This is a genomic window from Thermostichus sp. OS-CIW-30 (assembly GCF_054060215.1).
This window is the reverse complement of sequence record NZ_JBSSCZ010000007.1, coordinates 55,713-112,113: the sequence shown is the minus strand read 5'-3', so window position 1 is coordinate 112,113 and position 56,401 is coordinate 55,713. Positions and strand designations below refer to the sequence as shown.

The window sequence follows — 56,401 nt, the reverse complement described above, 5'->3', positions numbered from 1 at the left end:
ACCCCAGGTATCTGTCCTATGTCCATTGCCACCTTAGCTCCTGCTTTTCCCGAACGTTGTCCGGTGCTGCCGGAAGCGCTCACGCCCCTGTGCGAGATCGCCCGCAACTATTGGTGGACCTGGAACCCCGATCACCTCACCATTTTCCGGGAAATGGATCCCGCCCTGTGGGAAAAAACCTCCCACAACCCGGTGCGCATGCTGGAGGAGGTTTCCTACTTGCGGTTGGCAGCCTTGGCCACCGATGTGAACTACCTCAACACGTTGAACCGGATGGTGCAGTCCTATCGGCAGTACATGACGGCTGAGGATACCTGGGCCAAGCGCACCATGAAAACCTACGACTGGCAGCGTCCTATTGCCTATTTCTGTGCCGAATACGGCTTGCACGAGTCTTTGCCCACCTACTCTGGCGGGCTGGGTATGTTGGCTGCCGATCACCTCAAGTCGGCTTCAGATTTGGGGGTGCCCCTGGTGGCCGTCGGATTGCTCTACCGTCAGGGCTATTTCCAGCAGCGCCTGGACAACAATGGCTGGCAGGGAGAGCTTTATGAAGACTCTGAGTTTGAGTCTCTGCCGTTGACTTTGGTGCGTCAGCCGGATGGCAGCCCTCTGTTGGTGGAAGTGGCGATGCGGCAGCGGTTGGTGAAGGCGCGTGCCTGGCGAGCAGACGTGGGCCGGGTACCTCTTTTTCTGCTGGACACCGACCTGCCGGAGAACGACCCCATCGATCGCTGGATTACCGCCCACCTCTACGGGGGCAGCACCGATACTCGCATTGCCCAAGAGTGCATTCTAGGCATCGGTGGGGTGCGCCTGCTGCGCCAGTTGGGTTTGGATCCCATGGTCTATCACATGAATGAAGGGCACGCTGCTTTCCTAACGCTGGAGTTGCTGCGGGAGGAAGTGGCGCGGGGCACCCCCTTCGAGACGGCGGAGGCCAAGGTGCGGGAAAAATGCGTGTTTACCACCCATACACCAGTGCCGGCTGGCCACGATGCCTTTAGCCCCAATGAAATGGATGCCTTTTTTGCCTCTTTCTGGCCACAACTGGGCCTGACGCGGGAACAATTTTTGGCCTTGGGAGCTCGGCGCACCGGGGATCCCTGGGAGCGCTTTAACATGACGGTGCTGGCTTTGCGGTACGCGCGGGCAGCCAATGGCGTAAGCAAGCTCCACGGACGGGTTTCTCGCGAAATGTGGCATGTGCTCTACCCTGAGCGATCGGTGGATGAGGTGCCCATCAGCTCCATTACCAATGGGGTTCACGCCCGTACCTGGGTTTCCCCCCTCTTCTGGAATCTCTACGACCAGTACTTGGGCCCCGATTGGCCGGAGCGGGTGTCAGACCCGGAACTGTGGGCCAAGGTGGAAGAGATCCCAGATGAAGAACTGTGGCGGCGCAAAGAAGCTCTGCGGGAGCGGCTGGTGTCTTTCACCCGTCACCGGGTGTTGCGGGCCCGGCGCAATCGCGGCGAAAGCAATGAGCGCATCCAAGCGGTCAACCAGTTGCTGGATCCCAAGGTCTTGACGATTGGGTTTGCCCGTCGCTTCAGCACCTACAAGCGAGGAGATTTGATCCTGCGAAATCTGGAGCGAATTACCCGCATCTTCACCAACAAAGAGTACCCTGTGCAAATTATCTTCGCCGGCAAGGCCCATCCGCGGGATGAAGGGGGCAAGCGCCTGATCCAGCGGGTGGTGGAATGGTCGAACCGGCCTGAGGTGGCCAACCGGGTCGCCTTCATCGAAAACTACGATGCCTATGTCGGTCGCAATTTGGTGCAGGGGGTCGATGTGTGGCTGAACAACCCGCGACGCCCTCTGGAAGCCTCTGGCACCTCAGGGCAAAAGGTGGGCTTCAGTGGGGGATTGAATTTGTCGGTGCTGGATGGCTGGTGGCCGGAGGGTTACAACGGTCGCAATGGCTGGGCTATTGGCCAAGAAATCGAAGGTCTGGATCCCGCTGCCCAAGACGACTTGGACGCCAACTCCCTCTACGACTTGTTGGAGTATGAAGTAATCCCCATGTTCTACGACCGGGATGAGAAAGGGATCCCACGTCGTTGGATTGCCCGCATGAAGGAGGCGATCCGCACGCTCAACCCCGTTTTCAACACCGACCGCATGGTAGCGGAGTACGTGCTGAAAATCTACGAGCCTCAGCCCCTGGAAGCAGAGGCGAGCCGGACTTTGTTGGGTTCGGCTGTTGCCGGCTAGGGTGGACTCCCCCTCTCCCAGCGCAAATCATACAAAACATTGGGATCCCTCTCTCCTCAAGAGGAAAAGCAGGGATCCCAAGTTTGAGCTTGGGGACAAGAGACTAGGCGCCAGCGTTGACGGCCATAGGCAGAGTCAGCGGCTCTGGCTCCTCTTCGGGGGGCAACATCACCACCTCAGAGTTGTCGATGATGGCCTGCAGCTCTTCCCCATCGATGGTTTCGGCCTCCACCAAACGACGGGCGATCCGATCCAAGAGGGCGCGGTTTTCTCGAATCAAGTAGGTAGCCCGTTGGTAGGCCTCGTTCACCAGCCGCCGCACCTCTTCGTCGATGAGGGCTGCTGTTTCCTCCGAGAAATCCCGTTCTGCGGCGATCTCCCGGCCCAGGAAAATGTTGGCGTATTGGCGGCCCAGGGCCACATTGCCCAGTCGGTCGCTCATGCCAAAGCGGGTCACCATGTTGCGGGCGATGCGGGCCACCTGCTGCAGGTCACTGGCTGCCCCTGTGGTGATCTCCGACTCTCCATAGACCACTTCTTCGGCCACGCGCCCACCCAAGGCAACAGTCATCATGTTCTTCAGATGGGCACGGGTGGTTAGTCCCATGTCGTCATCGCTGGGCATGAACCAGGTGAGGCCACCTGCTTGTCCCCGGGGGATGATCGTCACTTTTTGGATGGGATCGTAGTTGGGCAAGAGGGATCCCACCAGGGCATGGCCCGCCTCGTGGTAGGCCACCAATTCCTTGCGCCGCTCGCTCATCAGCCGATCCTTCTTCTCTGGGCCGGCCAACACCCGATCCACCGCGTCGTTGATCTCGTCCATGGAGATCTCGGTGAGGTTGCGGCGGGCTGCCAGAATGGCTGCTTCGTTCAGGAGGTTGGCCAAATCGGCACCGGTAAACCCAGGGGTACGGCGGGCCAATTTCTCCAGATCCACATCGGCAGACAGGGTTTTGCCGCGGGCATGCACCTTGAGGATTTCTAGCCGGCCCTGAAAATCGGGGCGATCCACCGTAACTTGGCGGTCGAAGCGACCGGGCCGCAGCAGCGCCGCATCCAGCACATCCGGTCGGTTGGTGGCCGCAATGACGATGATACCGGAGTTGCCCTCAAAACCGTCCATCTCGGTGAGCAACTGGTTCAGGGTCTGCTCCCGTTCGTCGTTGCCACCTCCCAAGCCAGCTCCCCGCTGGCGACCGACTGCATCAATTTCATCGATGAAGACGATGCAGGGAGCATTTTGCTTGGCCTGCTCGAACAGATCCCGCACGCGAGAAGCGCCGACCCCAACAAACATCTCCACAAACTCGGAGCCGGAAATGGAGAAAAAGGGCACACCTGCTTCTCCGGCTACGGCGCGGGCCAACAGGGTCTTACCGGTGCCGGGCGGGCCCACCAGCAGCACCCCGCGGGGAATCTTGGCTCCCAAAGCGGTGAAGCGCTCTGAGTTTTTCAGGAAATCCACCACTTCTGCCAGCTCCAGCTTGGCCTGATCGATGCCGGCCACATCGTTGAAGGTAATTTGGGTTTTCGGCTCCATTTGCACCCGTGCCCTGGATTTGCCGAAGTTGAGAGCTTGGCTGCCTGGGCCATTTTGAGCCCGCCGCAGCAGGAAAAAGAGCCCCAGCAAGAGCAAAACTGGCAGGAAGAAGGTGCTGAGAATGCGCCCGAGTAGCCCCTCCTCTTGGACAGGACGCACGGCCAGCTCCACCCCGTTGGCAACCAGGGTGTTCTCAAACTCGGGGGTAAGGGGGGGCAGATTCACCTGCACTTGGGTGGCGCGGTTGTTGATTTCTGCCTCGGCGATGGCAACCTGGCGACCATCCGGGGCCGTCTCCACCAAAACTTTGCTGACCTCGCCCCGTTCGACGCGGCTGATCAGGTCGGAGTAGCTGATCTCCAAACGCTCAGGCGGGCGGGTACCCAAGAAGGTGGTGGCTAAAGAGATCAAGACGATGGCCAGTAGCGCATATAACCCCGCGCTTCTCCATTTCTTGTTTTTACCTTTCTGACTCACGGAAGTGTTTCCTCCCAAAGGGTGTTTTTGAATCGAACTCGCAGATGGCGACTTGTGGGTAACAATCTGGGGTCGAGTGGGTTCTTGCAGCAACAGACTGTTAATTAATATTAACCTGAGTAAACTACCCGGCTCCGACCGCTAAGCGGTACGGAGCGGGCTTTCAGTAGCCCTGAGCCTGCTCTGCTCTACCAGAGAACAAAACAGGCCCGAACCTCTAGGCCGGTTTACGGCAGCCCCCAAGAGCGCAATTACGTTTGCACCATTCAAATCCGCATCCCCTTCCCATCCACAGTGCCCACACTTAAACTTCTTTCCACTGCGGTAGGATTGCGCAGGATCGGGATGGATGTGTAAACACTTGTGACAGGTCTGCGACGTGTAAGCAGGCGGCACAAGAACCAGAGAAACCCCTGCAACTCTCGCCTTGTATTCCAGAAACTGGCGTAGCTGGTAGAACGCCCAACTGTTGGTTCTGCGCCGTTCGGCCTTGTTGCGCGGCTGTTGATTGACTCTTTCACGGATCCCTGTCAGGTCTTCCAGGGCAATAGCGCTGTTTGTGGTCTTTGCCCTAGAGACAATAGCTTTGGAGATGCGATGATTGACCCACGCCTGAAAGCGCCTCTCCTTGCCAGACAGCCGTTGCAGCAGTTGACGGCATCTGCGCCGCGAACTGCGTGTGCCCTTACTGGCTTTGCGTTGGAGTACCGCCCTCAGCTTGGAGTAGTGGTCTCGGACTCTGTTCAACTGCTGTCCATTCCAGTTATCTCCTTCCGATGTATGGGCAATATCTGTCCTTCCCAAGTCCACCCCGATCACCTTGTCGGTATCTTGTTGCTTGGGTGGCTTTTTCTCTACGCAAATCTGGATGTAGTAGGAGCCATCTTTGCGCTTGACCAGGGTGGCAGATTTGGGGTTGGAACCAGCCAGCATCCCACGCTGGTAGTTGCCAATGGCCAGTTCAAAGCGTTCTCTCCCTTCCACCGTGGTGAGCGACACCGTCCAGTCTTTTTGACGGAACGAAAAGATACGGGCGTCGTAGGTAACAAAGCCGCTCTTAAACTCCTTGACGGGACGCTTTTTCTGCTTAGCCACTTTGCGGGAACCCGCTACCCGTCTGCACACCTGTTGGTCGCGTAAGCGGGACGTAGTCCTTGCCAAGTTACTGGACAAGCCAAACCGGGCTCGAATCTCGTAGTAGCAAAGGGATTGCAGCTTGACCGCGTTGACGATCTTCTCCGGCGTGTTCTGGTTGACCCAATTCAAGGCTTGGCCAAAAGCCTCCAAAGTCGCGTCCAATTTGGCGGCTTGCGACTGGGCTACCTTGAGCTTGCAGGAGACGGTCAGGACTTGGGTCATGGTTCTATCATAACTTCCGCATTCCTCCCGGCACTGACCCTACGGGTACAGTGCGGGGCTCCTGCGATTTCTAGCTGAGAGGGTTGCCGGGGATCCCTGCAATTCCCCTCTTCTGGCCAGGAGTTTGGGGATAGGATTGAGGGACCAAGGCTGTGCCGTCAGCCAGGATAGGTGGTGTTTTTTCCATTCTCATTCCAGCTTGCCCAGGGATCCCTATGCTGACTCAACTGCGCGAACTGAGCATCGCTGCCGACGGACGGTATCTCAGGGATGAAGAGCTGCAGTTCATGGAGACCTACCTAGCCTCCTTTGACCTACGCCTGAGCGCCTATCGCAAGATTCAGGCGGCGGAGGCCCAGATCATCCGGGATGTGGAGATGAAAATGCGCGCGCTGGATCCCTACTTGCTCATGCGAGGGGTGGAAGACTTTAGCAACAAGTGGAAAGCTGACACCGTTCGGGTTCTGCGCCTTTCGGCTTTGGCCATGCTCCTGGACGATGAGCAACGCTACAAAGATCGATTTCTCTACTGGTTCCAGACCTTAATGCGGGCCTTCCGCACCCAACGCAGTTGCGAGGCCACCTATCGCTTCCTACAAGAAGTGATAGCCAATTACCTCACCCCCGAGGAAGCCAAGTTGATCAGGCCAATTCTGGAAACCAACCGCACGCTGTTGGGCCTCAACTAGGCAGCCGTCTCAGCAGACTCTCCAGAACCAGCCGACTCCACCACCTCTAGCTCATCAGCTTGGAGATGCGCACGGAACTTGTTGTCAAACTGCACCTGAAAGGGAAAGTTGGCGCTGATCGGGCGGCCATTCCAATCTCGAAGCACGGCCTTCAGTTCCCCTTCCATACCTTTGAGGTCAAAAGGTTGATTGCGATGTTCCGGGTGGTGATAGACAATCACGCTGGTACGCACCCGCACCCGATCTCCAACTTTCATGTCTTGCCCTCCTGAAAAGGCAGCATACTGCAGGAACCGACTGGAAACACTCTAACTCAATCTCTAAGCAAGCTTTCCGGATGTGGAGAAGTGTGTGGAAACTGAAACAGTAGTTTGCATTTTTCTCAAGTTCCCTCTCACTTTGGATGACCCGAGAACATTCCCTCAAACTCAAGCCATGAGCCCGACCCAAGGGATCCCCCTGACTGGCCACTGGATCCCTGCATTGTATACATCCTTCCAGAGAACTTTAGGGTGTGGCAAGGAAAATCAAATGAGGGCTTTCAACCTCATGGGATCCCTATTGGGCAGGAGGCTGGTTTCGCCGGAAAAAGCTGCGTCTAGCCAATCTCAGCTTCCACCGGGATCTGGGAAAGAGAGAAGGCGACCTTTTGTTGCTCCACCAAGCGGTCGAATTCTCGCTCGAAGGTGACCAAGGCCCGGTTGGTTTTGCCCCCCAAGTAGAGCCCCGTCTCCGTTTGCAAAGCCCAGATTTGGCTGTAGCTGAAGTAGCTCATCACCACCCCCACCATCAACAGGCCAAATCCGAGATACACCGCAGGGATCCCTGGATCCGATTTAATTTGCAGTCCGGTAGCGCCGATCACCTCATCCAGATACAGAGTGAGGGGGTTGGGGAAGCGTTGGGGAGCGACCTCGTCGAGGGCCAAGCTCATGCCTTGGCGCAGGGATCCCATCCATTGCCCTTCAGTGTCGTAGAGCAGGGCTGTCCCCTGCAAATCCGGCAGCAGCAGCGTGAGTCCCTGGCTCATGTCCGGCTGGGTGGGCACAAAAGCGCCCCAGAGTTTGTTGCCTGCCTCGGTACGCACCGGCACCACCGGGATTTGAAAAGTGGGGCTGTTGTTGATGCGGATGCGGATGCTGTCGATGCTCCAATCGGCTTGGTAAAGGGTCACACCCCGGTAGGAGAGAGGATGGTTGACGGAAATGGTCTGACGTTTAACCTCCTGACCCTGATCCAAAATCGAGAGGTCGGAATAAAACTGCTTGACCCGGCCATCGGCAGCGTAGTCAATCCAGAAGCGATTGGCCCGAATTTGCCAGGTAGGCAAGTGAGCGCGAGCCAGATCTCCCGCTCCGGTCAAGTGTTGAATGGAAGCCACGCTGCCGCTGGGAATGAGTTCTTGGGCCTTGAAGCCGCCAATGCTGCCCCAAATGGCCCCCAGCAAGATCAGCAGCATACTGACATGCACCAAGATGGGGCCGATCCTGCCGATTAACCCCTTGCGGGCGTAGAGGTAATGGCCCTCCTGAAACACCAGATAGCCCTGTCGACGCAACTGCTGCGGCAGCCCTTGTAAGGATTGTTGGGGCAGATAAGTCCAAAAGGGCAGGCGCTGAAAAGACTGCGGGCGGGTGAGATAGCTCCAACGGCGAGCCACCTTGAGCATTGGCCACTGGCGCGTAAAGGAACAGGCGATAAGGCTGCTGCCGAACAGGATTAAAATAGCCAGAAACCAAGGGGTGCGGTAGACGTGATCCAATCCCAAGTTCAGGATCACCCGCCAGGTGAGAAAGCCAAACAGGGCCGGATGCTCCGGATAGTGGGCTTGATAAAAAGCCGCTGTTTCCTCTTGCTCAATTACCGTGCCGGTGGCGCTCAAAACCGCAATCGCCAACAAAAGGCCAATGGCCAGGCGCAGATCCGCCAGCAGCGGCAGCAGCTCATGACGAAAGTACCGCCGCAGCGAGGAAACCCAGCGGGCAAGCGGGAGAGAGTATATGACCATGAGAAGTTTGTCAGCTTAAGATTCAGACCGCTGCTCTTGCCAGGCAAGGTGCAGTCCCCAACAGGGTGCTGTAGGTGTAGCCCCATCTTAGCCTGCAGCAGCAGGGATCCCTTAGACCCAGGCCGACAGGATCGTTACGCTGCCGAACCCCACCAACACCACCCCACTGGCGTAGGTGAGCCAGCCCGACCAGCGCCGCAGGGCCAACAGTTGCTTCACCGCTCCGGTAAACACCCCCGCCAGGAGCAGAGGAAAGGCCAATCCCAGCCCGTAAGCCAGCAGCAGCCCGCCTCCTACCCAGGGTTGCCCTGTGGTGGAAACCCAGGCCAGCAAAGCCACCAAAACCGGCGTACTGCAGGGAGAGGCCACCAGGCCAAAGGTTAACCCCAGCAACACTGCCCGACCCAGCCTGGGCCATTCTCGGGGAATCTCGAGGCGGTTAAACCCATCGGGAAAACGCAGGGGGATCACCTCTAACAAGTTCAGCCCCATCAAGATGGCAATTCCCCCCGCCACAGTGGGCCCAAAGGATCCCGTTTGTCCGTAAACGCGACCCAGCAAAGCTGCCGACAAACCCAGCAGGGTCAGGGTAAAAGCCACGCCAGCCGCAAAACCCAGGGATTGAGCCCAAACTTGCCGCCGCCCTTCCCCAGCCGTTTCCTCAGAAGCGGGGGTGTAGCCGCCGATGTAGCCGATGGTCACCGGCAGCATAGACAACGTGCAGGGGGAAAGACTGGTGAGCAAGCCCGCCAGACCCACCACCAACAGACTGACGGGAGAAAGGTGCTGCAGTTGAAACTGAACCAGCTCAGTTGCCCATTGTTCTAGGTGGTAAAGCCAGAGCTGAGCCGCATTCAACATAAGCTCAATCTGTCAACATAAGCCCAAGGTAGCATGAAGGATCCCCGAGCCCGTTCAAGATATCTTTGCTATCCATTCCCACCGCCCAGGTTGTGGAGAATTTCGCGAGGATGGTTGACGGGGAACTGCTGCCATTCCTGTTGAGCTCGTTGCAGCACCAGGAGCAATTCGTCCCACCTTTCGCCAGCGATCAACTGCTCTATCTGTCGTAACTGGGCTTGGTAGCTGTGCAGGGCAGTCAGCAGCGCCTGTCGGTTGTGGCGGGCCATTTCCAAACCCAATTGCGGGATCCCTCCGCCAACACGGCTGGTATCGCGGAATCCGCTGCTGGCCAAAGTGCGGGCCAATTCCAGAATCGCGGGATCCCCTTCTTGGCTAACCGCTGCGATCAAACTGGCGCTGACCATAACTGGCAAATGGCTGATCCAGGCCACCGCTCGGTCATGGCGTGCGGGATCCGTGAGGACAGCTTCTGCGCCAACAGCAGCAATCAGTTCTTTCACCGCATCGAGAGCCTGAGGTTGGGTCTCGGCGGTGGGAGTGAGCACGTAGGGCCGCCCCCGAAACAAGTCAGCTTCTGCCGCTTGGATCCCTTGCAGGCTTTTGCCGGCCATGGGGTGCCCCCCCACAAACAAGGGCCACAATTCGGTTGCCGGAGCAACGATGGGCTGCTTAACCGAGCCGACATCGCTCACCACGGTCTCTGCCGACAAATAAGGCACCAGGGCGGCTAGGGTGGCCAACACCTGCTCCAGAGGGGTACAGATCAGCACCCTTTGAGGGTCAAAGCGGGCCAACTGGGCCAACTCTGTTCCACAGCCTTGAACAGCGCCCCTTTCCAGAGCCTGTTTGCAGGTGGCCGGGTTGCGACTTATCCCCCAGACGGAATATCCCTTTTCGGTCAGTTTGAGGGCCAGGGATCCGCCAATCAACCCCAACCCGACAATGGCAATGCGCATAGTATCTCAGTAAGCCAGTGAAACTCCTTTTTGGACACCACCAACAACCGCTTCCAGGTGTAGTAGGAGGCTGCTCCCGTAGCTCAGCGATACTCGCCACCGGCGGGCAAGCCTAGTTCCTTCCGAAGCTCCCGCCGCAGCAGCTAAATTCTCGGCCAGGGACTGTCCACTTGTCCATTTTTAAGTCAATATAGGGGTAACATCCGGGCTTGCTTGCCCTGCGGATTCGTGGTAGCCAAACTGGCCTCCGACAGGAAAAACAAGGGCAGGCCTTGGATGTATTGGCAGGAGCTCGGCCCGCTGTGGACTGCTGTTGCGCCGAAGGGATCCCAGCCTTTCGTGCCGGCTCAGCGCAGTTCTTCTTCGCTTACTCAAGAGCAGGTGTCCCTCTTCTCAGCGATTCTCCAGAACTGTACCCATCGAGCCACTTTCACAGCGGGCTCGGCTTTTGGCCTGCGAGTTCCCGCTTTAACCCCCGTTGGGGAGCACTCTGTCGTTTAGGAGATTCTATGCCTAGTGAACCCAAAACCCGCAAGAGCCGTGAAAGCACTAACCCGCGCCCGCGCGACCGTCGTCGTGAATCGGCCAAAGGGAGCAAAGGGTCAGTCTCAGCCACCCATCTCTCCTTGCCGAAGTTAATTCAAGAGAATGCGGTGCTCCAATCTCGCAGCCAGTTGTTGTTGATGTACAGTGACTTCCAAACCGAAATGCCCAACGATGGCAAAACCGGTGTGGGCACCTGGCTACAGTCTCGACTCAAGGAGCACGGCATGCCCAGCCTGCTGCGTTTTGGCCCCCGCTCCCGCCCCCAGGTTTTCCGCCGCGATGAATTTTCCGAGTGGATTACGCTGGCTCTGGCCTCTGTTAACCCCAACAGCGATACTGCCCCCCAAGAGCACCTGAGCTAGGCCGGAAGGGGAAGTTGAGCGGTAGAAGCAGAGGTTGCTGGCCCAGGGATCCCGCCACGCCCGTTGAGGGAAGAGGGTGAACTGGGCTTTTCTGTATCCGGCAATAGCAGGTCGCGGATGAGGCGAGCTGCCGAGCGTTGCAACCAGCGGGAGGCCAATTGACGGCCCAGTTGTTGAGCTTCCGGTTTGGCAGCCACCTTGGCAACAATCGGCAGAAGCTGCAGCGGCTGAAAGCTCGGGTTGCTGCTGAGGAGTTCCCACAGACGCTGCAAATGAGCCAAGCCATCTGAGCCACCCTGGGATCCGGAGCTGGAAAAGAGCACATCCACTAGGCGCTCCCGCAGGAAAGCGCCCCGCTCAGAAAAGATAAAATCAACGGCCTTTTCCAGGGATCCCTGCAGGTCAAAATCCTCGCTGTTGACGGCGTTGCGCAGCAGGTTCTCCAGGCGGTTCCAGCGAAATTGCCCCTGGTTAAACAGCAGCTCCCGCAGAGATACGCGCAGCTCCGGGGCCGGGTCGGTGAGCAGGCGCTGAGCCACGTAGGGATAGGCCACGCTCAACACCTTAAAGTTGGGATCCAGGCCGATGGCGATCCCTTCCAGGGTGAGCAAAGAGCGGATGATCAAGGCGTAGTAGGCGGGAACTCGAAAGGGAAAGTCGTACATCACCCCCGAGAGCCGATCGGTGATGCTCTTGAAATTCAGTTCGGAGACCGATTTGCCCATCGCTTCGGCGAAGACAGCTTCCAGAGCAGGGATGATGGGAGTCAGGTCGGTATCTGGATCCAGGAACTCCAAGTCCACGTAGTCTTGGGCCAGCCCGGCAAAGTCTCGGTTTACCAAATGCACAATCGCCTTGATCAGGCCGTAGCGCTGATGGGGCGCGATGGTGCTCATCATGCCGAAATCGATATAGGCCAGCCGCCCGTCGTACATGGCCAAGAGGTTGCCCGGGTGGGGATCGGCGTGGAAAAAGCCATTTTCCAAAAGCTGCTTGAGGGAGCAATTGACACCGATCTCGATCAAGTGCCGTCCATCCAGCCCCGCAGCAGCGATTTTGTCAACCTGAGTCAGCTTGATGCCATCAATCCACTCCATCGTCAGCACCTTGGTGCGGGTGTACTCCCAGTAAATTTTGGGAGCGTAGATGGAGGGGTGACGGTACAGCGCCAGGAACCGCTCGGCATTGCGGCCCTCCTGCGTGTAGTCCATTTCTTCGTAGAGGCGCCCGGCAAACTCATCGACGATGCCCACCAGGTCGCTGCGGATGCGGCGGAAAGTGCGTTTGGCCCAGGCGGCCAGGCTGCGGACAATATACATGTCGAGAGAGATGCGCCCAATCAAGTCGGGCCGCTGCACCTTGACGGCGACTTTCTCCCCGCTGTGCAAGTAGGCCTGGTACACTTGCCCCAAGCTGGCGGCGGCAATCGGTTCAGGGCTGATCTCTCGAAAGATTTTGTCTATGGGTTTGCCGATCTCCGACTCGATGAGGGCAAAAGCAATGGCATTCTCGAAGGGGGGCAGCTCATCCTGCAGTTTGGCCAGCTCCTCCAGAAACAGGGGCGAAACCAGATCGGGACGGGTGGAGAGGGCTTGGCCGATTTTGATGGCTGTCGGCCCCAATTCCGTGAGGATCTCCCGTAGCCGGGCCGCATGTTTCGGGCGATTCTTCAGTTCTACTCCCCGCCAGCGATCCCAAAACACCCAGGCCAACAAGCCCAAAAAGGGGGTGATCAACTGAAACAGGCGCCGCACCACCAGATCCCAGCGCCCTCGATATTGCTTGGCCAACTGCTCTGGGTCGTAACGCAAGCTTGGCTCAGGAACCACCCCCAGATCTGCCGGAGGGATGGAGACAGCCCCAGAACCCAAGCCATCCTGCCTCGCTGCTATTGTCACTACCGGTGTTGCGCCCATAGATGCCCCAACGGATTCCGTAACACATCTTAACTTGCTGGCTCAGCCTGGCGACCCTCGGAGACAGCCACCAGCCTGCTCGATTGGGCTTGAAAAGGCCGGCCAAACCTTCAGAAAAGGATCTTCATCCTCTCCCGGAGAAGGTGACAGCAGCCCACCTACGGGGATCCCCGCCAAACCTAAAATGGGAAAACCGCGATCTCTGCCTTTGTGTCTGGATCCCCCCCTCTACGGCCTGCCGAGCCGAGTGTGACCGGATTTGCAGCCCTTAAGGCGCGCCACGTGCTGTTGGCCTTCTTGGTGATCAACCTGGGGGTAGGCTTGGGAGCCATCGCCTTGGCCCAGCTGTTTCATCTCCCATCTGACGATCCTCTGCTGGCCGACTTTGTCTATTGCGCTACATTTGTCCTCACCTGTATCTGGAGCTGGCGACGGGGGCAGCAAGCCCATCTGCAGATGAGACGGCTGTGGGGCAACTGGCGGGCTGCTATTCCTTGGGGATCCCTGCTGCGGGTGGTGCCGGCTTTGGTAGTGCTCTCCATCGGCACAACTTTACTGATGATCTACGTAAACTACCCGACTCCGACCGCTAAGCGGTACGGAGCGGGCTTTCAGTAGCCCTGAGCCTGCTCTGCTCTACCAGAGAACAAAACAAGCCCGGACCTCCAGGCTGGTTTACGGCAGCCCCCAAGAGCGCAATCACATTCGCACCATTCAAATCCGCATCCCCTTCCCATCCACAGTGTCCACACTTAAACTTCTTTCCACTGCGGTAGGATTGCGCAGGGTCGGGATGGATGTGTAAACACTTGTGACAGGTCTGCGACGTGTAAGCAGGCGGCACAAGAACCAGAGAAACCCCTGCAACCCTCGCCTTGTATTCCAGAAATTGACGTAGTTGGTAGAACGCCCAACTGTTGGCCCTGCGCCGCTCGGCTTTGCTGCGCGGCTGTTGATTGACTCTTTTCCGGATCCCTGTCAGGTCTTCCAGGGCGATAGCGCTGTTGGTAGCCTTTGCCCTGGAGACAATAGCTTTGGAGATGCGATGATTGACCCACGTTTGAAAGCGTCTCTCCTTGCCAGACAGCCGTTGCAGCAGTTGACGGCATCTGCGCCGCGAACTGCGTGTGCCCTTACTGGCTTTGCGTTGGAGTGCCGCCCTCAGCTTGGAGTAGTGGTCTCGGATTCGGTTCAACTGCTGTCCATTCCAGTTATCACCCTCTGACGTATGGGCAATATCCGTCCTCCCCAAGTCCACCCCCAGCACTCTACCCGTGCGTTGCGGTGGGGATGGCTCCGTTTCCACACAGATCTGAATAGAGTAGGAGCCGTCTTTACGCTTGACCAGAGTGGCAGATTTGGGATTGGAGCCCGCCAGCCGTTCTCTCTGGTAGCGGCCAATCGCCAGCTCAAAGCGCTCCCGACCCTCCACCGTGGTCAGCGACACCGTCCAGTCTTTCTCGCGGAACGAAAAGATACGTGCATCGTAGGTAGCGAAGCCACCCTTGAACGTTTTGACGGGGCGGTTTTTCTGTCGGGCAACTTTACGGGCGCCGGCCAGCCGTCTGCAGACCTGCTGAGCCAAGTTACTGGACAAGCCGAACCGGGCGCGGATTTCGCGGTAGCACAGAGACTGGAGCTTAACGGCGTTGACGACTTTCTCTGGCGTGTTTTGGTTGACCCAATTCAAGGCTTGGCCGAAAGCATCCAATGTCTCGTCCAATTTGGCGGCTTGCGACGGGGACACCTTGAGCTTGCAGGATATGCTCAGGACTTGGCTCATAAGTTCATTGTACTTCATCAAAGCGCATTCCTCCCGACACTGACCCTACGGGTACAGTGCGGGGCTCCTGCGATTTCTAGCTGACAGAAGAGCGCTGCCGTGGGATCCCCATGGGAAGTAGCGGAGGTTTGATTGATAAGGAATGCAAAGAAAACGCCAAAAACTGTCACTCGATCTCGGGAAAAAGCTGTGTGGATGGGGATATCCTGAAATAGGCAGCAACAGATTCCAGTGCAAAGTTTAGCTGTGGCTCGCTGGCCGATGGGGTAGTCGTTGGGCCGGGGGTCAGCCCAGAGGGTCAACATGGAAAGGCGGTCTTTTCTGCAAAAACTCCTCCTGGTTGCTGCCGGTCTTGGCCTATCCCCTGGCTGGTTGAGGGGCCGGGCTGAGCGATATGGGCAAGCTTTGGCGGCTGGCTCCCGCAAGCTGGCTGTTCTCATCGGTATTAACCGCTACCTTGGCGAGGGATCCGCGCTACAAGGGTGTTTGACAGATGTGGAGTTGCAGCGGGAGCTACTCCTCTATCGCTTTGGTTTTGACCCGGCAGACATTCTCACCCTTACCGATGGGGCAGCCACGCCGGCTGGGATCCAATCGGCCTTTGCAGAGCACTTGGGGGGTCAAGGGCACACGGCTGAAACAGTGGTGGTGCAGTTTAGCGGCTATGGCCAGTGGCGGCTGGGATCCGCGCCCAACTGTTGGCAGCCGGTGCTGCTGTTGTCTGGCTCTGAGGGAGTGGCAGCAATGGAGCTAGACAGCTTTTTCCGGCTTTTGGAAGGCTTGGGCACTGCCCAGATCACCACCCTTCTGGACTGTGGCTTTACCTATGTCTCGCCGTCGGTGCGAGGCAACTTGCAACTGCGTTCCCGTCCCCCAGCCGCGATCTCGGACTCCAAGGACTCCGTCCCGCTGGCGCGATCGGAGCCGCAGCGGGTTTGGCCGTCTCCGCCCAAGGGCTTGCTGATTTCGGCCACCACCCCGCAAGACTTGGCAGCAGAAGCCGCTTGGCCAGGATTCTATGCCGGGGTACTCACCTATCTGCTGACGCAGTACCTGTGGGAAACCACGCCTGCCACCCGTCTGCTGGTGGCCTTTAACCAGGTGGTCAGCCGGCGGGAGCTGGGCCTCTTCGCCTGCCAACGCCCCACCTTGGAAGGCAAAGACACTGCTCGACACATCCACCCCTATTTTCTCATGCCCACACCGGCAGGGGTCAGCGGGGTAGTTCAAGAAGTGAAGGGAAATCGGGCTCAGGTGTGGTTAGGCGGGATCCCATCGGCGGCCCTGTGTGGTTTGCAGCCGGGTACTCTTTTGGTTCCCATTCCCGCCGATCCTTCCGCCTCTTCGCCGACGCCGCTGCTCATGCGTTCTCGCAGTGGGCTGTTGGCTCAGGTTCAGATGGCCAGTCCGGAAGGGCAGCTTCCCCCTGTGGGCACACCTTTGCGGGAGCAGCTGCGCGGCCTCTCCAGCACGCTCAAGCTTTTGGTTGGCCTAGAGGAGAACCTGGGCCGCATTGAAAAGGTGGATCTGACCAATGCCATTGCCGGCTATAGCTGGATGGAAACGGCCAACCCCCGCGAGCGACAGGTGGACTGTTTGTTGGGCCGCATCACCCCGGAAATGGCCGCTGCTTTTAGGACTCCGTCCCGCTGGCGCGAACGGTCGGATACCCTGCTCAAACCCCTGGAAGTGAACAGCTACAGCCTGTTCTGGCCGGGGCGAGAATTGCTCCTGAATTCCTGTGGCCCAGCAGGAGAGGCTGCAGCAATGGCCGTCCAGCGGTTAGCTCCCCGTCTTGCCCATCTGCTGGCTGCCAAACGTTTGCGCACCACCCTCAATGCGGTTTCCTCTTCCTTGGCGGTGGTGGCGGAGTTGGCCGTCAAAGGTAGAGCTGCCAATCGCGCCAGCGGGACGGAGTCCTTAGCTCCCTCGTTGGCGGCACGCCTTGTCCAGTCCGCAACTTCCGCTCCTGCTGAGGTGGGTATGCAGCGGTTTACGCGAGGGGATCCCTTGCATCTCACCCTTTGCAACAACAGCGAGCAGGATCTCTACGGCTACCTGTTGCTGATCGACCCGACCGGACAACTGCACCTGCTGGCCCCCCTGCCTCAGGACAACTTCACCACACCTCTTCGCTTGGAAGCCAAGAGCAGTTTAACTTTGCCACCCTTGCCGGAGGTCGATGGCGAGCTGCGCTCTGCTGTGAGCTCTGACTTGCTCACCTGTCATGCCCAAGGGCTGACGGAGCTGTTGTTTGTGGCCAGCACCCGCCCCCTGTCCGCCAGCTTGGAAGCCCTCAAGGCTATGGCCCGCAAACTGGGGGTAGCCCGTTCGCCGATGTTGCTCAATGGGCCGCTGGAATGGACGCAAACGCTCCTCGAGGAGTTGACTCAGCGTGCCTCCGATCGCGCCAGCGGGACGGAGTCCTTAGGGGATCCCGACTTGCGTTGGCTGGATCCCGCCCAATCCATCACCCTTTCCCTTACCTATTTGCTGGTTTAGCTCAGCAGCAGGGCAAACAAGCCACAGAGGGCAATACCATCGAAAACCCCGGCCCCGCCAATGCTGAGAATGCCAGAGCAGTTGCGCCGCAGGACTTCTGGCAGATGCAGGAGATCTGCCCCGATCACCGTGCCCAAAACTCCACCAGCAAAGGCCACTGCCGGTGCCTGGTCCCCTGCCCAAAACAGAGCGGCTAAGGCTGCCGTAGCCGGGGCAATCAAGGGGTTCATTTGAATGCCGATCCCCGGCACCACGTGGGAAGCATAGTAGCTGACCAAGGTTACCAGCGCCGTCACCGCCAGGATCAGCACGCTGTCGGCCCGCCCAAATTGATATAGGGCCAAGAGCACCGGGATCAGCCCCCCGCCCACGTTCAAGGCAATCACCGTCTCCTGGGAAAGCTTGGTCAAAGGGATCCCCCAGAACTGCCGCATCCACAAGCTAGCTAGGTCTTCTACCAGCGTCACCTCGCATTTCACCCGATAGAGGGGAATATTGACCGAGCTGCCCACCAGGATGGCCAGCAGCAGTAACAGCGCTCCCTCCCGCGAGAACCCCAGCTTTCCCACCGCCAGCGCCACCACATCCACTGCCAGCCCCAGCCAGAGGAAAGGCAGCAGCAACACCAGCATGAAAAACAACAGCAGCGAGACCGGCAGGTAGAACATGGCAGGGATCCCAACTTTTCTTCAGCCTATCAGGACTCGGTTCAACTTTTCTCAGCTGCGTGCCCCCTGAGAAAGTTAGGTTTGCAACTAAACTTTATTCGTTTCAGGATCTCAAAGGCCAAAAATGAGGTTGCGAATATCCCGATCGCGTTAGCGGGACGGAGTCCTTGAAATATTGCAGCCAGCCCTCCAGTCGCCAGGAGTTTTAGCCATAACGATTTGATAGCGCGGATCTCCATAAAACCGAATTTTGATGTGATTAGATTCTTCAACAGTCTCGAAGCAAAGGTCGCGCAGATACTGTTCAGTATGAATGTTCCACTTGCGGTAGTCTCTGAAGATGTAGCCCTACAGGACAGGCCGGCAGAGGTGCTGCAGATCCTGGGCTAGGCATGGCCCGCTACTACGGGAATGGGGGGATGCCTGCTGGCGAGACTCCGCCACACCAGGGATCCCAGCCCAACAGCCACTCTGGTCGCAGGGACGCCGTTCCCCAAGGCGCGGCAAACGAGCCCCAGCAGGACAGACCACAGCAAAACAACCAATACCCACAAGACTAGACCCAACAGCGGGCCCGCCAAGCCTGCTTCCAGATTGGTCAAAAACTGAAGGCCACCATCACCAACATCAAGGGCAACGAAGTTACTTTCCAGATTTGAAGATATCAGAGAAGATAGCAGAATCGGCAAAGTCCAGCTGCTCTGGGCGCAAAGCAAGACAGAGCTCTCGAAAAATTTGAGTTAACCGCCTATCATGCAGACCATCATCATGACTGTGGGCACCTCCTTGCTCACCAACCTTGACAAAGACCTGCAGCCGCAGCGCCCCTGGGTGGGACAAAAAACCATCGGGGATCCGGAGCAAGCGCTGGCCTGGATGAAAAGAACCGATCTGGAGCTGATCAGCGCCGATCGCGCCAGCGGGACGGAGTCCTTAACCAACACCTACTACCGCCTGGATCCCACCCCCGGCGATGCTTTGGTTCTGCTGCACTCCGCAATGGGCTGGAGTGTGCCCGGATTTTGAAGCTCTTCTTTGAAAGAGAACTGGGCCAACAACAGGTTTCTCTGGTGCCCCTTCCCGGCATCGACTACGAGCTAGAGGGATCCTCTCTGGAGCGGATGGCCGAGCTGTTGAAACAGTTGGCAGAGAGCGCCAAGGGGATCGTCACCTTTGCCGCCACCGGTGGGTTCAAAGCCCAAGCCATGATCATGGCTGTGGTGGGCAGCCAGTTGGGGATCCCAGTTTGCTACATCCATGAGCAATACAAGTCTTTGGTCTACCTGCCCTACCTACAGCCGGAAGTTCAGCCCCGGATCCCTCGGGCAGGTCTTCCCGATCGCGCCAGCGGGACGGAGTCCTATCGCGCCAGCGGGACGGAGTCCTTTTCAGGCCGACCTCGCTCCGAAGTCATCCAGCTGCAGGTCGACAGCAGCCACCACCGTCCTCGCAGCTGGGTCAAGGTGGAAAAACTCCTGCGAGACATTCCCTGGGTGGATCTGGTCCGCTACGACCCGCACGCTTACTCTGCCCCCAAAAACAGCGTCAAAGCTGCAAACCGCAAAACAGAGGACGGCCGCCACATCTTGTGGATCCATCTCCACCAGAGCCAGGACACCCACCTTGCTGTCAGGGTAGAGACCACCGGTTACACCCCTGAGCACCTGGAGCAGGCCGCTGCTGAGTTGCGGGAGCGCTTGGGTCGTCTGGTGTGAGTTCCCCCCAGGGAAGGAACAGGCCAAGATCCACCCCCGGCCTTTCGCGAGGTGAGCGCGGGGCATTTTGTGGCTTGTCACCTGGTGCCCTAGGTAGCCCTCAAGGGATCCCGGCCACGCCGGTTTGGCGGGCAGCCTGGATTACCGCAGCGGCCACCTGAGGAACCACCCGCCCGTCGAAGACCGAGGGGATGATCCACTGGGGATCCAACTCTTCGGCAGGGATCAAGGCAGCAATGGCCTGAGCGGCAGCCACACACATCTCGGTGTTGATCTGCTTGGCCCGGCAATCGAGCGCTCCCCGAAACACGCCGGGAAAGGCCAGCACGTTGTTGATCTGGTTGGGGTAGTCGCTCCGCCCAGTGGCCATCACCGCCACCTGATCGCTCACCAGCTCGGGCTGAATCTCCGGCACCGGATTGGCCAAAGCAAACAGGATGGGATCCGGGGCCATCTTTTCCACCATCTCCACTGTCAGGGCATTGGCCACGCTCACCCCAATAAACACATCCGCTCCCACCAAGGCTTCCGCCAGGGATCCCTTCTCCTCGACGGCAATGGCCGCCTTCTCGGGGGTGAGATCGGAACGGGAGCGGCTGAGGATCCCTTGGCGGTCGCAGACCAGGATGTGGGCTGCCCCGGCCCGCCGCAGCAGTTGCGTCACGGCAATGCCGGCTGCCCCGGCCCCGTTGAGGACAATGCGCACCTCGTCTAGGCTCTTTTTCACCACTTTCAGGGCATTCAGCAGCGCCGCCAGCACCACAATGGCGGTGCCGTGCTGATCGTCGTGAAACACCGGCAGGTTGAGGCGGGCCTTGAGCTGAGACTCAATGGCAAAGCAGCGAGGGGCGCTGATGTCTTCCAGGTTAAAGCCGCCAAATCCCGGCGCCAGGCGCACCACCGTCTCTACAATTTCCCCCACCTCCTGAGTGGCCAGGCACAGAGGAAAGGCATCGATATCGGCAAAGCGCTTGAACAGCGCCGCCTTCCCCTCCATCACCGGCAAAGCTGCCTCCGGGCCGACATTCCCCAAGCCCAGCACCGCACTGCCATCGGTTACAATGCCTACACTGTTGCCCTTGATGGTGTACTCATAGACCGCGGCGGGGTTGGCAGCAATTTCCAGAGAAACCCGCCCTACCCCCGGCGTGTAGGCCATGGCCAGATCGGCGGCGCTCTCCAGGGGGCTTTTGGCCACCACCTGCAGCTTTCCCCCGCGGTGCAGCTCAAAGGTGCGATCTACCACCCGCTCCACCTTCACATTGGCCAAGGAGGCAACGGCGGCGTAAATTTGCTGAGCATGCTCGCTGCTGACGGCATCTACACAGATTTCTCGCACCGTTTCTGCTGCCGATTGGTGGATGAGATCGATCTGGCTGAGGCTGCCTCCCACTTCCGCAATGGCCTGGGTGACGCGGGCTAGGGCTCCCGGCTGGTTGAGCAGGCGAATGCGCAGGGCAATGCTATAGCTAGAGCTGGGGGTAAGTTTTGTCATAGCTCCCTATGGTAGACGAAAAATCCGCTTCCGACCTGCACACCCTGGCCAACTGGCTGGAGGGCTACTACAGCAACCGCACCCAGGCGATGGCAGAGCCGGTGTGGTTTGTGCCGGTCAGCCTTTGGTACGTGCGCCTTCCCCACCTGTTCTCGGAGGGGATCGGCTTTTTTACCGAGCAATTTAACCAGCACACGCCGGGCCAGTTTTATCGCAGCCGGGTGCTCCAGGTATTGGGGGATCCCTTGCGGATCGAGAACTACAAATTGCGGGATCAAGCAGCTTGGGCAGGTGCCTCTCAGGATCCGCAGCGCTTGGCGCAGCTCTCCTTGGCCGACCTGGAGCATTTGCCCGGTTGTCGCATTTTGGTGGAAAAGCGCCCAGACTGCTACCACGGCGAAATGCTGCCAGGTGGAGAATGTCGTCTGAACCCCGGGGATAGCACCTATATCCACATCGAGTTCGACCTCACCCCCAGCGAATTCATCACCTGGGATCGGGGCTTTGACGCCGCCACTGGCCAACAAACCTGGGGATCCCGCGCCGGACCCTACCGCTACCAAAAAGGGATCCCACCGGCTCCTCTTCAGGTCTGAACCTTCAAAACAGGAAGGGAAACAGATCTCGAAACCCTTTGCGCAGCCTGAGCAAAAAGATCAGCCGTTCCACCTCGGGGGAGACGGATCCGGTTTCGGGCCGAGCTGCCAAGGCTTCCTGGAGTTCCAGAGCCTCGGCGGCGGCGAGGGGCTGATTATCGACCGGAGAGCGAGCCCGCAAATCTGGCTGCGCCCGCAGCACCTCCTCAGGGATCTCAGAAGCGGGGGGCAGAGCCAAAGCCTGATCTGGGGGATACAGCAGGAACACCAGCAGACTGGCCCATCCACCGCTCCTTCTGGCCCAATGCTGTCGGTTCACCTGGTCGGATCTCCCGGCTAACTCCACCCTAATCCTAGCCACCCCAAAGACCTCAGCCCGTCTCTCGGCACCGCAGAACCGGCACGGTGAGATCATGAAAGGATCCCAGGTGTATTCCTCGCGGGTTCAATTCTTCAACATCCGACTCAGGAGCTTGCCCAGGCTATTTTTTGGATCCAGCCATCCTAGCTGGCGATTGCTTCCGAGCGCTCTTGGATCACCCGATCCACGATGCCGTAAGCCTGAGCTTCCGTGGCCGAGAGGTAAAAGTCTCGCTCCACATCCCGCTCGATTTTCTCCAGCGGTTGGCCGGTGGTTTGCGCCAAGATCTCGTTCATGCGTCGTTTGACTCGCAGAGTTTCGCGGGCGCGAATTTCAATGTCGCTGGCTTGGCCTTGGATCGTGCCCAGAGAAGGCTGGTGCAGCATGATGCGGGAGTGGGGCAGGGCAAACCGCTTGCCCTTGGTGCCAGCAGCCAACAAAAAGGCTCCCATTGAAGCTGCTTGGCCCACGCAAACCGTAACGATATCTGGCTTGATGTGGTTCATGGTGTCGTAGATGGCCATGCCCGCCGTCACAGAGCCACCGGGAGAATTGATGTACATCACAATGTCCTTTTGCGGATCCTGCGAGTTGAGGTAGAGCATCACCCCCACGATGGTATTGGCCAAGCTATCGTCAATGGGCTCGCCGATAAACAAAATCCGCTCTTGGTACAGGCGATCGTCAAGGCTAATCCACTGGCTATAGGGCTCGCCGGGCAAACGGTAGGGAACCCGAGGCACTCCAATCGGCATAAGTTTCTCCTGGCAAAGTATGAAACACAGAACGACGCGCTTGTAAGATATCTTCCGCGCTCAAATCCAGCTGGGGCAAAACCGAGGAAACAATGCGTCCAGATCCAGTTTTGACCTCGCCTTCGTATTCTCCGCCAACCCAGCGCACCGCGGAAACGGACTGCTTGGCTGGATCCACTGGGATCCCACGGGCAGCGTAATCTTTGCGCTTGTCTTGATAATCGTGTTTTTCATTGTCTACTCCGGGGGAAACGACTTCCACCACCAACAGCGGCAGGGGCATGTGCAGGCAAGGATTCCGCAACCGTTTCCCAGCAAGCTCACATAGCGGGATGCAAAGCCATCACCTCTGGATTGCGCAACCGAGCCTTGGCTGCGGGCACTTCGACCTCAACTTGGCCCAAGCTCAGGCGTTGGATGGGCAAAAACTTGGGCAATTCCGCAACCAGAAACAGCTCAATGAGGGTGTTCATACGCTCCTCGGCTTCCCGAATGGACCCGTCTTCAGGTTCAACCCGTCCTTCATAAAGCCCGTCCGTGAGGTGGAGGTACTCCTCCGCCGTTAAAGGCTGTAGGGGAACTTGAACCATGGACGGATCCCTCTGCTTTAGTTTTTGGCTGCTGCCAACTTCGGCACGCCTTTGGAACTGGTCAGCACCTGATCGATGAGGCCGTAGGCTTTGGCTTCCTCTGGTGTCATGAAAAATAGCCGCTCCGTGTCCTTCTTGATGCGCTCCATAGGCTGGCCCGTGCTGCGGGACAGTTGCTCCAGCATCATGTTGCGCAAAGTCAGAATCTCGCGGGTGCGAATTTCGATGTCGCTGGCCTGTCCACGGGTGCCCCCATAGGGCTGGTGGAGCACGATCGTGGCATTGGGCAGACTGGCCCGAAATCCTTTGGCTCCTGCTGCCAATAACATGGCCGCCATCCCAATGGCATTGCCGATGCAGATAGTATGCACAGGCGGCTTGATGTAGTTCATGGTGTCCAGAATGGCAAAGGCCGCTGTGTCGTAGTTATAGGTGCCCGTCGAGTTGATGTACATCTTGATCGGCTTTTCCCGATCCTCGTACTGCAGATACAGCAGTTGCTCGATGATCAGCTTGGTGACGTTGGCATTCGACTCCTCTGCAAGGGGCAAGCCCAGGTAGACAATGCGCTCCTGCAGCAGCAGCGAAGCCAAATCTGGGGGTGGGGTACGAACCGGAGCGCCGCCATAGTAGTAGTAGGTCGATTGCACCATGCCAGAGATCTCCTACGCCTGGGTCTGTTCAACTGAAAAACACCAGAAAAACAACACTTGAGGACCACAAGGGATCCGCAGCATCCCAACGGATCCCTTGCAGTCTGAGGACCTCTCAAAGCCAGCTTTACTCCGCCCCTTGAGGCAAGAGAACCCGCTCCGGCTCCGTGACCAGCACCTTGGGCTTGCGCTCCTCATCCACATCGATGAGCACCTCCGATCCCTCCCGGACATGCCCAGTCAGGATCTCTTCCGCCAGGATGTCTTCCAGCAAGCGTTGGATGGCGCGGCGCAGCGGGCGTGCCCCGTAGCTGGGGTTATACCCCTCCTCCACCACCAAGTCTTTGAAGCGATCGCTAACCGAGAGGCGGATTTTCTTCTCCGTCATGCGGTCAAACACTTCCTTGAGCAGAATGTCGGCGATCTGCTTCACTTCGTCCTTGGTCAGTTGCCGGAAGACGATGATCTCGTCCACGCGGTTGAGGAACTCCGGACGGAAGTACTGCTTCAGCTCCTCGTTCACCAGGTTGCGGATGCGGTTGTAGTTGGCATCCTCGTCGTTGGTGTTGAACTCGAAGCCGAGGCTGCCGCCGCCCTTCTCGATGACCTTCGAGCCGATGTTAGAGGTCATCACGATCAGGGTGTTCTTGAAGTCCACCGTGCGGCCTTTGGCATCGGTCAGGCGGCCATCCTCCAGGATTTGCAGCAATAGGTTAAACACATCCGGGTGCGCCTTCTCGATCTCATCGAAAAGCACCACCGTGTAGGGGCGGCGCCGCACCGCTTCTGTGAGCTGACCCCCCTCGTTGTAGCCCACATAGCCCGGCGGGGATCCGATCAGCTTGCTGACCGTGTGCCGCTCCATGTATTCCGACATGTCGAGGCGGATCATGGCCGACTCGGAGCCGAAGAAGTAGGCTGCCAAAGCCTTGGTCAGCTCGGTTTTGCCCACCCCTGTTGGGCCGGAGAAGATGAAGCTGGCGATGGGGCGGTTGGGATTTTTCAGCCCCACCCGAGCGCGGCGGATGGCCCGGGAGATGGCCCGCACCGCTTCGTCTTGGCCGATGATGCGCTGGTGCAGGGTTTCTTCCATGTTCAGCAGCTTCACTGACTCGCTCTCGGTCAGCTTGGCCACCGGCACCCCCGTCCAGGCGCTGACCACTTGGGCCACGTCCTCTTCGGTTACCTCGGGCATTTCGCTGCGGCTGCTCTCCTCGGCTTTTTTGGCAGCGGCAATGGCGCGGATCTGCTGCTTGATCTCCATCTCCCGATCCCGCAGCTCACCAGCCTTGTCGAAGTTCTGGGCCCGCACCGCAGCGTCTTTCTCCTTGAGCACTCGCCGCAACTCTTGATCCAGCTCCCGGGCCGCCGGGGGCAGTTGAGAGTTGATCAGGCGCACCCGCGAAGCAGCCTCGTCGATCAAATCGATGGCCTTATCCGGCAGGAAGCGGTCGGAGATGTACTGGTCGGCCAGCTTGGCGGCTGCATCCAAGGCCGCATCGGAGATCTTCAGCTTGTGGTGCTGCTCGTAGCGCTCCCGCAGGCCAAACAGGATCTCGATGGTCTCGGAGACCGTCGGCTCGCCCACCATGATGGGCTGGAAGCGACGCTCCAGGGCGGCATCCCGTTCGATGTGCTTGCGGTACTCATCCAGGGTGGTGGCGCCGATGCACTGCAGCTCGCCGCGGGCCAAAGCAGGCTTGAGGATGTTGGCGGCATCAATCGCCCCTTCCGCAGCCCCGGCCCCGATCAGGGTATGCACCTCGTCGATGACCAGGATGATGTTGCCGGCATTGCGGATCTCATCCATGATTTTCTTGAGGCGCTCTTCAAACTCGCCGCGGTACTTGGTGCCGGCCACCAGCAAGCCAATATCCAGGCTGATCACCCGCTTGTCGGCCAAAATATCGGGCACATCCCCCTGCACAATGCGCTGGGCCAAACCCTCGGCGATGGCGGTTTTGCCTACCCCCGGCTCGCCAATGAGGACGGGGTTGTTCTTGGTGCGGCGGCCCAGGATCTGGATCACCCGCTCGATCTCCCGCGTCCGACCGACCACCGGATCCAGCTTGCCCTCCTGGGCCAGTTGGGTGAGGTTGGAGCCGAATTCGTCCAGGGTGGGCGTTTTGGTGCGACTGGAGGATCCCCCCCCTGCCGTCACTTCGGCAGTCTCGCCCAACATGCGGATCACCTGGGTGCGCACCTTGGAGAGATCCACCCCCAGGTTTTCCAAGACGCGGGCCGCTACTCCCTCCCCTTCTCGGATCAGGCCCAGGAGCAGGTGCTCAGTGCCAATGTAGTTGTGGCCGAGCTGGCGGGCCTCTTCTAGGGAGAGTTCCAGCACTCGCTTGGCGCGGGGAGTGAAAGGGATCTCGACGGCCACAAAACCGGATCCCCGACCGATAATTTTCTCGACTTCAATGCGGGCGTCCTTCAAGTTCACTCCCATGGACTTGAGAACTTTGGCGGCGACCCCAGTGCCCTCGCCGATTAACCCCAACAAAATTTGCTCGGTGCCAACGAAATTGTGACCTAACCGTCTGGCTTCTTCTTGGGCCAGCATGATCACCTTGATGGCTTTTTCTGTAAAGCGTTCAAACATGATCCTCGGGCTCCCTACGCCTGCATCAAGGCGGACTTGATAGGGGTAATCCTAGCACAAGTTCAGGCGAAACCAAGGGACGGTAAATACCCCAGACGGAAGCTGTCTGGGGCCAAAACGCGCCTGGAGAGATTTGAACTCCCGACACCGTGGTCCGTAGCCACGTGCTCTAGTCCACTGAGCTACAGGCGCAAGAGGGGCGGGCCAACCACGGTTGACTGTCTGTCCATACTATCTGTCCATAGTTACTCAGATACTATCCAGTACTATCCAGAGACAGAGATGGACATCTATCAATGTGGCTTAGGCATTCTAGCACAAGAGCGTTCTTTGGAAAGTCCAGCGGGGGTGTAGATATCCGCCAGCGTTAACATTGCCCTTGCCAAGGTCGCGGAACTTCTCCCCCCACTTCCAGGCCGGCTTGGGAGCTGGTGGCCGTGAGCACCGGCGTCCAGACTTGGCCGTTGCGCTGCCAAAGCTGTAGGTGCAGATGCCCTGATAGGGTATCCCGACAGTTGCGCTGCATCCCTTCTGGGCCAGGAGTGAATACAGTTTGGCCAGGCCGTCCCGTGTGCCCTTCCAGCCGAATACACCAGAGGGCACTTTCTCCCCAGATTCGCCAGGATCCCCAGGGATCCACCTGCCAGGTTAGCCGAGCTTGGCCGGGCCGCCACTCCAAAAGAGGCTGGGATCCCCCGCCGTGCAGGCTGATCAGGGCGACTTCTTCGGGGCGGGTGAGCACCTGCCGCTCGGCTCCGGCGCAGGTGAGGCTGAGGCCGGAATGGTTGGGAAAGGCGTTGCACTGGATCCAAAACCAGCGGCGAGGGAAGCTTTGTCCCCAGTTTTTTTCGGCGTAGGCGGGGGCCTGCTCGAATTCGAAGCGCCTGCCCCGCCACTCCACCCAGCCGCTGGCCAGGCCGTGGCTCATCAGGATCTGCCAGCCCGGCTCGAAGATGGGCAGATAAGACCAGGCTCCCATGGTGGCCCGCGGCGGGATCCCGTAGGCAGAGCAGAGTTGAATGCGATAGAGCCAGCGGATGGCCTCGCCTCTGACAGGATCCGGCAAAATCCCCTGGTTGAGGTGGGCGGTGTATTGGTAGCCGCTGGCGGTGCGCTGGAAGAAGGTGAAGGGATCCTGAAGGCCGCGACAGCCAGGGTCTGGGATCCCTGAGTGCCCCAAGGCCAGATGGGTTGAGCTGGCCCAAAAGCGGCGGGGATTGGGGAAGGTGCGCCAATGCAACTCCTCCTCCGGCCCCAACACCTGCGCCATGCCCCCGCGCTTGGGATCGATGGCGTACATGAAGGCAAAGCTGATGGGCGGATCCCCGGGCAACGTTACCCGGCTATACCAACCCTCAAAAAACCGCTCTGTGCAGCCATCCCAGTGGTAGCCGGCATGGGGCAGGGATCCCCAATCTGTTGAGTTGTTTTGCCCAGAGCAAGCCGCCGTTGGAGGAAACGCCATTGAGACCTAAGCCATCGCAACAATGATAAACGGAAGTCTATGCTTACCAAAATAATAATTGTATTGTTTCTATATTTATTTGCCCTTAGGATATCAACCAAGCTGAGATTTAAGGATTTCTTGAGATTTCACGAAGGAAATCCATGGGTCAGGCGACTTGAACTGGAAAGCTTCCATCTTGCCTTCACATATCCTTTCGATGAGGTGAGCATGACGTCACGTCGTAACTTTTTGCTGTCTGCGGGTGCGGCCACCGTGGGTGGACTCGTGAGTGGCAGCTTAGCACGGGCCAGCACAGGCTACTGGGTTGCCCAGGCCAGCGGCCCAGAAACCCCCAATCTCAGGTTAGGCTTTATACCGATTGTGGAGTCTGCCCCCCTGATCATCGCCAAGGAGAAGGGCTTTTTCGACAAGCACGGCATGACCGGTGTAGAGGTGTTGAAGCAGGCCAGTTGGCCGGCAGCCCGTGACAACGTGGTCATCGGCTCAGCGGGTGGGGGAATCGACGGTGGCCAGTGGCAGATGCCGATGCCTCACATGATCCACATTGGCGCCATCACCAACAATCAGCCGGTGCGCATGGCAGTTCTGTGTCAGCTGATCACCCAAGGCAACGGGATTGCCATTGCCGGAATGCATGCTGGCAAGGGTTTGGGGCTAGATGTTTCTGGAGCTGCAGACTACATCAAAAATTTCAGCGCCAGCAACGGACGCAAATTCAAGGCCGCTCATACCTTCCCCAACGTCAATCAAGATTTTTGGATCCGTTACTGGTTTGCTGCTGGGGGGGTAGATCCGGATCAAGACATCGACCTGTTGGCGGTTCCCTCTGCCGAAACGGTGCAGGGAATGCGCAATGGCACCATGGATGCTTTTAGCACCGGGGATCCCTGGCCCTACCGGATTGTGGCCGATGGGATCGGGTTTATGGCGGCTCTAACCCAACAAATATGGCCCTTTCATCCCGAAGAGTATCTGGCCATTCGCGCCGATTGGGTAGAGCAAAACCCCAGGGCCACACAAGCCACTTTGATGGCGGTGATGGAAGCGCAGCAATGGTGCGACGATCCGGCCAACCGAGAAGAACTGACACGCATTCTCTCAGGGCGTGCCTACCTGAATGTGCCGGTTGAAGTTCTCACCCCTCCCTTTCAAGGCAACTACGAATTGGGAGACGGCAAGCCAGCTGTTCAAGATTTCAATGCCGGGCCCTTGTACTGGGAAGATGGCCGGGGCAGCGTCTCTTACCCCTATAAGAGCCATGACCTTTGGTTCCTGACGGAATCCTTGCGTTGGGGCTTCCACGCTCGCTTCCTTCCCGATCTGGATACTGCCCGTCGTCTGGTGGATGAAGTGAACCGTGAAGATCTCTGGCGTGAGGCCGCCCAGGCACTGGGGGTGAAGAACATCCCCAACAACACCTCGCGGGGAACAGAGCGTTTCTTTGACGGTGTGGTGTTTGACCCACAGGATCCGCAGGCTTACCTGAACAGCCTGAAAATCAAAAGGGTCTAGCTGAATAGCTTGATTGGGCCAAGTTCCTCACCTTCTTTCGCAGGAAGTCCATGGCTTACCGTTTCCTTGTTCGAATCTCTCGCGCGACAGGGATCCTGCCTACCTGTGGGATCCCACGAGGTCGAAAAAAGCGGTGCCGAGCTTTCTGCCCAAACGATGGAAAGTTGATGGATGCTATGAGCCTCGCACTTTTTGAATAACTTTGAATGCTATGTTGAGGATCGGCTATGTTGGCTCTACTTCACGTTCCGCGCGAACTCTTCAGGGATCCTCCTTTTGAGAGGCCGGCCCAGCCCCGCTGGGACAAGCTCATTCTCTCGATAGCCGTGGGGGCGCTGAGCTTTCTGATTGTCGTGAGAGTTTTGTTGAGTTTGCAATCCCTGTGTTTGCCCATCCAAGGAAAAGGCAAGGCCGATCCAAGCTCATGCTCTGTCTCCAACACGGTGTAGAACCCCTCGATCGGGGCGTTCCAAAAGCGCAACACCAGAGAACCTTGTAAAACCCTATCCTCCTCTAGGAGCTATGACGACAACACTTTCTTCTCCGGCAAAATCTGCAACGGCGAAGCTCGATTTGGCGAAGTACCGAGATCAGATTCTCCCCCCTGTGGTGGGCATTGTTGGATTCCTGCTCATCTGGCAGCTCTTGGCCAGTGCCAACCTTATTCGGCTGCCGGGGCCCTGGGATGTGTGGATGGATGAGCGCAGCCGGTACCTGATCCTGCATCCTTTGTATCGCAACAGCGACCTCGACCAAGGGCTGCTGCGCCAAACCTTGGCCAGCTTACAAAGGGTGGCCATCGGCTATTGCAGTGCCGCTTTGGTGGGCATCACGTTGGGCATTTTGGTGGGAAGCAGTGTGTGGATCAACCGAGCTTTGGATCCCATTTTCCAATTTTTGCGCATGGTAGCTCCCTTGGCTTGGGTGCCCATTTCCTTGGCTGCTTTGCAACGCAATGAGCCGGCTGCCCTGTTCGTTATTTTTATTACCTCAATTTGGCCCATTCTCATCAACACGGCTGTGGGGGTGAGACAGATCCCGGAAGACTACATCAACGTCTCCAAAGTGCTCAAGCTCTCCAAAGTGGACTTCTTTTTTAAGGTGTTGCTGCCCTCAGCCCTGCCCTACATGTTCACAGGTCTGCGCATTGGTATTGGCCTGTCTTGGCTGGCCATTATTGCCGCAGAGATTGTGATGTCGGGTGTGCCGGGGATCGGCTTTTTCATCTGGGATGCCTACCAGCAGAACTACGTTACGGAAATCATCGTTGCCGTCATCTACATTGGAGCGGTGGGATTGCTTTTGGATCGCCTGATGTCTGTTTTGCAAAACAAGATAGCCAATCAATGATGTGTTGGATGTGTTGTCAGTATGTGGTTGGTTTGAGGCTAGACGGGTGATAGGTTGGGAGGTTTTCTGTGTCTGTATTGGTCAGTGTGGAGCAGGTGGAAAAATCTTTTCCTCTGTCCGGAGGGCAGGAATACCTTGCTCTGAAAGGGATCGATCTGCAAATCCATCGAGGGGAGTTTGTCTCCTTAATCGGCCACTCCGGCTGTGGCAAATCCACCCTATTGAACATGGTGGCGGGGCTGTCTTTGCCTACGGGGGGGATCGTGGCTTTGGATGGGCATACCATCACCGCTCCCGGCCCCGATCGCATGGTGGTGTTTCAGCATTACTCGCTTTTGCCTTGGCTAACGGTTCGGCAAAACATTGCGCTAGCGGTGAATGCCGTTCTTAAAAACCATTCTCCAGCCGAGCGTCAGCAGATCGTGGAAGAGCACATTGATCTGGTGGGCTTGCGCCACGCAGCAGATAAGCTCCCAGCCCAATTGTCCGGGGGTATGAAGCAGCGGGTGGCCATTGCCCGTGCCCTGGCTTTGCGGCCCAAAGTGTTGTTGTTGGATGAGCCATTTGGCGCTTTGGATGCGCTCACGCGCGGGAACTTGCAAGAGCAGTTAATTCGCATCTGTGAAGAACATCAGATGACCACCCTCATGGTCACCCACGATGTGGACGAAGCGGTTCTTCTGTCAGATCGTGTGGTCATGCTCACCAACGGGCCGGGATCCCGAATTGGGAACATTTTGACCATTGACATTCCTCGGCCCCGCCGTCGGCTGGAGGTGGTCAACCATCCCAGCTACTACAGCTACCGCAGCGAGATCATCTACTTTTTGAACCAACAAAAACGCATCAAGCAATGGCGTGCTCGCCGCAGCACTGTGGTGGCCAAGCATGGCTTGGAAAAGATCAACCTGGAGATTGGCTTTGTGCCCCTCACTGCCTGTGCTCCCTTGGCTGTAGCTAAAGAAAAAGGGTTTTTTGCCAAACACGGCTTGGAAGAAGTGAATTTGGTGCGGGAAACCAGTTGGCGAGGGATCCAAGACGACATTCAGGGAGGTTATCTGGATGCGGCCCAAATGCCCGCCGGTATGCCGGTGTGGATGTCTTTGGGCGGAGGGGATAACCCGCCTCAGCCGGTGGTTACGGCCCTCACCTTGACCCGCAACGGCAATGCTATCACCTTGCACAAGCGGTTCTATGAGCAAGGGATCCACACCCTCAGCCAGTTGAAGGCTTACATTCTGGATAGTCCCAGCCGTCGGCTTACCTTTGGGGTGGTGCATCCCAGCTCTATGCACAATTTGCTGTTGCGCTATTGGCTGGCAGCCGGCGGGATCCACCCGGATCACGATGTGGTACTGAAAACGCTGCCTCCGGCCCAGATGGTGGCCAACCTGACAGCCGGCAACATCGATGGGTACTGTGTGGGAGAGCCCTGGAATTTGCGGGCAGCCTTAGAGGGCAGTGGCTTTACGGTGGCTACAGATCTGGAGATTTGGCTGGGCCATCCCGGCAAAGTGTTGGGGGTGCGAGAAGATTGGGCCAGAGCCTACCCCAACACCCACATTGCCTTGGTCAAAGCGCTGTTGGAAGCCTGCCGCTACTGTGAAGACCCGGCCCATCACGACGAGATTCGCGAGCTGCTCAGCCGCCGCGCCTACCTGAGCACCGACCCATCCTACATTCATCTGGGGGATCCCCAGCGTCTGATCTGTGACTTGGACAGGCCGATGCGGGAATATGCCCACCACCGCTTCTTTCTGGGAGCCGGCAACCGTCCCAGCCGCACCGAGCATCTGTGGATGATGACCCAAATGGCCCGCTGGGGGGATCTGCCCTTCCCTCGCAACTGGGTGGAGATCGTGGAGCGGGTATGTCAGGTGGGGGTATTCAGTACGGCAGCCCGCGAGCTGGGGCTGGATGTGTCTTACCAGCGGCAGCCCATTCAGTTGTTCGACGGGATCCCCTTTAATGGTGAGGATCCCCTGGCCTACCTCAACAGTTTGGCGATTAAGCACGATATTTATGTAGCCGAGGTTGCCTTAGATCGTCGTCCTGTGTTGCTCTAGATACCCACTTGGGCGCCCTTGCAAAAGCACATTCCCCGTTGTGAGAAAATCATGAGTTGGAGCACCCTACGATGACTGCCCTCTTGACAACCTCTACCCCAGCGAACGTAGCCGCAGAACCCTACCTAAGCCTTGAGAATGTCAGCAAGACCTACTCAACTCCCAAGGGGGATTATCCCGTCTTGCGAGATATCAACCTCAGTGTGAACGAGGGAGAGTTTGTCTGCTTGGTTGGGCATTCCGGCTGTGGCAAAACCACCCTGCTGAATATGGTTTCCGGATTTGCCCAGCCCACCAGTGGCTCGGTGAAGCTGAAAGGGCAGCCGATTACAGCTCCTGGCCCGGAGCGCATGGTAGTGTTTCAAGGGTATGCCCTGTTGCCTTGGCTCACGGTTTATGAAAATGTTTATTTGGCCGTTCGGTCGGTATTTCCCCAAAAGAGCCAGTCGGAAAAGCATCAAATTGTGGAAGAACATTTGGATTTGGTGGGGCTGGGGGAAGCCGCTCAGAAATATCCCTCGCAAATTTCGGGAGGGATGAAACAGCGGGTAGCCATTGCTCGTGCGTTGGCCATCCGTCCAGAAGTGCTGATTTTGGATGAACCCTTCGGGGCCTTGGATGCCATTACCAAAGAGGAGCTTCAAGAGGAGCTGTTGCGCATTTGGGATGAACATCGCTGCACGGTTTTGATGATTACCCACGACATTGATGAGGCGCTGTTCTTGGCCGACCGCCTGGTGCTGATCGCGCCAGCGGGACGGAGTCCTTTCGCGCCAGCGGGACGGAGTCCTTTGACCAATGGCCCTGCAGCCACCATCGGGCAGATCGTGACCATCCCCTTCCCGCGCCCTCGGGATCGCGAGCGGATTCTTGAAGATCCGCAGTACTACCGCCTGCGCAACTCGGTTCTCAGCTATCTCTACGGCCATGAAGCCAACCCAGAGGCGGCTTACCGGTAAATCCAACCTGGAGCAGTTGACGGAGCGAGAGGGCGACAAGGCAACCCAAAACCCAAAAACCACACACCTTGGCCATCAGGTGCAGCCCCTGGTCAGGCGATCCGCAAACCTCTCTTGGAACTCGCACACAACGCCGTGCAACCGCTCGTCCAAAACGGCCAGCGTCCGGGATGCGATATATGCTGACCCGCCCCTCCAATTCTGAACCTGCAGCTCTAGTGAATGAGGCGGCGCACCGCCCGCAGCAGCTCCGCGGGGGGAGGAGAGTTGGGATCCCAGCGAATTTCCAACTCAGGTGAGTCTTTGAGCACTTGAGGAGGGCCGGGCGAGGTGTGCAGGATGGCCACACAGCGCAAATTGCCCCGGTCTCGACAAAACTCGTGCCAGAGAGGGATAGCCTCGGGATCCCGGCTGACCACCAGGTAGTGGGAGCAGGCTTCCAGGATCGGCTGCTTTTGCGGATCCACCTTGCCGCCCACATCCACAATCACCAAACTCTTTTGCCGGCGCAAAGCCAGAATGGCCTGGGCATGGAAGCTGAAAAATTCGGGGGTAAAAGAGCCCCGGTACTGGTGCTTGAGGATCTTCGCCTCTTCTGGTGGCAAGTCTAAAGTCCAATTGCCTTCCCCATCCCAATGGGCCCGTTGCAGATAAATATCGGGATGCTCCGGCAGCAGAGCTTCGAAGAGGGCGCGGGCAAGACGGCTTTTGCCACTGTCGGGGGGGCCCACCACCATCACCGCCGCTGCCAATTCTGTTCGCGTCAGCGGGCCGTAGGCCTTGCCCGGCCTTCCCTGCACCCAGGGGATGACCTGGCCCACCCGCACTTCGGGGGTATGGCTGGAGACCACCACCGCGCCCAAGCGTGGGTCATAACAGGCCACCCAACGGGTGAAGTGGCACTCATGCACCAGCCAGCCATACAGCCAAATGGGGGCCCGCCCCGTCAGAACCACCCCCAGCTGGGCATTGATCCCGGCAGGCAGCTGAAGCTGAGCCAAATCCTCTGGAAAAACCAGGCGATCCGGTCGGGTCAGCTCAATTTCGATGACCTGAAAAGACAGTTCCGAAGAATGGGATCTTCGAGGGTCCAAGGACTCCGTCCCGCTGGCGCGAAAGGACTCCGTCCCGCTGGCGCGAGCGGCCAGACAGCCGGAAAGCAAATGCAGTGCCACAGCAGCCATGGGCAGATTTGACGAGACAGGTTGACTTCAGTATGGAAGAGATTGGAAGTGGAAGGTTCCAACTCATGTCAGAGTGGTCAGGCTCTCACTTGCGCCTTGCTCCAAGAAAACCCCTGGCCTGGAGTGCCATCAACTGGTTGACCTAAGAACCGAGGGAACTGTCGGATGAGCGGATTTGAGCTGCCTTTGACGGTGGAAGTGTTGCGTTGGTTAGCGGGCGGTCAGTTGGCCGAGCGCCTGGAGCGGGCCGTGCGCCTGTGGGTACTGCTCCACTGCCTCTATGGCGAAAACCGCTGGCCAGACCTGCCGGAAACCTTTGGCTACACCCACATCCGGGATCGCTTGCTCTCACCACGGCACCCCAAGCAGGATCTGGCACAAGGGATCCCTTCACCCTGTCCTGATGTTGACTGCATTTGCTGGAAACCCTTGAGGTTTTGGCTGAAGGATCCCAACCTATTGGCCGCCTTAAAAGTAGAAGTTCCGGATCTGGAAGCGCTGCTATCTGCCCGACCCTTTCACAAGACCCACCGCACCCTGCGCAAAGAGCTGGACTACCTGGCCGCCCAGGGTTGGCTGCAGCAAATTCAGGCCAACCCCAAGCGAAGAGACAACTTCCGCTGCTGCGCCCCAGGGGCTCATCCCCAGTTGCCGGCACCTTCATCCACTTGGACTCTATCGGGCAAGCAGCTTGAGCAGATTTATCACATCCTCAGCGATGTGGCCTTTGTGCATCCAGATGTCCAGGTTTTGCTGGATGAAATCTGGGCCAACCAAAGGACTCCGTCCCGCTGGCGCGATCAGCACTCGCAGCGGCGGCTGTTTGTGTGGTTTGAGTACATCCTCTCGGACGAACAGCAAGAACGGGTGGATGAATATCAAAGCCAGCTAGAAGCCCTTTGGGCCAACCCAGAAGCAGGGGTGATCGGTTTTGACTACGCCACCCGCCAACATGGGATCCGACACGTTCTCACTTACCCAGTCTGTTTGTTCTATGCCCGCCGCGCCAAGTATTTGGCAGCCTTTGGCCAGCTTCCCACCCCCGAAGGATCCCTGGGCTGGCACAATTTCCGCTTAGATCGGATCCAGTCTGAGCGCCTGGCGGTGATTCCCTGGGACGCTCCTTCCATTCCGCCAGAGCTGGCAATCCGCAAACGGCAAAAGAAGCTGCCCAGCCCAGAGGAAGTCCAAGCAGCATGGGAAGAAGCCTGGGGATCCGATTTTTACTTGCCCAAGGCATTGTTGATCCTTCGATTTTCCCCGGAGTTTGCCCGTCGCTATGTGGAAAGCACAGTGCGACATCCCACCTTCCAGCCCATTGCCTACGAGCGGATCCCGGCTTTGGTGCAGCAGGCAGTGGCGGATGCGCGGGAGCGCGAACAGATTTTGAACATTGTCCGGCAAAGACCAACCAGCGACCGGTACTTCCGCGCCTGGGTACGGGTGGGAGATACCAATTTCACCATGCGCCTGCGGGATTGGCGGCCCAACGGCGAGGTCATCGCTCCCCTGGCCTACCGGGAACAGATGGCTCGGGAAGCCCAGGCAGAGCTGCAGTTTTATCGCCCCGACCTGAAGCTTTCTTGACCTTCCTGCCCATGACCACCCTCTACCTAACCGAGCCGGGGACTGTGGTTCACTGCCAAAACCAAACCCTGCTCATTCGCCGCCGTGGTCAAGAGCAGCTTTGCCGCCTTGCGGAGGTGGAGCTGGTGGTGGTGTTGCCCGGGATCCAATTGACCAGCGCAGCTTTGGCCCAACTGCTGGATCGAGGCATCGAAACCATTTTTTTGCGTGCGGATGGCGGTTTTCGCGGTCGCCTGCAGGGATCCTTTTCCACCAACCCTGAGATGCGTCTGGCCCAATATCAGCGGGCCTATTCCCCTTGGGGGCTGAGGTGGGCCAAGGTGATTGTGCGGGGCAAAATTCGCAACCAGCGGGCAATTCTACAACTGCACAACCGGGCTACCCGCGGCCAAATTGCCCCCTTACAGGAGGGTATTGATGTTATCGCCGCCTACCTGCAACAGTTGGATCGCTCCACCACTCCTCCGGATCGAGAAGCGCTGATGGGCCTGGAGGGCATTTGCGCCCGCACCTACTACCAATCCCTGCAACATTGCTTTCCGCCTGAGTGGAACTTCACTGGCCGCAACCGACAGCCGCCGCTCGACCCGATCAACGCTCTGCTCAGTTGGGGCTACGGGGTGCTGCTGGCAAGAGTGTTCTCGGCGGCCGTGATGGCCGGCTTGGATCCCTACCTGGGCTTTTTCCACGCCAATTTGCCCTATCGCCCCAACCTGGTGCTGGATTTGATGGAAGAGTTTCGGCCCTTGGTGGTGGATTGGGCCGTGCTCCAGCTTGTCAAGGCCGGCTTGCTCACCCCGGAAGACTTTGAGCCGTCGCCGGATGGAACAGGCGTATGGCTGGGATCCCTGGCCAAAAAACTGTTTTTGGGAGAGCTGGAACGCCGCTTCCGCGAGCCATTGCTCTATCCTCCCCAATCTCGCCGCCTGCCCCTCAGTCAAATTGTGCTGGAGCAAGCCCGCCGGCTGAGCCGTTGCCTGGTGAGCGGCAACCTGGAGTACGAAGCAATGGAGCTGCGCTGATGCTGTGGTTGGTTTGCTACGACGTGGTGGACGATAAGCGCCGACACCAGTTGGCCAAACGCCTGGAGCAGTGCTGCCAGCGAGTGCAATACTCCGTTTTTGAATGCCCCCTGGACACTGCCGAGCTGGAAGAGAAGCTGGAAAAGTCGTGGCTGCCTCTGCTCAACCTCCAGGAAGATAGCCTGCGGGCCTACCCTTTGGATGCCGCGGCCAAGAAGCAGGCCAAAGTCTTCGGGGGGCCTCCCCCCTATGAGCCGCCGGACTACCTGATCTTCTGAGGCTCTCCACCGGGCCGAAATTGTAAAGTTTTGTGCGCGATCTGTCGGGGCGAGCCATCACCAGCCTGACTCTGCCGGCACAAGATTTTAAGGGAAACTTTAGATCTTTTGCCCCGATTGGCCCAAAAACGTGACATAATGGCCGTAGCAAGCTCAATTTCCCCGCTTGCGCTTGGCCGCGAGGACAATGTTAATATCTGTGTCGAGGAATCTCCGTACTCCCTCGCGAACGCACCTTGAAAACCTCATGAATTCAGGCTTTTCCGAGGGTAGGGTTGATCCCTACCTTTTCCCCGCAAGGGGACGGAAACCGGCGTTTTGCGCGGTGTGTTAGTGTAGCCATAATCATGTTGATCCCTACCTTTTCCCCGCAAGGGGACGGAAACCTTGGGACTCAAACAGAACGTAGGCTACCGTTGGGTCATTGGTTGATCCCTACCTTTTCCCCGCAAGGGGACGGAAACCCCGTTAAGGGCGAGGTTAGCCAGATTCAACCACCCGTCATGTTGATCCCTACCTTTTCCCCGCAAGGGGACGGAAACTGTTTTCAACGCGTAACGCCCCGAAACAGGGCGCAGAAAAGTTGATCCCTACCTTTTCCCCGCAAGGGGACGGAAACTTTTTGACAACAGCTTTCCGCTGTGCCATTTCCTCTGTGTTGATCCCTACCTTTTCCCCGCAAGGGGACGGAAACGGGGTGGTGGTTGGTGTTGGGTGATTTAACTCAAACTGTTGATCCCTACCTTTTCCCCGCAAGGGGACGGAAACGTAGTACGTTGTCAAAATTCTCAATGTGATAGCGTCTACCTAGATGTTGATCCCTACCTTTTCCCCGCAAGGGGACGGAAACGGGACCAGGTCTTTGAACTTGCTACTCCCCCGAATGGCTTTGTTGATCCCTACCTTTTCCCCGCAAGGGGACGGAAACACCCACTCGGGGATCTTCTCTGATACGGTGTCCGGAACGTTGATCCCTACCTTTTCCCCGCAAGGGGACGGAAACGTCAGTTTCAATACTTTTGTCTGACCACGGATGATTTGTTGATCCCTACCTTTTCCCCGCAAGGGGACGGAAACACAAACTCCTCCCTTTAATCGGGATAAAGAACACCCAGGTTGATCCCTACCTTTTCCCCGCAAGGGGACGGAAACAACTTCATATTATCCTCCCTTTACAGGGGTAAAACAACACCCAGGAGTTGATCCCTACCTTTTCCCCGCAAGGGGACGGAAACGCGTACGGATAGACCAGTCCATGTGGTCTATCAGCCGTTGATCCCTACCTTTTCCCCGCAAGGGGACGGAAACTAGCAGTGGGCACCGGTTAGTCAGCCGGACCCAACGTTGATCCCTACCTTTTCCCCGCAAGGGGACGGAAACCATAGTAGTGAGGAATATCGCAGTCAATTCGCTCGTATTGTTGATCCCTACCTTTTCCCCGCAAGGGGACGGAAACCCGACGCTGGGACTCCGCCCCTCGCTGTCAAGACCTGGTTGATCCCTACCTTTTCCCCGCAAGGGGACGGAAACACCACGGGATCCAAGAGCTGTGAAAGCCAGCCTCCGTGTTGATCCCTACCTTTTCCCCGCAAGGGGACGGAAACTCGAATTCTTCGAACTGCTCCATCACTGCCTGATCTGTTGATCCCTACCTTTTCCCCGCAAGGGGACGGAAACGTCGTAGAAGATGATGTCCGTACCCCCATCATCTGAGGTTGATCCCTACCTTTTCCCCGCAAGGGGACGGAAACGCAGCTCGGTACTGCAGCATTGCCCGGAGCTTCTCCCGTTGATCCCTACCTTTTCCCTGCAAGGGGACGGAAACTTGTGCTTAGAACGGTAGGAGCAGTCCTTGCTCGTCAAGGCTTGTTGATCCCTACCTTTTCCCCGCAAGGGGACGGAAACCATAGTAGTGAGGAATATCGCAGTCAATTCGCTCGTATTGTTGATCCCTACCTTTTCCCCGCAAGGGGACGGAAACTAGAGAGAAGCGAGTAATGAGCAAAGAGAAGTGAGGTTGATCTCTACCTTCTCCCTGCAAGAGCATGCCTCTAACCCCCAAAACCCTGAACTTTGCTGAATTTACTGAGCTTTAGGCGGTTTGGCAAAAGTCATTGAGAGGGATATAGTAGACCAAGTTTCCCCCTGATCCTTGAGTCCACCGCAACGGTTGCCGGGAAGTGAAGGGGGAAAGCGCTCGGGGGGTATTCCTCAGGGCTTTGCGGGATACCGCCTTCCTGCTTGGACTCCGTCCCGCTGACGCGAACAGAGATAGGCAGGATGCGATCGCTTCTTTCCTGAACCATGTTCAGGAGAGTCCAGCGTGAATGTATCAGGCTCAACAAAGTACCTCAAGTCATCTAGGGAAGACTGCTCGACGAGTAGTCCTGGGATCCAGACTGGAGAGAGCGGCGGGCCAGCTTGGCATAGGTCTTCACCGTCTCGTAGGGCATCTCCAAATCAGCGGCGATCTGTTGTAAGCTCTCTCCACCTTCGCGGCGGGCCAGGATCGTCGCCCACAGTTGGGCAGTTTTTTCGGCGCGGGATCCCCCTTGTCGTTGCCGCTGGCTGAGAAAGAGGGCGCTCAGCTCCTCGATCCGCTGGGCCACCTGCTCTTCCCGGGAAGGGACAGGGGAGGCGGGTAGCTCTTCGGCCAACCAACCCAGGCGGGTTTGCCCTAGCCCAAAGGGGGTTTTGTGGCCGGTGCCGCAGTAGGGGGCAAGGTGGATCAGGGCTTGGAGCTGCTGCTGCAACAGCTCAGGCGCACGGGAGGAGACAGCCAACTGCACACAGCCGATGAATCCCGTCACGGATCCCTGGCGACCTGCGGTGGTTTTGACCGATTCCAGACGGTGCCGCTGGATGATCACTTCCCCATCCACCCAATCCAGAAAAGGCTCCGCCTCGATGGGCAGACCGGAAAAATCGTTCCAACGGCGCAGATAGCTGTGGAACAGGTTGCGAGGGATCGGCAGCGGCAGATGGTGGCCCCGGTGGCGAAAGCTGGTGGGCGAGACGAAGGAAAGGCTCCAGGAGCGGGGGGAAAGAGGCTGCTCCAACAGTTGACGATAGGTGCGCGGGGGGATCGAGATCTGCCATCCCAGGATCTGCAGCGGGGATCCCCGCAATTCCAGCCAGGTGGGCAGCCGTTGGCACCACCCTCGCAGCCACTCCACCACCGGCGGGTTGAGGCCGGTGATCCACCAGCGGAAGGGGAGATGAGGCGGGATCAGCGGTCGCCCCCCCTGCTCGCGGAACGGCCCCATCAGCCGGGAGAGGGTAAAAGGTTTCTCCGATTCTCCATCGTGCAAATAGGCCGATAGCTGCGGGTCTGTCTCTTGCACCTGGCTCAAGAACCAGGCGTGCAGCCCTTTGGCATAGTGGGGATCCAGCAGGTAAGACCGAGGAGCCTGAACTTCCAAGGTGATCCCCACCAACTCGGATCCCGTCGGCCACTTGCCGTTCGCTTCTCTATCAGCAGATGGCTCTGAGAAACTCAGCATAGGCACAGCCCATTCCCAGTCCACAGCAACAATCAACACAAAACCCAACTTTCCATTGAGAAAATTTTAGAAGGGATCCCTTCTTATTGGGTTTACTCTCGAATTGCCCGTTGTACAGGCAGAAAAAATCTCACAATCTGAAGAAAGCCTTGAAATCGTCTGCAACCCATCGCACTCGATCTATACTGCTAGCAAGCTAGAGGACTGAAAACCATGAGGCGAGAGCGTTTATCGGATATGGCTGAAACAATCGGTAACCTCAATGGCATCTCTCGGCTTGATTCGATTGGTTACCCACCCAACCGGCAAACCCTTTTTTGAAGGGCTTTGGTCTTCCGCGAAGGATTAAAAATCGAGGCCAATTGCCCCCAGCCTTTAGGGATCTGTCCGTCGCAGCCGATGGAAGCCCTGTCCAAGACTTGTCTTCCTTTTTCGCATTTCGCAGGTGCTGCTCATGACCCCTACTTCTGCTCCCTCTCCCGTTCCTGTTGCCTTGGCCTGGTGCCTGGCGTGGGGAGAACAGCGGGATCCCCAGTTTGCCCTGGAGACCTTGCAGCAGATGCGGGCCGCCGTTCGCGCCGACAACGAGGCCGGGATCCCAGAAGAGCTACGGCCCATTTTGGCTCAGGTGCGCCAATTTCAGGAGAGCATGGCGGCGAAGACCTTTCCCAGAACCCCGGCGGAGCTGCAATCCCGCTACCCGGAGCTGTGGCAGCAGACAACCCGCATCGGCTTGGTTTACGGGGGGGCCACCAAGATCAAGAGCTATGTCTTCGAGTCGGCCAAGCTGTCGGAAATCCGCGGGGCCTCCGCTTTGTTGGATCGCATTAACCTGGTGGATCTGCCCGCCTTTTTCGGGGATCCCGAGCAAACCTACCTGGGATGGGAAGGTTTGGGGAAAGAGTCTCAAGCAGAGCTGAGGGCCTATGTGGCCGAGCAGATCCGGCCTTGGCTGCAGCAGCACTACCCGGCTTTGGCGCAAGCCCTGATCCCGGAGCTCATCATCTACTCCACCGGGGGCAATCTCCTGGCCTTTTGCCCGGCGGCCCATGTGGACGATCTCTGTGAGGCCATCGAGCGGCGCTACACCGAAGAAACCCTCACCGCTAACGCCTGCGCCGTGGGATCCGCCTTTCGGCTGCTGGAACTGCGCTACGGCCTGTTGCGGGATCCCATCGAACGCACCCCCTGGCTGGATTGGCTGGCGCAACACAAAACCCATCCCCTGGTGAGAGCCTATTTTGGGGATGGCAGCGAAGCCAGATTTCAAGACCGCAAAAGTTTCAACGAGTTGGTGGGTTACCTGGCCGCCCGCTTCAACCACCGCCGCAACGGCAATCCGGATCCCGGTCGCCCCAGCCGCGCCCATCCCGCCTTTTTTGAAACCCATCCCTACCTGCGCCGCGACAGCACCGACCGTCGCCCTGCCATCGCCAAAGCCGACCTGGTCGATCAGCCCTGGCTCTCGGAAGCCACCGCTCGCAAAGCCCTGGTGGGTCGCCAGGCCAAGCGCATTGAAACAGGCAAGCAAGGGTGGTTCCGCAAGTTCCCCACCTGGGATCCCGGCTTTGTGGAAAGCTGGGTAACGCGATTTGCCCGCTTTCTCAACTCTCCCGCCGGCGAGCCCTACCGGGAGCGCTATTTGCAGCCCCATCAGGGATCTGTCCAGGGGATCGGCGAGGCCCAATCTCTACGGGAAGTGGCCAACGCCAGCCTGGGCAGCCAGGGCTTTGTGGCTTACCTTTACGCCGATGGCAACGACATGGGGGGCTATGTGCAGCAGATCCAAACCCCAGAAGCCTACCGACAATTTAGCCGGGATGTTTCCGAGGCAACGGAAAAAGCCGTTTACCACGCCCTCGCCCAGCACCTGCAGGCCCATCGGCTGCACGGCCTATCCCCAGATCCGGAAACCGGCAGAGACCGCAACGGCGAGTGGATCCACCCCTTCGAGATCCTGACCATCGGCGGAGACGATGTGTTGGTGGTGGTGCCTGCCCACAAAGCCCTGGAAATTGCCGCCACCTTCTGTGAGCAGTTTGAGCAGCTCCTGCTGGACACCTCGGCAACCTATGCAGCTCAATCTTCCGGCAAGGTGCCTCACCGCTACCCGGCGGCAGATCGGAAGCTCTGTCGGCTCTCCGCCTCGGTGGGGGTGCTGATCGCCTCGGAAGACACCCCCATTTACTACGCCGAAAAGCTCACCGAACAACTGTTGAAATCCGCCAAGAGCTACGCGAAAAAGCTGAAGCCCAAAGACAAGGACTGCTCTGTGGCCACCATCGACTTTCTCTCGTTGAAGTCGGTCGCCCTGGTTGCCTCCAGCATCCAGGATTTTCGTCGGGAAGCTCTGGAGATCCGCCAGAACAGCCACACCCTCAAGCTCTACGCCGGCCCCTATACCGTCCCGGAAATCCACGGGTTGCTGAGAACGGTACAAGCCCTGCAGGAGGCCAATTTTCCTCGCTCCCAGCTTTATCAGATTCGCAGCTTCTTGGAAAAAGGCAAACGCACCGCCACCCTCAACTATCTCTATTTCCGCAGCCGCCTGGGCAAAAAGGGGCAGCCGCTGATGGAGGCTTTTGAGCGCACCTGGTGCAAGGCCAAAACCAACGACGGCCACCTTCCCCCCTGGATGTATGTTGAGCCACAGGTATCCTCGTCAACGCCAACCTATGAAACCATCTGGCGGGATCTGGTGGATTTGTACGCCTTTGTGCAAAAACAGCCCCAGGCCGAGGGTCGGCCCGTTCTGGCGGAGGTGGAGTGATGGTGAGACTGGCAGAGCTGCCCCAAGCGGGGCGAACGATCACCTCTATCCCTTTGAGGGCCACCCTCGCCTCTGCCCTGGCGGTGGGAGCCGGCGGCTCCAGCGGCTCCCTGGCGGATAAGCCCCTGCTCAAAGATGCCTTTGGCAGGCTGATCATTCCCGGCTCCCAACTGAAGGGGCGGCTGCGCCACGAGTGCGAGAAACTGGCCCGTGGCCTGGGCTGGGCCATTTGCCGCTCTCCCGACCCAGAGCGCATGTGTCCGCAGCGGGAGGGCAGCGCAGGAAATTTCCACCGCCCCGAATACCAGGTGGAGGGCTACGCCGGATCCCATTGTCTGGTCTGCCAGATATTCGGCAATCCGGCCCTGCCTGCCCGCCTGTGGGTGGAGGATCTCGTCTGCGAGGTGCCGCCAGCAGCTCTGGAACCAACCCTTCGCCCTGGGGTCACCCTCAACCGCCGCCGCCGCACCGCCGAGGATCAGCGGCTCTACCTCATTGAGACCTCTCCCGCGGCTGAGCTGACTTTTTCCGGATCCCTGCAGCTTTTGCCCGATTGCCCTTCCTGGGGCAAAACTCTCCTGTTGGCGGCCCTGCACCACCTGATCGCGCTGGGGGGCAGCAAATCCGCAGGTTTGGGCTGGCTGCACTGGGATCCTGGATCCCTGCAGGCTCTCCAGCCCACCGCAGCCGATTGGGCTTTCTTGGCCCAGGGAGGGAGCTGATGGAAGCCATTCAACTCACCCTAACGGCTCAGTCTCCCTTGGCCATCGGTCGGCAAAAGCCGGGCGGCTCCATCAGCGAGGCCCAGGATTACATTCCCGGCAGCGTGATTCGCGGTGCTCTGGCCGACCTCATGCTCAGCCAAACCCAACATCGCCCTGCCGAGGCGCTGGAAGGAGATTTGGCCGCCCTGTTTACGGCAGCTCGGCCTGCTGTGTTTACCCACGCCTATCCGGGATCCGGCAGCAAGGTCTTGCCGGCCACGGCCTTCAGCTCGAAAAACAATCCCGGCTTCCGCTCAGAGGCGGGCAAAACGGGGGTGTTCGACACGCTCCTGGATCGCTTCTGCTCACAGCGGCTGGGGATCCCGTTCGATCCCACAGAGCCGGACGGTTCCGGGGGAAGAGTGGAGCCCTTCGGGGGGTTCTACAGCCAGCAGGAGTCTGACCTGGGGCCCCGCTACGAACGAGCTGCTGTGTCCAAACGCCTGCTCACGCGGGTGGGGATCAACCGTCGCCGCGCCACTGCTGCCGACCAAATCCTCTACAGCCTAGAGGTGATGAACGAGGGCAAAGCCCGCCCCAATGGGCATCTGGAGCGCTCCCTTTTCAGCGGCTACATCTACCTGCGGGATCCCGAGCTGGCCGAGACCCTCACCCGCTACCTCAACGCCCGCGCCCACCTGCTGCGCTTGGGAGGAGGGGTGTCGCGGGGATTGGGCCGGGTCAACGTCACGGCTCGGCGTCTGGCTGCTCCCCGGCCTTCCCTGGCCCAGCGGGTGGAAGCCTTCAACCAAAAGCTGCGGCAGCGCTGGCAACAATGGCAGGTGTTCGGGGATCCCTGGCAGCCCCTTCCGCCGGAGCGGCAGTATTTCTCCATTGGGCTGCAGTCGGGGGCCATTCTCAAAGAGCGCTGGCAACGCACCACCGTGCTCACCCCCCAGATGCTCCAGGAAGAGGCCAACTGCGAAGATGGATCCCTGGCTTTGGAGCTGGCCTTCAGCAGCTACGCCTATGTCTCCGGCTGGAACGCTGCCTGGGGTCTGTTCAAAGATGTAGAATTGGTAACCACGCAGGGCAGCGTCTTTCTGCTGAGCACCACGCAACTGGAGCGTTGGATCCCGATTTTGGCGGAGATGGAATACTGGGGGATTGGCGAACGCACTGCTGAAGGATTCGGCCAAATCGAAGTTTGCAGTCCGTTCCATCATCATTTCTGGGAGAACCCGCTATGACCTTCGCCACCAGCGAGATCACATCGGAACAAGAGCTCAAGATCCAACGGCAAATCCGGCTGGCCGAAGATGATCTGGTCGCCAGAATTCAAGCCGCCTTGGATAACTTCAGAGGTCTCAACAGATTGGAAGAGGCCCAATATCGCAACCTATTGCACGTGGCAGCTTCCACCGAAAGCTCAGAGGTGATCAAGAACTTTTTGCGCTACCAGGTGGGGCGCGATAACAAGTGGGGGCGGGGCAAAGACTCTTTGGCAGAAGCCATCATCAAAGACATCGACAACTGGATTCATCAAAGGGCTATAGCCATCGCCAGGGAAGCCGGAATTGAAAGAGCATCCCCCAAAGTCAACGAGATCAAAATTGACTTGATTCGGCGCTACCTGGGCTATGGGGCCCGCTACCTCAAGTACAAGCGAGAGGGAGGAGGATCCTAGACCGTGACCTACAGCAGTTTTACCCTTGAGAGAGCCATTTCGACCTTTCAGCTCAGGTCAAGAATCATCCATGGCCTGTTTGCAGAGGTTCCACCGACTGAGTGCTCCGATTACTTGAAAATAACCCTAGATCGCTATCTCGGCTTGGCCACCTCGGTCAACAGCGAAAAAGCCCGCTCCGAGTTTATCATCGCCCCTGTGCTGGGAGAGGTGAAGTACCTATGTCGGGATCAAATCTCGCTGTTTTCCGGCAAGGAATTCAACGTGGATCCCGAGAGGGGGTTGGTGGGCCTATGCGACTACATCATTTGCCTATCCCCTCTCCAACTCTACATTCAAGATCCGGTGGTGATTATCGTTGAGGCCAAAAAAGAAGACTTGATCGGGGGTCTGGGCCAGTGCGTTGCCGGTATGGTGGGGGCACAGGTCTTTAACAAGAACTCCAATTCTCAAGTAGACAGTGTCTATGGAGCAGTAACCTCAGGAACCAACTGGCGATTTGCAAAACTCGAGGGTGACCAACTCTTTATCGATGACAGGGAGTACTTTATCTCAGAAATTGCTCAGATCCTAGGGATCCTCTTGAGTTTTATTAAGGGCTCCGTCTCGCTTCGGGAATGGCAAACCTCTGCAGTACAAGCCTTAACTTGAGCAGCCATTTGAGGGAACAATGTTCGACGTTTTCAAAAACCGCTTGGAAATCACCGGCACCCTCACCACCGTGACCGCTCTGCACATCGGGGTGGGCCGCTCCACCGAACCCATCGGCTCGGATTTGCCGGTTCTCAAGGATGCGCTGGGCCGTCCGCTCATTCCCGGCTCCAGTTTGAAGGGGGCGATGCGCTCTCGCCTGGAAAGTTTCTTGCGGGGCATCAACCCAGAGCTGGCCAGGGATCCCGGCGAATTGACCAGCAGCGAGCAATTTCAGATCATCAACCAAATTAAAAATGACTACAAAGGGGACGATGCGGCTCTGACTCAAAAGCTCATTGAGGCCACCGACTGGGTCTCGCAGGTGTTTGGATCCCCTTGGTTGGCCGGCAAGGTGCAGATCCGAGATTTGCCCGTGGTTCTGGAAGCCTGGTTTGGCCAGTACCAAGAGCGGGATGGCGTGGCCATCGATCGGGATACGGAAACGGCGGCAGATGGCAAGCTGTACGACTTGCAAGTGGTGCCTGCCAGCACCCCCTTCCGGTTTCATGCCGTCGTCGAAAATGCCGAGGAATGGGAACTGGGCCTCTTGGCCATTGGCTTGCACCAATTGGAAACGGAACAGATCCCCCTGGGAGGGGGGCGCTCCCGTGGCTTGGGGGTTGTCCGCCTGCAGATCTCGGCAATCTATTGGTTCGACTCGGAAGGGGATCCAAGACGGCTGCTGGCCTACCTTCAAGAGCTGGTGGCCGGATCCCGACAGCCGCTCAGCCCGGAGCAGGCTGCCGCTTTGCGCCAAGACTGGGTGGAAGCCCTGGTTGCCAAATTAACAACGGCCTCTCAACGGCAATCGGTCGGCCCCCGCCGCTAGCCCTATTTCATGTCAGGAGGGATCCCGATGGTCTTCATGGACTCTACAACGGTTGGCGATACGGTCAGCGTTTTCCACCCCTATCGGTTGACAAACTGGACAGACTGCTTGCCGCCCCAAGCCCCTCAACCAAAAGCTCCTGTTCTGGTGTGAAGGATCCCAGGCTATGCACAAACGCTACGTTAACCATTGCACCCTCTGCCTCACCCTCAAGCCCGATGGCCCTGTTCTCATCAAGGCGGGCAAAGAAGGGGCTGACCCGACGAAGCCGGATATGGAGTTCGTCGAAACCTATCACGGCGACGGGCGAACGGTCTATTTTCCCGGCAGCTCCCTCAAAGGGGCAATTCGCGCCCATGCGGAGCGCATCGTCCGAACGGTGGGCAGCGACAGACGTCCTGAGGGGGGAGGCTTCAAACTCTGGGCCAGCGATCCCCTCGACCAAAAGGCCAATCAATGGCTGGAAAAAATTGAAGAGCCCCACCAGGTTTACGCCCTTTCTTCCTTTACGGATCAGATGTTCGGCAACACAGCCATCGCCAGCCGGGTCCGCATCGAAGATGCCTATCCCAAGCCGGGAACCCCTCTGCGCCTGGAGGAACGTAATGGGGTGGCCATCGACCGCGTCTTCGGCTCAGTGGCGGTGGGGCCGTTCAGCTATCAAGTGTGCGTAGAGGGATCCTTTCAAACCAAGATCCACCTGAAAAACTTTACCCTGGCCCAACTGGGTCTGCTGGGACTGGCGTTGCGGGATCTGGATGAAGGCTGGTTTGGCATCGGCTTTGCCAAGTCCCGCGGCATGGGCACCGTTCGGGTTGAGTACGAGTGGGCGGTGGTGGACTATCCGGGCTGCCTGGTGGATGAGGCAAACGAGCAGATTCGACTGCTGGGATCCCCCCTGACCTGGCCACAGGGATCCCTGTTGGGGGCGGGCGAATTTTTAACCCCCGAAGAGGCAGGCAAATACGGCTTCCCCAAACCCGATTGCCAAGCGGTGCCGGTGGGAGCGGAGCCAATGCCTTTGGGATTTGGGGCGCGGCTGACCTGGGATCAGACGTCTGAGGCCAAGGTGGAACATCTGCTCGCCACCGCCGTAAACAGTTGGGCCAAACTCCTGCAAGCGGAGGCCAAAGCCGTATGAAACCAGCCTACGTCGCCTCCCTCAAGATTCAAGATGGGGCAGAGTCCTCGCTTTCCCAAGTGCTCTCGGCTTGTTTTTCCACTTCTGAAAAAACCTACTCCTTTCTGCGCTGGCCCCATCGAGTCAGCGGCATTCAGGTGGGGATCCCGGCGGATCCCGTCTGTCCAGAGGGGCAAGTTTTCTCCCAACAAGGGGAACTGCGCTGGAAAAGCACCCCCCACGGCTGGGATCTGCTGTATCTGGGGATCCAAGCTCCCCCGGACTCCTTTATCCCTCTGCCGGGAGAGTGGCGGTGGGAGGATCACGCAGCCGACCTGTACGGATCCCAAAATCGAGAAACCCGCTTTCCCAAGCCCCTCAGCCATCCCCAAGATCTCAAGGTGGGCCAGCGCTACTTCCGAGATGAGCGAACTGCCCGCGTTCACTTTATTGCCCTGATTCCGAGGTGACCATGACCCCCCAAGGCCCTCGCCCATTGCCCAACCAGGCCGCATCTGCAAGATCGTCTGCCGGCAACAGCAGTCAAGGTGGAGGCAAACCAACCGTGTTTCCCAAACCCTATGAGCTGATCCCGTTTCCCACCCAGCGCCCCACGCTGGAGCGGCCCGCCGGCCACGCCAAGTTCCACGCCGATAAGCTGCACGGCACCCTCTTTCTCACCCTGACGGTGCAGACTGCCGTCCACATCTCCACCGGCCACTTGGCCTTGGGCAGCGATGTTGGAGTCAAAGGGATCCCGGTGCTCAAAACCATGACCACCACCCCCAATGGAAGGCTCAAAATCCAGGGCAGCTCCCTCAAGGGGGCCATCCGGGCCATGTATGAGGCGATCACCAACAGCACCCTGGCGGTGATGATGAGCCAGTACCGAAATCGGATCCCCCCAGAGCGGCACCCCTGCCGCAACAAAGAGCAGCTTTGTCCGGCCAGCCGCGTTTTCGGTGCCCTGAACTGGCAGGGATTGGTGGAGTTCAGGGATGCCATTGCCACCAGTGCCGGATCCGGCGGCGGATCCCTGCCCCCCCTGTACCCTCCACGCCCGGATCAGTGCAAAGCTTATTTTCAGAGCGAAAACGGCAGAGTCATCGGGCGCAAGTTCTACTACACCCACAGATACACCCACAGAAACGCGTTGCAGGGCAGTTCAAGGGGAACGCCCACCCAGCAAGCGATACAAAACACAGTTTTCAAAACCCAAATCCACTTCAAAAACCTCACCCCTGCCGAGCTGGGCACCTTGCTCACGGTTTTGGGGCAGGATCCCAACCATCCCATGCTGCTGAAGGTGGGGGGCGGTAAGCCCGTGGGCCTGGGATCCCTGCAGGTCACCCTCGACAAGATCGAGCGGCCCGGCAACCTAAAAGATCGCTACAGCCGCTACGATCCCCCAGAAGCCGATACCCTGGAAGGAAAACGCCTCCAAGCCTTTGTGCAAGAGCAAATTCAAGCTGCCCAGGGCTACATCTTGCCCGAACAACTCAAGCGATTGGCCGCCATCCTGAGTCCCACTGCTCTGCGCGAGCCGCCCACCGGAGTGTACTGAGGGTTCCCCCATGCTGTCAGACACTGTCGATCTCAGCCCCCAATCTTGGGATCTCGCCCACGGCATCGCCCTGACCTTGGCCAAAGAAAGGGTGGATGTCGACGAGTTGAGCAAATGCGTCGCCTATCTGCGCTCGGTTGCCCATCACCCTGACGCGGGATCCCGCTTTTTCCGATTCACCGGCGAGCTGGTGCGGGAAACTGGCCTATGCCGTACCCAACAAACCAGAAGATACTATCAGCTTATTGACGAAACCTGCAAAAGGTACTTGCAACCTCTGCAAGACAGGCCGGCGGAGATGCTGCAGATCCTGGGCTGGGCAGCCCGGCTGGCTCGCTACTACAAGGATGGAGGGATCCCCATTGGCGAGATTCCACCACCTCAGGGATCCCAACCCAACGACAACTCCGGTCGCAAGGACTCCGTTCCCCAAGGGGCGGGAAACAAATCCCAGGACGACAGACAACAACAAAACCATCAACACCAACAAGACCAGGCCCAGCATCAGGCCCGCAAAGCCCACTTCCAGACCGGGCAAAAGCTGAAGGCCACCATCACCAACATCAAGGGCAACGAAGTCACCTTCCAGATTCTGGACACAGACACCAAGCTCACCCAGAAGGAGCCCAAACGGGCGGGATCCCTCTCGGTGGGGCAAGAGGTGCAGGTGGAAGTTCTGGGTCTAAAGGAAGATGGCAGAATCCGCAAGGCCAAGCTGCTCTGGGCGCAAAGCGGAACAGAGCCCTCGAAAAATTTGAGTTAACCGCCTATCATGCAGACCATCATCATGACGGTGGGCACCTCCTTGCTCACCAACCTTGACAAAGACCTGCAGCCGCAGCGCCCCTGGGTGGGACAAAAAACCATCGGGGATCCGGAGCAAGCGCTGGCCTGGATGAAAAGAACCGATCTGGAGCTGATCAGCGCCGAAACCAACACCTACTTGCGGCTGGATCCCACCTCGAATGATGCCTTGATTTTGCTGCACTCAGAAACCCCCGACGGATTGGAGTGTGCCCAGATTTTGAAGCTCTTTTTTGAGCAAGAGCTGGGTCAGCAGCAGGTCTCTTTGGTTCCCCTTCCCGGCATCAACTATGAGCTAGAGGGATCCTCACTGGAGCGGATGGCCGAGCTGTTGAAACAGTTGGCAGAGAGCGCCAGGGGGATCGTCACCTTTGCCGCTACCGGCGGGTTTAAAGCCCAAGCCATGATCATGGCCGTGGTGGGCAGCCAATTGGGGGTCCCGGTTTGCTACATCCATGAGCAATACAAATCCCTGGTCTACTTGCCCTACCTACAGCCGCAAGTTCAGCCCCGGATCCCACGGGCAGATCTCCCCGATTCAGGCCGAGATCGCTCCCAGATCATCCAAATCCGAAGCGATGCCAGCCATCACCGACCCCGCAGTTGGGCCAAAGTGGAAAGACTCCTGCGAGACATTCCCTGGGTGGATCTGGTTCGATACGATCCACACGCCTACGCTGCCCCCAAAAACAGCGTCAAAGCCTCAAACCGCAAAACCGAAGATGGCCGCCACATTCTGTGGATCCACCTCCACGAGAGCCAGGACACCCACCTCGCTGTCAGAGTAGAAACCACCGGCTACACCCCCGAGCACCTAGAGCTGGCTGCCACCGAATTGCGGCAACGCTTGGGCCGTCTGCTTTGAGTGTTTCCATGAATCCCGCTTCCCCAAAGGGAAGTGACTTATCAGGTATAGGGTTTTTGCTACGCAAACCTACATAAAATAAGGTATCGCATTCGGAACAACGGTTGATCCGGGTGGCGTGGAAGTTGCTTGCGGCTCAGGATCGGTTCCATTAACAGGAAATTACCGAGTACAGCGTATTCGCTTCGACCATCATCCGTTTCAACTACCCCTGCCAAAAGTGCCAGATCAGATCTAGATCATCACGTCTGCAGTTATTAAGCTTGTCTGAGACACATATTACGAACAACGCGAAAAAAGGAAGTAATATGGTAGAACATGAAAGCCTGAATACACCAACCAAACTTCTCCTAGTTGGAGTGGAGATCCTTTTTGTCTGTGCCCTGTTTCTCATGCGTCTTGGAGTCGCCGGTTGGCTTCTAATGATGTTTGGAGCGCTGCTTATTTTGCTGCTTACTTTATGGGCATTTGTGCATATAGCTTTGATGATCACATTCATTAGCGTTTTTGAATCAAGAAAGAGCGATATTGCGCTCTACCTCGCGACTCATTTTTTCTATCTTTGGGCCTGGTTATTTCAATTCGATGGCGATGATACCAGTGTAAAGTGGACTATTCGTCTCCTCCCATGCACGAACTTTCTGGAGCCTCTCCTCCGGAAATGGGGCGGAGTTCTATTTTTAACCACGAGTATCGCTACATTTGTTTGCTATTTGATAATCTTCATTTTAATAGTTATTCGCTTGGCTCGATTAATTTTCCATTGAGTTTTCATTAATTCCACTGCCCCGAAAGGAAGCGACTTCCGCCGATTATAACCCTTGCCCAGAGCGGGATCCAGGGGCCTAGATCGACAGGGTCTCGTTTAAGGACTCCGTCCCGCTGGCGCGAAAGGACTCCGTCCCGCTGGCGCGAACGGCTGCAATTTCCCCTTATTTTTCTCCGCCGAGGGGCCTGAAACCCTTGCCCAGAGCGGGATCGACCGGGTCAACGGAAGAATCAGGGTTTGAGGCTTGTCGCCGACCCTGTCGCTAACCATGTTGGTGTAGAAATTAACATGGATCCCTGTGTGGAGGTTGCTGGGGAGCTGCTCCTGAGACGCTGAAGTAGGGGGCCAATGGGGCGAAAAAAGGACTCCGTCCCGCTGGCGCGAAAGGACTCCGTCCCGCTGGCGCGATGAGAGGCTAGGGAGCAACGACATAGCGATCTTGGGAGAGGCGCTCGTTACCCCGATACACGCTCACCTGCAAATGCTGGGGATCCAGCCGGTGCCCCTCTACACGGATGGGTGGGATCCTCAGGGCGTGGCGGGATCCCCGTCCCAGCACGGACACAATCAGGTTTTGGCCGCGGATCTGAACTCGTAGGCGCACCGGCCAGGGGAAAGGGTTGCGCAGCTTGAGGTCGGCCAAGCCGTACCAGACGGTGGCATCTAAGCCAGGGGGCACCGACTCTACCTGCCGGTAATGGGGGTGCCTCTCCACCACCTCCAGCCCTGCCAACAGAGCGGCATTGTAAAGGCTAGAGGACACCTGACAGATTCCTCCCCCAACCGAATCCAGGGTTTCGGCCACCATAAACACCGGCGCGGGCACATAGCCTCGTTCCAGGCTGCGCGGCCCCACCACTTGGTTGAAGGAAAAAATCACTTCTGCCTGTTCCTGTGAGCGTGTCGCAGGCATGATGTAAACTCCATCCAGGCTTTGGACGGCTCGGCGAATGTTGTGGAGTTGAGAAGGAGTGCGCTCCTGCAAAGAAGTAACGTATTGGCTTAGGGTTGTTGGCGTGGGATCCGTCCACCACAAGGCCAGAAGGGCCAGTAGCGCCCCCACCAGCACAGCCAACCTTTGCAGGCCAACCTTTCCTCTCACCTCACACCTTGCCCGTCAGAAGGGGTTTCAAGGACTCCGTCCGAGTAGCGCGAGCGGGCAGTTGGCGGGAACCGGTCGCGACCAGCAGCTCTTGAGCGCGGGTACCTGCCGGCAACGTGCGGGATGGGCGTAGGGCCACCAGAGCAGAGCCTTGAGCATCCACCTGAAAGTCACCACAGTGGAGGAACTCGCCATTATCCAGCTTGAGCCAGAGGGAGTAGCGCTCCCCCGCCACCGGTTGGGGCAGATCCCGTGCGGCCAAGATAACCTCCTGCCAGTCTCCTGGGCGAAACAGCACATTGGCCGTCCCCACCTCCCCCTGCAAATGCACCAGACGGGATCCCGGCTGTTGCAAGAGATGGGATAATGCCCGCACCGATTCTAGCTGGGCCAGTTGCAGTGCTTGCCGCAGTCGCCAGTTGTCTAAGCTGAGCAGAACCAAAATTGCCGCCACCAAGCCTCCCAGCCAGCGCCACCCCACCCCAAAAGCAGGCAGTGGAGAGTGAAGGGGGATGGCCATCTCCTGTTCGCGCAAGCCCATAGCCCCCACCTCTGCCATCACCTGGTCGCGCAAGCTGGCAGGCGGGAGTACTCCTGGCAATCCGTAGGGCAACAATTCCAAGGTTTCTTGCAAGGCTTGCAGTTCGGCCACCAGCCGAGGGTCTTGAGTTAGGCGTGCCTCTAGAGCACTCGCCTGCTCGGGAGACAAGTCCCCCAGCAGATAGCCGGCCAGTTCTTCCCGTTCCTCTGTTAAAGGGGGCGAGGTGGATAAGGACTCCGTCCCGCCGACGCGAAAGGACTCCGTCCCGCTGACGCGATAGGACTCCGTCCCGCTGACGCGATCAGACATGGCCATCCCGACACCAGAACTCAACTCCAAACCTAGGACTCCGTCCCGCTGACGCGAAAGGACGCGGTCCCGCTAACGCGAGCAGAAACCCAGAAGGGCGCGCAGGGATCCCCGCAATTTGCAGAGAGCTTGGCGAGAGCGGGTCTTAACCGTCCCCAACGGGATCCCCAATTGGCGAGCAATGTCCGCCTGGCTTAACCCTTGGTAATAGAGCAACTCCAGGATCTGCCGTTGGTTTTCGGGCAATTGGCTGAGGGCCGCTTGCACCGCTTGCCGCCGCTCCTCGATGGAAACCTGCTCAAAAGGGAGCGGGATCTTGCTATGGGACTCCGTTCCGTCAACACGAACGGCGCTGAGAAGGGTTTGCCAGCGTTTCAACAGAAGTTGGTGGCTGCCCTGAGAACGCAGACGGTCAATGGCCCGCGAGCGGGTCAGGATGCACAAAAAACTGCTCAGGGATCCCCGCCGCTCGCGCGACTCGGACGGAGTCCTTGGATCACAGCCAACCTTGCGCCACAGCTCGACAAACACCTCCTGAGTCAGGTCTTCTGCCTCGGCCACGTGGCCCAGGATCTTGAAGGCCAGCCCATAGACCAAGCCGGCATAGCGATCGTAGAGCGCAGCCAGAGCAGCAGGTTGCCCCGCCTTGAGCGCTTCCATCAGCTCCCAATCGGCGCGGGATGACCAATCTCTCACCCGCTCACGCCAGCGGGACGGAGTCCCTGGTTGCTCACCCATGCTACACCCAGTTTCGCCCCACACAACTAGAGGATAAACCTGCCCGATCGCGCCAGCGGGACGGAGTCCTTAAGTCTACCCCCTCAGCCACGACGGGCCGCCCATTCCAGGCTGAGCAAGGCCGTGTTCACCAGCAAGGCCAGGGATCCCACCGCCAGGGATCCGGCCCAGATCTTGTCGTAGCGACCGGCCTGGGCAATGCCATCGAACAGCAGGGTGCCCAGTCCTCCCGCCCCAAACTTGGCCCCCACGGTGGCAATGGCAATGGCCACAATCGCCGCCAGCCGCAGCCCTGCCAAGACAATCGGCAGCATGAG

The 56,401-nt window shown here is 58.3% G+C and carries 49 protein-coding genes, 1 tRNA gene and 1 CRISPR repeat array (1 of these 51 running past the window's edge); of the genes, 26 read left to right on the top strand and 24 right to left on the bottom strand.

Annotation, left to right across the window (positions count from 1 at the left end; all coding sequences use genetic code 11):
* Nucleotides 1-18 precede the first annotated feature (18 nt).
* Nucleotides 19-2,220 (top strand): alpha-glucan family phosphorylase, encoded by a 2,202-nt coding sequence (gene glgP / locus ACVWZF_RS04555; RefSeq protein ID WP_457393624.1) that lies wholly within the window; start codon nucleotides 19-21, stop codon nucleotides 2,218-2,220.
* Between the two features lie 103 nt (nucleotides 2,221-2,323).
* On the opposite strand, the gene ftsH is transcribed toward glgP, so the two are convergent.
* Nucleotides 2,324-4,240, bottom strand: a complete 1,917-nt coding sequence (gene ftsH / locus ACVWZF_RS04550; protein WP_457410966.1) for an ATP-dependent zinc metalloprotease FtsH — start codon at nucleotides 4,238-4,240, stop codon at nucleotides 2,324-2,326.
* 141 nt (nucleotides 4,241-4,381) lie between these two features.
* The gene (locus tag ACVWZF_RS04545; RefSeq protein WP_457410964.1) at nucleotides 4,382-5,599 is read right to left on the bottom strand and encodes an RNA-guided endonuclease InsQ/TnpB family protein; all 1,218 of its coding nucleotides are present in this window, start codon (nucleotides 5,597-5,599) and stop codon (nucleotides 4,382-4,384) included.
* A 215-nt stretch (nucleotides 5,600-5,814) separates the two neighbouring features.
* On the opposite strand from ACVWZF_RS04545, the gene ACVWZF_RS04540 reads away from it, so the two are divergent.
* Nucleotides 5,815-6,288 (top strand): globin family protein, encoded by a 474-nt coding sequence (locus tag ACVWZF_RS04540; RefSeq protein ID WP_414407847.1) that lies wholly within the window; start codon nucleotides 5,815-5,817, stop codon nucleotides 6,286-6,288.
* Here ACVWZF_RS04540 and ACVWZF_RS04535 read toward each other — a convergent pair.
* The 4 genes from ACVWZF_RS04535 to ACVWZF_RS04520 form a co-directional block, all read right to left on the bottom strand.
* The gene (locus ACVWZF_RS04535; protein ID WP_414349997.1) at nucleotides 6,285-6,545 is read right to left on the bottom strand and encodes a ferredoxin-thioredoxin reductase variable chain; all 261 of its coding nucleotides are present in this window, start codon (nucleotides 6,543-6,545) and stop codon (nucleotides 6,285-6,287) included. The genes ACVWZF_RS04540 and ACVWZF_RS04535 overlap by 4 nt on opposite strands.
* A 341-nt stretch (nucleotides 6,546-6,886) precedes the next feature.
* A complete protein-coding gene (locus ACVWZF_RS04530; RefSeq protein ID WP_457410961.1) occupies nucleotides 6,887-8,296 on the bottom strand; it encodes a cytochrome c biogenesis protein in 1,410 nt (469 codons plus the stop codon).
* Nucleotides 8,297-8,407: 111 nt separating this feature from the next.
* Nucleotides 8,408-9,157: a cytochrome c biogenesis protein CcdA gene (locus tag ACVWZF_RS04525; protein ID WP_457410959.1), complete on the bottom strand. Its 750-nt coding sequence runs from the start codon at nucleotides 9,155-9,157 to the stop codon at nucleotides 8,408-8,410.
* Between the two features lie 68 nt (nucleotides 9,158-9,225).
* A complete protein-coding gene (locus ACVWZF_RS04520; RefSeq protein WP_457410957.1) occupies nucleotides 9,226-10,116 on the bottom strand; it encodes a prephenate/arogenate dehydrogenase in 891 nt (296 codons plus the stop codon).
* A gap of 509 nt (nucleotides 10,117-10,625) precedes the next feature.
* Between ACVWZF_RS04520 and ACVWZF_RS04515 the strand changes: the two genes are divergently transcribed.
* The gene (locus tag ACVWZF_RS04515; protein WP_011432270.1) at nucleotides 10,626-11,024 is read left to right on the top strand and encodes a hypothetical protein; all 399 of its coding nucleotides are present in this window, start codon (nucleotides 10,626-10,628) and stop codon (nucleotides 11,022-11,024) included.
* Here ACVWZF_RS04515 and ACVWZF_RS04510 read toward each other — a convergent pair.
* A complete protein-coding gene (locus ACVWZF_RS04510; protein ID WP_011432269.1) occupies nucleotides 11,021-12,940 on the bottom strand; it encodes an ABC1 kinase family protein in 1,920 nt (639 codons plus the stop codon). The two genes, ACVWZF_RS04515 and ACVWZF_RS04510, sit on opposite strands and share 4 nt — an antisense overlap.
* Before the next feature lie 249 nt (nucleotides 12,941-13,189).
* Here ACVWZF_RS04510 and ACVWZF_RS04505 point away from each other — a divergent pair, with 249 nt between their 5' ends.
* Complete coding sequence (locus tag ACVWZF_RS04505; protein WP_457410956.1) at nucleotides 13,190-13,558, top strand: hypothetical protein; 369 nt, start codon at nucleotides 13,190-13,192, stop codon at nucleotides 13,556-13,558.
* Here ACVWZF_RS04505 and ACVWZF_RS04500 read toward each other — a convergent pair.
* Nucleotides 13,530-14,723 (bottom strand): RNA-guided endonuclease InsQ/TnpB family protein, encoded by a 1,194-nt coding sequence (locus tag ACVWZF_RS04500; RefSeq protein ID WP_457410972.1) that lies wholly within the window; start codon nucleotides 14,721-14,723, stop codon nucleotides 13,530-13,532. The two genes, ACVWZF_RS04505 and ACVWZF_RS04500, sit on opposite strands and share 29 nt — an antisense overlap.
* Nucleotides 14,724-15,026: 303 nt before the next feature.
* Between ACVWZF_RS04500 and ACVWZF_RS04495 the strand changes: the two genes are divergently transcribed.
* Complete coding sequence (locus ACVWZF_RS04495; RefSeq protein WP_011432265.1) at nucleotides 15,027-17,225, top strand: caspase family protein; 2,199 nt, start codon at nucleotides 15,027-15,029, stop codon at nucleotides 17,223-17,225.
* On the opposite strand, the gene ACVWZF_RS04490 is transcribed toward ACVWZF_RS04495, so the two are convergent.
* A complete protein-coding gene (locus ACVWZF_RS04490) occupies nucleotides 17,222-17,893 on the bottom strand; it encodes a DUF1614 domain-containing protein (RefSeq protein ID WP_011432264.1) in 672 nt (223 codons plus the stop codon). The genes ACVWZF_RS04495 and ACVWZF_RS04490 overlap by 4 nt on opposite strands.
* A gap of 768 nt (nucleotides 17,894-18,661) precedes the next feature.
* Between ACVWZF_RS04490 and ACVWZF_RS04485 the strand changes: the two genes are divergently transcribed.
* The gene (locus ACVWZF_RS04485; protein ID WP_238376877.1) at nucleotides 18,662-18,919 is read left to right on the top strand and encodes a hypothetical protein; all 258 of its coding nucleotides are present in this window, start codon (nucleotides 18,662-18,664) and stop codon (nucleotides 18,917-18,919) included.
* Nucleotides 18,916-19,608: a putative CRISPR-associated protein gene (locus tag ACVWZF_RS04480; RefSeq protein ID WP_457410954.1), complete on the top strand. Its 693-nt coding sequence runs from the start codon at nucleotides 18,916-18,918 to the stop codon at nucleotides 19,606-19,608. The genes ACVWZF_RS04485 and ACVWZF_RS04480 overlap by 4 nt, the downstream gene beginning before the upstream one ends.
* 100 nt (nucleotides 19,609-19,708) lie before the next feature.
* Here the strand turns inward: ACVWZF_RS04480 and ACVWZF_RS04475 are convergent, their stop codons facing one another.
* Complete coding sequence (locus ACVWZF_RS04475) at nucleotides 19,709-21,103, bottom strand: malic enzyme-like NAD(P)-binding protein (RefSeq protein ID WP_414407836.1); 1,395 nt, start codon at nucleotides 21,101-21,103, stop codon at nucleotides 19,709-19,711.
* A gap of 8 nt (nucleotides 21,104-21,111) precedes the next feature.
* On the opposite strand from ACVWZF_RS04475, the gene ACVWZF_RS04470 reads away from it, so the two are divergent.
* Nucleotides 21,112-21,699, top strand: coding sequence for a chromophore lyase CpcT/CpeT (locus tag ACVWZF_RS04470; RefSeq protein ID WP_011432259.1), 588 nt, complete (start codon nucleotides 21,112-21,114; stop codon nucleotides 21,697-21,699).
* Between the two features lie 4 nt (nucleotides 21,700-21,703).
* Here ACVWZF_RS04470 and ACVWZF_RS04465 read toward each other — a convergent pair whose 3' ends face one another.
* The 8 genes from ACVWZF_RS04465 to ACVWZF_RS04430 form a co-directional block, all read right to left on the bottom strand.
* Entirely contained in the window at nucleotides 21,704-22,114 is a 411-nt protein-coding gene (locus ACVWZF_RS04465; RefSeq protein ID WP_457410952.1) for a hypothetical protein, read from the bottom strand.
* A gap of 89 nt (nucleotides 22,115-22,203) precedes the next feature.
* On the bottom strand, nucleotides 22,204-22,815 hold the full coding sequence (locus ACVWZF_RS04460; RefSeq protein ID WP_414381170.1) for an ATP-dependent Clp protease proteolytic subunit: 612 nt from the start codon (nucleotides 22,813-22,815) through the stop codon (nucleotides 22,204-22,206).
* Complete coding sequence (locus ACVWZF_RS04455; protein ID WP_049749557.1) at nucleotides 22,763-23,098, bottom strand: Uma2 family endonuclease; 336 nt, start codon at nucleotides 23,096-23,098, stop codon at nucleotides 22,763-22,765. Before ACVWZF_RS04455 ends, ACVWZF_RS04460 begins: the two co-directional genes overlap by 53 nt.
* A 37-nt stretch (nucleotides 23,099-23,135) precedes the next feature.
* Entirely contained in the window at nucleotides 23,136-23,405 is a 270-nt protein-coding gene (locus ACVWZF_RS04450; protein WP_457410950.1) for a hypothetical protein, read from the bottom strand.
* Nucleotides 23,406-23,422: 17 nt separating this feature from the next.
* Nucleotides 23,423-24,058, bottom strand: coding sequence for an ATP-dependent Clp protease proteolytic subunit (locus ACVWZF_RS04445; protein ID WP_011432256.1), 636 nt, complete (start codon nucleotides 24,056-24,058; stop codon nucleotides 23,423-23,425).
* Between the two features lie 127 nt (nucleotides 24,059-24,185).
* Nucleotides 24,186-26,660: an ATP-dependent Clp protease ATP-binding subunit gene (locus ACVWZF_RS04440; RefSeq protein WP_414522435.1), complete on the bottom strand. Its 2,475-nt coding sequence runs from the start codon at nucleotides 26,658-26,660 to the stop codon at nucleotides 24,186-24,188.
* Nucleotides 26,661-26,778: 118 nt separating this feature from the next.
* Nucleotides 26,779-26,852, bottom strand: a tRNA-Arg gene (locus tag ACVWZF_RS04435).
* 175 nt (nucleotides 26,853-27,027) lie between these two features.
* Nucleotides 27,028-28,125, bottom strand: coding sequence for a tocopherol cyclase family protein (locus ACVWZF_RS04430; RefSeq protein WP_457410949.1), 1,098 nt, complete (start codon nucleotides 28,123-28,125; stop codon nucleotides 27,028-27,030).
* A gap of 204 nt (nucleotides 28,126-28,329) precedes the next feature.
* On the opposite strand from ACVWZF_RS04430, the gene ACVWZF_RS04425 reads away from it, so the two are divergent.
* From ACVWZF_RS04425 to ACVWZF_RS04410, 4 genes are all read left to right on the top strand, one after another.
* A complete protein-coding gene (locus ACVWZF_RS04425) occupies nucleotides 28,330-29,640 on the top strand; it encodes a CmpA/NrtA family ABC transporter substrate-binding protein (RefSeq protein ID WP_414406669.1) in 1,311 nt (436 codons plus the stop codon).
* Between the two features lie 522 nt (nucleotides 29,641-30,162).
* Nucleotides 30,163-30,990 carry a nitrate ABC transporter permease gene (ntrB, locus tag ACVWZF_RS04420; protein ID WP_414344145.1) on the top strand — a complete coding sequence of 276 codons (828 nt, stop codon included), beginning with the start codon at nucleotides 30,163-30,165 and terminating at the stop codon, nucleotides 30,988-30,990.
* A gap of 68 nt (nucleotides 30,991-31,058) precedes the next feature.
* Entirely contained in the window at nucleotides 31,059-33,056 is a 1,998-nt protein-coding gene (locus ACVWZF_RS04415) for an ABC transporter ATP-binding/substrate-binding protein (protein WP_011432251.1), read from the top strand.
* Nucleotides 33,057-33,127: 71 nt separating this feature from the next.
* Nucleotides 33,128-34,015 carry a nitrate ABC transporter ATP-binding protein gene (locus tag ACVWZF_RS04410; RefSeq protein WP_457410947.1) on the top strand — a complete coding sequence of 296 codons (888 nt, stop codon included), beginning with the start codon at nucleotides 33,128-33,130 and terminating at the stop codon, nucleotides 34,013-34,015.
* Between the two features lie 215 nt (nucleotides 34,016-34,230).
* Here the strand turns inward: ACVWZF_RS04410 and crn3 are convergent, their stop codons facing one another.
* Complete coding sequence (crn3, locus tag ACVWZF_RS04405; RefSeq protein ID WP_414418106.1) at nucleotides 34,231-35,199, bottom strand: CRISPR-associated ring nuclease Crn3/Csx3; 969 nt, start codon at nucleotides 35,197-35,199, stop codon at nucleotides 34,231-34,233.
* A gap of 165 nt (nucleotides 35,200-35,364) precedes the next feature.
* Between crn3 and ACVWZF_RS04400 the strand changes: the two genes are divergently transcribed.
* The 3 genes from ACVWZF_RS04400 to cas2 are packed head-to-tail and all read left to right on the top strand — an operon-like array spanning nucleotide 35,365 to nucleotide 38,086.
* On the top strand, nucleotides 35,365-36,786 hold the full coding sequence (locus ACVWZF_RS04400) for a TIGR03985 family CRISPR-associated protein (RefSeq protein ID WP_457410945.1): 1,422 nt from the start codon (nucleotides 35,365-35,367) through the stop codon (nucleotides 36,784-36,786).
* 11 nt (nucleotides 36,787-36,797) lie between these two features.
* Entirely contained in the window at nucleotides 36,798-37,808 is a 1,011-nt protein-coding gene (gene cas1 / locus ACVWZF_RS04395; RefSeq protein ID WP_457410971.1) for a CRISPR-associated endonuclease Cas1, read from the top strand.
* Nucleotides 37,808-38,086 (top strand): CRISPR-associated endonuclease Cas2, encoded by a 279-nt coding sequence (gene cas2 / locus ACVWZF_RS04390; protein ID WP_099812317.1) that lies wholly within the window; start codon nucleotides 37,808-37,810, stop codon nucleotides 38,084-38,086. Before cas1 ends, cas2 begins: the two co-directional genes overlap by 1 nt.
* Before the next feature lie 274 nt (nucleotides 38,087-38,360).
* Nucleotides 38,361-40,067: direct repeats of the CRISPR family, unit length 37 nt; unit sequence GTTGATCCCTACCTTTTCCCCGCAAGGGGACGGAAAC.
* A gap of 379 nt (nucleotides 40,068-40,446) precedes the next feature.
* Here cas2 and cas6 read toward each other — a convergent pair.
* Nucleotides 40,447-41,589 (bottom strand): CRISPR-associated endoribonuclease Cas6, encoded by a 1,143-nt coding sequence (gene cas6, locus ACVWZF_RS04385; RefSeq protein ID WP_041437102.1) that lies wholly within the window; start codon nucleotides 41,587-41,589, stop codon nucleotides 40,447-40,449.
* 559 nt (nucleotides 41,590-42,148) lie between these two features.
* Here cas6 and cas10 point away from each other — a divergent pair.
* The 11 genes from cas10 (at nucleotide 42,149) to ACVWZF_RS04330 (ending at nucleotide 52,625) form a co-directional block, all read left to right on the top strand.
* Nucleotides 42,149-44,359 carry a type III-B CRISPR-associated protein Cas10/Cmr2 gene (gene cas10, locus ACVWZF_RS04380; protein ID WP_457402976.1) on the top strand — a complete coding sequence of 737 codons (2,211 nt, stop codon included), beginning with the start codon at nucleotides 42,149-42,151 and terminating at the stop codon, nucleotides 44,357-44,359.
* Nucleotides 44,359-45,081 carry an RAMP superfamily CRISPR-associated protein gene (locus ACVWZF_RS04375; protein ID WP_011432243.1) on the top strand — a complete coding sequence of 241 codons (723 nt, stop codon included), beginning with the start codon at nucleotides 44,359-44,361 and terminating at the stop codon, nucleotides 45,079-45,081. The genes cas10 and ACVWZF_RS04375 overlap by 1 nt, the downstream gene beginning before the upstream one ends.
* A complete protein-coding gene (gene csx10 / locus ACVWZF_RS04370) occupies nucleotides 45,081-46,313 on the top strand; it encodes a type III-D CRISPR-associated RAMP protein Csx10 (RefSeq protein ID WP_457410944.1) in 1,233 nt (410 codons plus the stop codon). Before ACVWZF_RS04375 ends, csx10 begins: the two co-directional genes overlap by 1 nt.
* Nucleotides 46,310-46,750: a hypothetical protein gene (locus ACVWZF_RS04365; protein ID WP_414402616.1), complete on the top strand. Its 441-nt coding sequence runs from the start codon at nucleotides 46,310-46,312 to the stop codon at nucleotides 46,748-46,750. The genes csx10 and ACVWZF_RS04365 overlap by 4 nt, the downstream gene beginning before the upstream one ends.
* Before the next feature lie 3 nt (nucleotides 46,751-46,753).
* Complete coding sequence (locus tag ACVWZF_RS04360; protein ID WP_414329367.1) at nucleotides 46,754-47,401, top strand: hypothetical protein; 648 nt, start codon at nucleotides 46,754-46,756, stop codon at nucleotides 47,399-47,401.
* 19 nt (nucleotides 47,402-47,420) lie between these two features.
* Nucleotides 47,421-48,272 (top strand): type III CRISPR-associated RAMP protein Csx7, encoded by an 852-nt coding sequence (csx7, locus tag ACVWZF_RS04355; protein ID WP_457410943.1) that lies wholly within the window; start codon nucleotides 47,421-47,423, stop codon nucleotides 48,270-48,272.
* 166 nt (nucleotides 48,273-48,438) lie between these two features.
* The gene (locus ACVWZF_RS04350; RefSeq protein WP_457410941.1) at nucleotides 48,439-49,413 is read left to right on the top strand and encodes an RAMP superfamily CRISPR-associated protein; all 975 of its coding nucleotides are present in this window, start codon (nucleotides 48,439-48,441) and stop codon (nucleotides 49,411-49,413) included.
* The gene (locus ACVWZF_RS04345; protein ID WP_011432237.1) at nucleotides 49,410-49,862 is read left to right on the top strand and encodes a hypothetical protein; all 453 of its coding nucleotides are present in this window, start codon (nucleotides 49,410-49,412) and stop codon (nucleotides 49,860-49,862) included. Before ACVWZF_RS04350 ends, ACVWZF_RS04345 begins: the two co-directional genes overlap by 4 nt.
* A gap of 2 nt (nucleotides 49,863-49,864) precedes the next feature.
* On the top strand, nucleotides 49,865-50,956 hold the full coding sequence (locus ACVWZF_RS04340) for an RAMP superfamily CRISPR-associated protein (RefSeq protein ID WP_457410939.1): 1,092 nt from the start codon (nucleotides 49,865-49,867) through the stop codon (nucleotides 50,954-50,956).
* A gap of 10 nt (nucleotides 50,957-50,966) precedes the next feature.
* Nucleotides 50,967-51,719: a hypothetical protein gene (locus ACVWZF_RS04335; protein ID WP_457410938.1), complete on the top strand. Its 753-nt coding sequence runs from the start codon at nucleotides 50,967-50,969 to the stop codon at nucleotides 51,717-51,719.
* Between the two features lie 9 nt (nucleotides 51,720-51,728).
* Nucleotides 51,729-52,625 (top strand): putative CRISPR-associated protein, encoded by an 897-nt coding sequence (locus tag ACVWZF_RS04330; protein WP_457410936.1) that lies wholly within the window; start codon nucleotides 51,729-51,731, stop codon nucleotides 52,623-52,625.
* A 1,184-nt stretch (nucleotides 52,626-53,809) separates the two neighbouring features.
* Here the strand turns inward: ACVWZF_RS04330 and ACVWZF_RS04325 are convergent.
* The 4 genes from ACVWZF_RS04325 to ACVWZF_RS04310 all read right to left on the bottom strand — a co-directional run.
* Nucleotides 53,810-54,496: a VanW family protein gene (locus ACVWZF_RS04325; RefSeq protein WP_457410935.1), complete on the bottom strand. Its 687-nt coding sequence runs from the start codon at nucleotides 54,494-54,496 to the stop codon at nucleotides 53,810-53,812.
* Nucleotide 54,497: 1 nt separating this feature from the next.
* On the bottom strand, nucleotides 54,498-55,346 hold the full coding sequence (locus tag ACVWZF_RS04320) for an anti-sigma factor domain-containing protein (RefSeq protein WP_457410933.1): 849 nt from the start codon (nucleotides 55,344-55,346) through the stop codon (nucleotides 54,498-54,500).
* A 72-nt stretch (nucleotides 55,347-55,418) separates the two neighbouring features.
* Nucleotides 55,419-56,084, bottom strand: coding sequence for a sigma-70 family RNA polymerase sigma factor (locus ACVWZF_RS04315; protein ID WP_414330560.1), 666 nt, complete (start codon nucleotides 56,082-56,084; stop codon nucleotides 55,419-55,421).
* 83 nt (nucleotides 56,085-56,167) lie between these two features.
* Nucleotides 56,168-56,401 carry the 3' portion of an ABC transporter permease gene (locus tag ACVWZF_RS04310; protein WP_414409535.1) on the bottom strand. The gene runs 384 nt beyond the window's last position, so the window shows 234 of its 618 coding nt (coding positions 385-618); its start codon lies beyond the right edge, outside the window; its stop codon occupies nucleotides 56,168-56,170.

What these genes read in the sequence shown, in the direction of transcription:
- ACVWZF_RS04510 (WP_011432269.1), bottom strand. Translation starts at nt 12,940, where the DNA reads ATGGGCGCAACACCGGTAGTGACAATAGCAGCGAGGCAGGATGGCTTG.
- ACVWZF_RS04540 (WP_414407847.1), top strand. Translation starts at nt 5,815, where the DNA reads ATGCTGACTCAACTGCGCGAACTGAGCATCGCTGCCGACGGACGGTAT.
- ACVWZF_RS04460 (WP_414381170.1), bottom strand. Translation starts at nt 22,815, where the DNA reads ATGCCGATTGGAGTGCCTCGGGTTCCCTACCGTTTGCCCGGCGAGCCC.
- ntrB (WP_414344145.1), top strand. Translation starts at nt 30,163, where the DNA reads ATGACGACAACACTTTCTTCTCCGGCAAAATCTGCAACGGCGAAGCTC.
- ACVWZF_RS04515 (WP_011432270.1), top strand. Translation starts at nt 10,626, where the DNA reads ATGCCTAGTGAACCCAAAACCCGCAAGAGCCGTGAAAGCACTAACCCG.
- ACVWZF_RS04520 (WP_457410957.1), bottom strand. Translation starts at nt 10,116, where the DNA reads ATGCGCATTGCCATTGTCGGGTTGGGGTTGATTGGCGGATCCCTGGCC.
- ACVWZF_RS04335 (WP_457410938.1), top strand. Translation starts at nt 50,967, where the DNA reads ATGCTGTCAGACACTGTCGATCTCAGCCCCCAATCTTGGGATCTCGCC.
- ACVWZF_RS04545 (WP_457410964.1), bottom strand. Translation starts at nt 5,599, where the DNA reads ATGACCCAAGTCCTGACCGTCTCCTGCAAGCTCAAGGTAGCCCAGTCG.
- ACVWZF_RS04345 (WP_011432237.1), top strand. Translation starts at nt 49,410, where the DNA reads ATGAAACCAGCCTACGTCGCCTCCCTCAAGATTCAAGATGGGGCAGAG.
- ACVWZF_RS04430 (WP_457410949.1), bottom strand. Translation starts at nt 28,125, where the DNA reads ATGGCGTTTCCTCCAACGGCGGCTTGCTCTGGGCAAAACAACTCAACA.
- ACVWZF_RS04440 (WP_414522435.1), bottom strand. Translation starts at nt 26,660, where the DNA reads ATGTTTGAACGCTTTACAGAAAAAGCCATCAAGGTGATCATGCTGGCC.
- cas6 (WP_041437102.1), bottom strand. Translation starts at nt 41,589, where the DNA reads ATGCTGAGTTTCTCAGAGCCATCTGCTGATAGAGAAGCGAACGGCAAG.
- ACVWZF_RS04455 (WP_049749557.1), bottom strand. Translation starts at nt 23,098, where the DNA reads ATGCCCCTGCCGCTGTTGGTGGTGGAAGTCGTTTCCCCCGGAGTAGAC.
- ACVWZF_RS04450 (WP_457410950.1), bottom strand. Translation starts at nt 23,405, where the DNA reads ATGGTTCAAGTTCCCCTACAGCCTTTAACGGCGGAGGAGTACCTCCAC.
- ACVWZF_RS04315 (WP_414330560.1), bottom strand. Translation starts at nt 56,084, where the DNA reads ATGGGTGAGCAACCAGGGACTCCGTCCCGCTGGCGTGAGCGGGTGAGA.
- ACVWZF_RS04330 (WP_457410936.1), top strand. Translation starts at nt 51,729, where the DNA reads ATGCAGACCATCATCATGACGGTGGGCACCTCCTTGCTCACCAACCTT.
- ACVWZF_RS04485 (WP_238376877.1), top strand. Translation starts at nt 18,662, where the DNA reads ATGACTGTGGGCACCTCCTTGCTCACCAACCTTGACAAAGACCTGCAG.
- ACVWZF_RS04530 (WP_457410961.1), bottom strand. Translation starts at nt 8,296, where the DNA reads ATGGTCATATACTCTCTCCCGCTTGCCCGCTGGGTTTCCTCGCTGCGG.
- ACVWZF_RS04525 (WP_457410959.1), bottom strand. Translation starts at nt 9,157, where the DNA reads ATGTTGAATGCGGCTCAGCTCTGGCTTTACCACCTAGAACAATGGGCA.
- ACVWZF_RS04320 (WP_457410933.1), bottom strand. Translation starts at nt 55,346, where the DNA reads ATGTCTGATCGCGTCAGCGGGACGGAGTCCTATCGCGTCAGCGGGACG.
- csx10 (WP_457410944.1), top strand. Translation starts at nt 45,081, where the DNA reads ATGGAAGCCATTCAACTCACCCTAACGGCTCAGTCTCCCTTGGCCATC.
- ACVWZF_RS04410 (WP_457410947.1), top strand. Translation starts at nt 33,128, where the DNA reads ATGACTGCCCTCTTGACAACCTCTACCCCAGCGAACGTAGCCGCAGAA.
- ACVWZF_RS04375 (WP_011432243.1), top strand. Translation starts at nt 44,359, where the DNA reads ATGGTGAGACTGGCAGAGCTGCCCCAAGCGGGGCGAACGATCACCTCT.
- ACVWZF_RS04535 (WP_414349997.1), bottom strand. Translation starts at nt 6,545, where the DNA reads ATGAAAGTTGGAGATCGGGTGCGGGTGCGTACCAGCGTGATTGTCTAT.
- ACVWZF_RS04445 (WP_011432256.1), bottom strand. Translation starts at nt 24,058, where the DNA reads ATGGTGCAATCGACCTACTACTACTATGGCGGCGCTCCGGTTCGTACC.
- crn3 (WP_414418106.1), bottom strand. Translation starts at nt 35,199, where the DNA reads ATGGCTGCTGTGGCACTGCATTTGCTTTCCGGCTGTCTGGCCGCTCGC.
- cas10 (WP_457402976.1), top strand. Translation starts at nt 42,149, where the DNA reads ATGCGGGCCGCCGTTCGCGCCGACAACGAGGCCGGGATCCCAGAAGAG.
- glgP (WP_457393624.1), top strand. Translation starts at nt 19, where the DNA reads ATGTCCATTGCCACCTTAGCTCCTGCTTTTCCCGAACGTTGTCCGGTG.
- ACVWZF_RS04400 (WP_457410945.1), top strand. Translation starts at nt 35,365, where the DNA reads ATGAGCGGATTTGAGCTGCCTTTGACGGTGGAAGTGTTGCGTTGGTTA.
- ACVWZF_RS04500 (WP_457410972.1), bottom strand. Translation starts at nt 14,723, where the DNA reads ATGAGCCAAGTCCTGAGCATATCCTGCAAGCTCAAGGTGTCCCCGTCG.
- ACVWZF_RS04475 (WP_414407836.1), bottom strand. Translation starts at nt 21,103, where the DNA reads ATGACAAAACTTACCCCCAGCTCTAGCTATAGCATTGCCCTGCGCATT.
- ACVWZF_RS04350 (WP_457410941.1), top strand. Translation starts at nt 48,439, where the DNA reads ATGCACAAACGCTACGTTAACCATTGCACCCTCTGCCTCACCCTCAAG.
- cas1 (WP_457410971.1), top strand. Translation starts at nt 36,798, where the DNA reads ATGACCACCCTCTACCTAACCGAGCCGGGGACTGTGGTTCACTGCCAA.
- ACVWZF_RS04470 (WP_011432259.1), top strand. Translation starts at nt 21,112, where the DNA reads ATGGTAGACGAAAAATCCGCTTCCGACCTGCACACCCTGGCCAACTGG.
- csx7 (WP_457410943.1), top strand. Translation starts at nt 47,421, where the DNA reads ATGTTCGACGTTTTCAAAAACCGCTTGGAAATCACCGGCACCCTCACC.
- ACVWZF_RS04490 (WP_011432264.1), bottom strand. Translation starts at nt 17,893, where the DNA reads ATGTTCTACCTGCCGGTCTCGCTGCTGTTGTTTTTCATGCTGGTGTTG.
- ACVWZF_RS04465 (WP_457410952.1), bottom strand. Translation starts at nt 22,114, where the DNA reads ATGATCTCACCGTGCCGGTTCTGCGGTGCCGAGAGACGGGCTGAGGTC.
- ACVWZF_RS04495 (WP_011432265.1), top strand. Translation starts at nt 15,027, where the DNA reads ATGGAAAGGCGGTCTTTTCTGCAAAAACTCCTCCTGGTTGCTGCCGGT.
- ACVWZF_RS04340 (WP_457410939.1), top strand. Translation starts at nt 49,865, where the DNA reads ATGACCCCCCAAGGCCCTCGCCCATTGCCCAACCAGGCCGCATCTGCA.
- ACVWZF_RS04365 (WP_414402616.1), top strand. Translation starts at nt 46,310, where the DNA reads ATGACCTTCGCCACCAGCGAGATCACATCGGAACAAGAGCTCAAGATC.
- cas2 (WP_099812317.1), top strand. Translation starts at nt 37,808, where the DNA reads ATGCTGTGGTTGGTTTGCTACGACGTGGTGGACGATAAGCGCCGACAC.